The 55,429-nt window shown below is 69.7% G+C and carries 53 protein-coding genes, 2 tRNA genes and 1 pseudogene (1 of these 56 cut by a window edge); 20 read left to right on the plus strand and 36 right to left on the minus strand.

The window, feature by feature from the left end:
* Window positions 1-359, plus strand: a pseudogene (locus BMZ83_RS08060) (DDE-type integrase/transposase/recombinase); the annotation flags it as partial.
* A gap of 56 nt (window positions 360-415) precedes the next feature.
* Complete coding sequence (locus tag BMZ83_RS08065; protein ID WP_074877479.1) at window positions 416-1,426, plus strand: PfkB family carbohydrate kinase; 1,011 nt, start codon at window positions 416-418, stop codon at window positions 1,424-1,426.
* A 26-nt stretch (window positions 1,427-1,452) separates the two neighbouring features.
* Here BMZ83_RS08065 and BMZ83_RS08070 read toward each other — a convergent pair whose 3' ends face one another.
* From BMZ83_RS08070 to nucS, 3 genes are all read right to left on the minus strand, one after another.
* Window positions 1,453-2,493, minus strand: coding sequence for a PfkB family carbohydrate kinase (locus tag BMZ83_RS08070; protein WP_074877482.1), 1,041 nt, complete (start codon window positions 2,491-2,493; stop codon window positions 1,453-1,455).
* A gap of 72 nt (window positions 2,494-2,565) precedes the next feature.
* Entirely contained in the window at window positions 2,566-3,096 is a 531-nt protein-coding gene (locus tag BMZ83_RS08075) for a 50S ribosomal protein L16 (RefSeq protein ID WP_074877484.1), read from the minus strand.
* A gap of 61 nt (window positions 3,097-3,157) precedes the next feature.
* Window positions 3,158-3,973, minus strand: coding sequence for an endonuclease NucS (nucS, locus tag BMZ83_RS08080; RefSeq protein WP_074877486.1), 816 nt, complete (start codon window positions 3,971-3,973; stop codon window positions 3,158-3,160).
* Between the two features lie 135 nt (window positions 3,974-4,108).
* On the opposite strand from nucS, the gene BMZ83_RS08085 reads away from it, so the two are divergent.
* Window positions 4,109-4,567 carry a hypothetical protein gene (locus tag BMZ83_RS08085; protein WP_074877488.1) on the plus strand — a complete coding sequence of 153 codons (459 nt, stop codon included), beginning with the start codon at window positions 4,109-4,111 and terminating at the stop codon, window positions 4,565-4,567.
* 2 nt (window positions 4,568-4,569) lie between these two features.
* Here the strand turns inward: BMZ83_RS08085 and BMZ83_RS08090 are convergent, their stop codons facing one another.
* Complete coding sequence (locus BMZ83_RS08090) at window positions 4,570-5,355, minus strand: enoyl-CoA hydratase/isomerase family protein (protein WP_074877490.1); 786 nt, start codon at window positions 5,353-5,355, stop codon at window positions 4,570-4,572.
* Window positions 5,356-5,639: 284 nt separating this feature from the next.
* Here BMZ83_RS08090 and BMZ83_RS08095 point away from each other — a divergent pair, with 284 nt between their 5' ends.
* Window positions 5,640-6,737 (plus strand): sulfite exporter TauE/SafE family protein, encoded by a 1,098-nt coding sequence (locus tag BMZ83_RS08095; RefSeq protein WP_074877492.1) that lies wholly within the window; start codon window positions 5,640-5,642, stop codon window positions 6,735-6,737.
* A 76-nt stretch (window positions 6,738-6,813) separates the two neighbouring features.
* Window positions 6,814-7,251, plus strand: coding sequence for a universal stress protein (locus tag BMZ83_RS08100; RefSeq protein ID WP_074877493.1), 438 nt, complete (start codon window positions 6,814-6,816; stop codon window positions 7,249-7,251).
* A 50-nt stretch (window positions 7,252-7,301) separates the two neighbouring features.
* On the opposite strand, the gene BMZ83_RS16840 is transcribed toward BMZ83_RS08100, so the two are convergent.
* The 7 genes from BMZ83_RS16840 to BMZ83_RS08130 form a co-directional block, all read right to left on the minus strand.
* The gene (locus BMZ83_RS16840; protein WP_166623213.1) at window positions 7,302-7,451 is read right to left on the minus strand and encodes a hypothetical protein; all 150 of its coding nucleotides are present in this window, start codon (window positions 7,449-7,451) and stop codon (window positions 7,302-7,304) included.
* A 74-nt stretch (window positions 7,452-7,525) separates the two neighbouring features.
* The gene (locus BMZ83_RS08105; protein WP_394327194.1) at window positions 7,526-7,948 is read right to left on the minus strand and encodes a DoxX family protein; all 423 of its coding nucleotides are present in this window, start codon (window positions 7,946-7,948) and stop codon (window positions 7,526-7,528) included.
* A gap of 96 nt (window positions 7,949-8,044) precedes the next feature.
* Window positions 8,045-8,908, minus strand: a complete 864-nt coding sequence (locus BMZ83_RS08110) for an alpha/beta fold hydrolase (protein WP_074877495.1) — start codon at window positions 8,906-8,908, stop codon at window positions 8,045-8,047.
* A gap of 45 nt (window positions 8,909-8,953) precedes the next feature.
* Complete coding sequence (locus BMZ83_RS08115) at window positions 8,954-9,583, minus strand: hypothetical protein (RefSeq protein ID WP_074877498.1); 630 nt, start codon at window positions 9,581-9,583, stop codon at window positions 8,954-8,956.
* Between the two features lie 221 nt (window positions 9,584-9,804).
* Window positions 9,805-9,878 (minus strand) — tRNA-Phe (locus BMZ83_RS08120).
* Window positions 9,879-9,938: 60 nt separating this feature from the next.
* Window positions 9,939-10,487 (minus strand): hypothetical protein, encoded by a 549-nt coding sequence (locus BMZ83_RS08125; RefSeq protein ID WP_074877500.1) that lies wholly within the window; start codon window positions 10,485-10,487, stop codon window positions 9,939-9,941.
* 150 nt (window positions 10,488-10,637) lie between these two features.
* Window positions 10,638-10,711, minus strand: a tRNA-Val gene (locus BMZ83_RS08130).
* A gap of 84 nt (window positions 10,712-10,795) precedes the next feature.
* On the opposite strand from BMZ83_RS08130, the gene BMZ83_RS08135 reads away from it, so the two are divergent.
* From BMZ83_RS08135 to BMZ83_RS08145, 3 genes are all read left to right on the plus strand, one after another.
* Complete coding sequence (locus BMZ83_RS08135; protein ID WP_074877502.1) at window positions 10,796-11,281, plus strand: DUF192 domain-containing protein; 486 nt, start codon at window positions 10,796-10,798, stop codon at window positions 11,279-11,281.
* A gap of 18 nt (window positions 11,282-11,299) precedes the next feature.
* The gene (locus tag BMZ83_RS08140) at window positions 11,300-11,572 is read left to right on the plus strand and encodes a DUF7538 family protein (protein ID WP_074877504.1); all 273 of its coding nucleotides are present in this window, start codon (window positions 11,300-11,302) and stop codon (window positions 11,570-11,572) included.
* 148 nt (window positions 11,573-11,720) lie between these two features.
* Window positions 11,721-13,649 (plus strand): ABC transporter ATP-binding protein, encoded by a 1,929-nt coding sequence (locus tag BMZ83_RS08145; RefSeq protein ID WP_074877506.1) that lies wholly within the window; start codon window positions 11,721-11,723, stop codon window positions 13,647-13,649.
* A 54-nt stretch (window positions 13,650-13,703) separates the two neighbouring features.
* Here the strand turns inward: BMZ83_RS08145 and mtnP are convergent, their stop codons facing one another.
* Window positions 13,704-14,570 carry an S-methyl-5'-thioadenosine phosphorylase gene (mtnP, locus tag BMZ83_RS08150; protein WP_074877508.1) on the minus strand — a complete coding sequence of 289 codons (867 nt, stop codon included), beginning with the start codon at window positions 14,568-14,570 and terminating at the stop codon, window positions 13,704-13,706.
* Window positions 14,571-14,703: 133 nt separating this feature from the next.
* Here mtnP and BMZ83_RS08155 point away from each other — a divergent pair, with 133 nt between their 5' ends.
* On the plus strand, window positions 14,704-16,143 hold the full coding sequence (locus tag BMZ83_RS08155; RefSeq protein WP_074877925.1) for an MATE family efflux transporter: 1,440 nt from the start codon (window positions 14,704-14,706) through the stop codon (window positions 16,141-16,143).
* Here the strand turns inward: BMZ83_RS08155 and BMZ83_RS08160 are convergent.
* From BMZ83_RS08160 to alaS, 8 genes are all read right to left on the minus strand, one after another.
* Window positions 16,134-17,378, minus strand: a complete 1,245-nt coding sequence (locus tag BMZ83_RS08160; RefSeq protein WP_074877510.1) for an MFS transporter — start codon at window positions 17,376-17,378, stop codon at window positions 16,134-16,136. The genes BMZ83_RS08155 and BMZ83_RS08160 overlap by 10 nt on opposite strands.
* A 139-nt stretch (window positions 17,379-17,517) precedes the next feature.
* A complete protein-coding gene (locus BMZ83_RS08165; protein ID WP_074877512.1) occupies window positions 17,518-18,474 on the minus strand; it encodes an AEC family transporter in 957 nt (318 codons plus the stop codon).
* Between the two features lie 57 nt (window positions 18,475-18,531).
* Window positions 18,532-19,890 carry an MEDS domain-containing protein gene (locus BMZ83_RS08170; protein ID WP_074877515.1) on the minus strand — a complete coding sequence of 453 codons (1,359 nt, stop codon included), beginning with the start codon at window positions 19,888-19,890 and terminating at the stop codon, window positions 18,532-18,534.
* A 44-nt stretch (window positions 19,891-19,934) separates the two neighbouring features.
* Window positions 19,935-20,921 carry a magnesium/cobalt transporter CorA gene (corA, locus tag BMZ83_RS08175; protein WP_074877517.1) on the minus strand — a complete coding sequence of 329 codons (987 nt, stop codon included), beginning with the start codon at window positions 20,919-20,921 and terminating at the stop codon, window positions 19,935-19,937.
* The gene (locus BMZ83_RS16845; protein WP_166623214.1) at window positions 20,918-21,082 is read right to left on the minus strand and encodes a hypothetical protein; all 165 of its coding nucleotides are present in this window, start codon (window positions 21,080-21,082) and stop codon (window positions 20,918-20,920) included. The genes corA and BMZ83_RS16845 overlap by 4 nt, the downstream gene beginning before the upstream one ends.
* A 46-nt stretch (window positions 21,083-21,128) precedes the next feature.
* A complete protein-coding gene (locus BMZ83_RS08180) occupies window positions 21,129-21,896 on the minus strand; it encodes an alpha/beta fold hydrolase (protein ID WP_074877519.1) in 768 nt (255 codons plus the stop codon).
* Between the two features lie 61 nt (window positions 21,897-21,957).
* Window positions 21,958-22,473 carry a hypothetical protein gene (locus BMZ83_RS08185; protein ID WP_074877521.1) on the minus strand — a complete coding sequence of 172 codons (516 nt, stop codon included), beginning with the start codon at window positions 22,471-22,473 and terminating at the stop codon, window positions 21,958-21,960.
* A 43-nt stretch (window positions 22,474-22,516) separates the two neighbouring features.
* A complete protein-coding gene (gene alaS, locus BMZ83_RS08190) occupies window positions 22,517-25,282 on the minus strand; it encodes an alanine--tRNA ligase (protein ID WP_074877522.1) in 2,766 nt (921 codons plus the stop codon).
* 182 nt (window positions 25,283-25,464) lie between these two features.
* Between alaS and BMZ83_RS08195 the strand changes: the two genes are divergently transcribed.
* Entirely contained in the window at window positions 25,465-28,254 is a 2,790-nt protein-coding gene (locus tag BMZ83_RS08195; protein ID WP_166623215.1) for a GAF domain-containing protein, read from the plus strand.
* On the opposite strand, the gene BMZ83_RS08200 is transcribed toward BMZ83_RS08195, so the two are convergent.
* Window positions 28,251-29,276, minus strand: a complete 1,026-nt coding sequence (locus BMZ83_RS08200; protein ID WP_074877526.1) for a threonine aldolase family protein — start codon at window positions 29,274-29,276, stop codon at window positions 28,251-28,253. The genes BMZ83_RS08195 and BMZ83_RS08200 overlap by 4 nt on opposite strands.
* A gap of 65 nt (window positions 29,277-29,341) precedes the next feature.
* Window positions 29,342-30,343 carry an aldo/keto reductase gene (locus tag BMZ83_RS08205; RefSeq protein ID WP_074877527.1) on the minus strand — a complete coding sequence of 334 codons (1,002 nt, stop codon included), beginning with the start codon at window positions 30,341-30,343 and terminating at the stop codon, window positions 29,342-29,344.
* Window positions 30,344-30,456: 113 nt separating this feature from the next.
* Here BMZ83_RS08205 and BMZ83_RS08210 point away from each other — a divergent pair, with 113 nt between their 5' ends.
* The gene (locus tag BMZ83_RS08210) at window positions 30,457-30,846 is read left to right on the plus strand and encodes a ubiquitin family protein (protein ID WP_074877529.1); all 390 of its coding nucleotides are present in this window, start codon (window positions 30,457-30,459) and stop codon (window positions 30,844-30,846) included.
* A 15-nt stretch (window positions 30,847-30,861) separates the two neighbouring features.
* On the opposite strand, the gene BMZ83_RS08215 is transcribed toward BMZ83_RS08210, so the two are convergent.
* Window positions 30,862-31,371: a macro domain-containing protein gene (locus BMZ83_RS08215; protein WP_074877532.1), complete on the minus strand. Its 510-nt coding sequence runs from the start codon at window positions 31,369-31,371 to the stop codon at window positions 30,862-30,864.
* 47 nt (window positions 31,372-31,418) lie between these two features.
* Window positions 31,419-32,816 (minus strand): sodium-dependent transporter, encoded by a 1,398-nt coding sequence (locus BMZ83_RS08220; protein ID WP_074877535.1) that lies wholly within the window; start codon window positions 32,814-32,816, stop codon window positions 31,419-31,421.
* 219 nt (window positions 32,817-33,035) lie between these two features.
* On the opposite strand from BMZ83_RS08220, the gene BMZ83_RS08225 reads away from it, so the two are divergent.
* Window positions 33,036-33,869 (plus strand): 23S rRNA (uridine(2552)-2'-O)-methyltransferase, encoded by an 834-nt coding sequence (locus BMZ83_RS08225; RefSeq protein WP_074877537.1) that lies wholly within the window; start codon window positions 33,036-33,038, stop codon window positions 33,867-33,869.
* Here BMZ83_RS08225 and BMZ83_RS08230 read toward each other — a convergent pair.
* From BMZ83_RS08230 to tatC, 5 genes are all read right to left on the minus strand, one after another.
* Entirely contained in the window at window positions 33,866-34,075 is a 210-nt protein-coding gene (locus tag BMZ83_RS08230) for a hypothetical protein (protein WP_074877538.1), read from the minus strand. The genes BMZ83_RS08225 and BMZ83_RS08230 overlap by 4 nt on opposite strands.
* A 40-nt stretch (window positions 34,076-34,115) precedes the next feature.
* On the minus strand, window positions 34,116-34,439 hold the full coding sequence (locus BMZ83_RS08235) for a hypothetical protein (protein WP_074877540.1): 324 nt from the start codon (window positions 34,437-34,439) through the stop codon (window positions 34,116-34,118).
* A 42-nt stretch (window positions 34,440-34,481) separates the two neighbouring features.
* A complete protein-coding gene (locus BMZ83_RS08240) occupies window positions 34,482-35,216 on the minus strand; it encodes a queuosine precursor transporter (RefSeq protein WP_218144682.1) in 735 nt (244 codons plus the stop codon).
* On the minus strand, window positions 35,213-35,392 hold the full coding sequence (locus BMZ83_RS08245; RefSeq protein ID WP_074877542.1) for a ribbon-helix-helix domain-containing protein: 180 nt from the start codon (window positions 35,390-35,392) through the stop codon (window positions 35,213-35,215). Before BMZ83_RS08245 ends, BMZ83_RS08240 begins: the two co-directional genes overlap by 4 nt.
* Before the next feature lie 170 nt (window positions 35,393-35,562).
* On the minus strand, window positions 35,563-38,301 hold the full coding sequence (gene tatC, locus BMZ83_RS17345; RefSeq protein ID WP_074877544.1) for a twin-arginine translocase subunit TatC: 2,739 nt from the start codon (window positions 38,299-38,301) through the stop codon (window positions 35,563-35,565).
* Between the two features lie 96 nt (window positions 38,302-38,397).
* Between tatC and BMZ83_RS08255 the strand changes: the two genes are divergently transcribed.
* The gene (locus tag BMZ83_RS08255) at window positions 38,398-39,690 is read left to right on the plus strand and encodes a twin-arginine translocase subunit TatC (RefSeq protein WP_074877546.1); all 1,293 of its coding nucleotides are present in this window, start codon (window positions 38,398-38,400) and stop codon (window positions 39,688-39,690) included.
* 350 nt (window positions 39,691-40,040) lie between these two features.
* Here the strand turns inward: BMZ83_RS08255 and lonB are convergent, their stop codons facing one another.
* On the minus strand, window positions 40,041-42,170 hold the full coding sequence (gene lonB / locus BMZ83_RS08260; protein ID WP_074877548.1) for an ATP-dependent protease LonB: 2,130 nt from the start codon (window positions 42,168-42,170) through the stop codon (window positions 40,041-40,043).
* 201 nt (window positions 42,171-42,371) lie between these two features.
* Between lonB and BMZ83_RS08265 the strand changes: the two genes are divergently transcribed.
* From BMZ83_RS08265 to BMZ83_RS08275, 3 genes are read left to right on the plus strand one after another with little or no spacing between them, the layout of a single operon-like run.
* Window positions 42,372-42,887 (plus strand): nicotinamide-nucleotide adenylyltransferase, encoded by a 516-nt coding sequence (locus BMZ83_RS08265; RefSeq protein WP_074877550.1) that lies wholly within the window; start codon window positions 42,372-42,374, stop codon window positions 42,885-42,887.
* A complete protein-coding gene (locus BMZ83_RS08270) occupies window positions 42,887-43,504 on the plus strand; it encodes a trimeric intracellular cation channel family protein (protein ID WP_074877551.1) in 618 nt (205 codons plus the stop codon). Before BMZ83_RS08265 ends, BMZ83_RS08270 begins: the two co-directional genes overlap by 1 nt.
* A 60-nt stretch (window positions 43,505-43,564) precedes the next feature.
* Entirely contained in the window at window positions 43,565-44,020 is a 456-nt protein-coding gene (locus BMZ83_RS08275; RefSeq protein WP_074877553.1) for a nucleoside deaminase, read from the plus strand.
* Window positions 44,021-44,035: 15 nt separating this feature from the next.
* Here BMZ83_RS08275 and BMZ83_RS08280 read toward each other — a convergent pair whose 3' ends face one another.
* From BMZ83_RS08280 to BMZ83_RS08295, 4 genes are all read right to left on the minus strand, one after another.
* On the minus strand, window positions 44,036-44,770 hold the full coding sequence (locus tag BMZ83_RS08280; RefSeq protein WP_074877554.1) for a uroporphyrinogen-III synthase: 735 nt from the start codon (window positions 44,768-44,770) through the stop codon (window positions 44,036-44,038).
* Window positions 44,770-45,918: a hydroxymethylbilane synthase gene (gene hemC / locus BMZ83_RS08285; RefSeq protein ID WP_074877555.1), complete on the minus strand. Its 1,149-nt coding sequence runs from the start codon at window positions 45,916-45,918 to the stop codon at window positions 44,770-44,772. Before hemC ends, BMZ83_RS08280 begins: the two co-directional genes overlap by 1 nt.
* Before the next feature lie 89 nt (window positions 45,919-46,007).
* Complete coding sequence (hemL, locus tag BMZ83_RS08290; RefSeq protein WP_074877556.1) at window positions 46,008-47,348, minus strand: glutamate-1-semialdehyde 2,1-aminomutase; 1,341 nt, start codon at window positions 47,346-47,348, stop codon at window positions 46,008-46,010.
* A 97-nt stretch (window positions 47,349-47,445) separates the two neighbouring features.
* Window positions 47,446-48,594 (minus strand): sensor histidine kinase, encoded by a 1,149-nt coding sequence (locus tag BMZ83_RS08295; protein ID WP_079990144.1) that lies wholly within the window; start codon window positions 48,592-48,594, stop codon window positions 47,446-47,448.
* Between the two features lie 85 nt (window positions 48,595-48,679).
* Here BMZ83_RS08295 and arcS point away from each other — a divergent pair, with 85 nt between their 5' ends.
* The 4 genes from arcS to BMZ83_RS08315 all read left to right on the plus strand — a co-directional run bounded on the left by arcS (window position 48,680) and on the right by BMZ83_RS08315 (window position 53,689).
* Complete coding sequence (gene arcS / locus BMZ83_RS08300) at window positions 48,680-50,437, plus strand: archaeosine synthase subunit alpha (protein WP_074877557.1); 1,758 nt, start codon at window positions 48,680-48,682, stop codon at window positions 50,435-50,437.
* Window positions 50,438-50,970: 533 nt separating this feature from the next.
* Entirely contained in the window at window positions 50,971-51,672 is a 702-nt protein-coding gene (locus tag BMZ83_RS08305) for a DICT sensory domain-containing protein (RefSeq protein WP_074877559.1), read from the plus strand.
* 152 nt (window positions 51,673-51,824) lie between these two features.
* Window positions 51,825-52,790: a beta-ribofuranosylaminobenzene 5'-phosphate synthase family protein gene (locus BMZ83_RS08310; protein ID WP_074877561.1), complete on the plus strand. Its 966-nt coding sequence runs from the start codon at window positions 51,825-51,827 to the stop codon at window positions 52,788-52,790.
* 62 nt (window positions 52,791-52,852) lie between these two features.
* Window positions 52,853-53,689 (plus strand): RAD55 family ATPase, encoded by an 837-nt coding sequence (locus tag BMZ83_RS08315; RefSeq protein ID WP_074877563.1) that lies wholly within the window; start codon window positions 52,853-52,855, stop codon window positions 53,687-53,689.
* A 20-nt stretch (window positions 53,690-53,709) separates the two neighbouring features.
* Here BMZ83_RS08315 and trmY read toward each other — a convergent pair whose 3' ends face one another.
* Both trmY and ggt read right to left on the minus strand, forming a co-directional pair.
* On the minus strand, window positions 53,710-54,306 hold the full coding sequence (gene trmY / locus BMZ83_RS08320; protein WP_074877565.1) for a tRNA (pseudouridine(54)-N(1))-methyltransferase TrmY: 597 nt from the start codon (window positions 54,304-54,306) through the stop codon (window positions 53,710-53,712).
* A 44-nt stretch (window positions 54,307-54,350) separates the two neighbouring features.
* On the minus strand, window positions 54,351-55,429 hold the 3' portion of the coding sequence (ggt, locus tag BMZ83_RS08325; RefSeq protein ID WP_074877566.1) for a gamma-glutamyltransferase. Its footprint extends 571 nt past the window's final position; 1,079 of the gene's 1,650 nt are visible here — the last part of the coding sequence; its start codon lies off the right edge, out of view; its stop codon occupies window positions 54,351-54,353.

Raw genomic sequence — 55,429 nt, forward strand, 5'->3', positions numbered from 1 at the left:
AGCAGTTCTGGCTGTACGCTGCTGTCGATCCAGAGACGAACAAGTTCCTGCATATACGGCTGTTTACGACCACTACGACCGTATTAACACAGCAGTTTCTGCGGGAGCTGCAGGAGAAACACGACGTCTCCGACGCCGTGTTTCTCGTCGATTACGCTCAGCATCTAGCGACAGCACTCCGCCGAGCAGGGATCCGATTTCAGACGGTTCGTCATGGAAATCGGAATGCTGTTGAACGTATATTTAGAGAAGTAAAACGACGTACTTCTTCGTTTAGTAATAGTTTCAGCAACGTGCAGCCGACGACGGCAGAAACATGGCTGCAAGCCTTCGCCGTCTGGTGGAATTCCCTTAACTAAACACGATGCCGAGTAGCCGCCGAGGCTTTTTCACCCGACCGGTCGAGCCCTCGGACATGTTCGACCTCGTGGGGTTCGGCGAGGCGACGCTACGACTGCGCGCCGAGCGCGGGCGCCAGCTCGGTGACACCGACTCCTTCGCCGCCGGCGTCGGTGGGCCGGAGCGGAACGCCCTCGTCGCGGCGTCGGGGCTGGGCGCCGACGCCGTCTGGCTCTCGCGGCTCCCCGACTCGCCGCTGGGCGACCGCGTCGTCGCGGACCTGCGGCGCCACGGGGTCAGAACGGGCGTCTCGTGGGCCGACGCCGACGCACGGCTCGCGACGGCGTTCGTCGAGGCCGGGCCCGAACCGCGCGGGCGCACGATCGTCCGCGACGCCGACGACGCCGCGTTCGAGGGGATCCACGCCGAGAACCTCCCGCTGAACGCGGTGGGGAACGCCGAGCGTTTCCACGTCGCCGGCGCCACGGTCGCCCGGTCGGAACAGACCGCGGCGGCGACGGAGTCGCTGCTGGCCGCGGCCGTCGAGGGCGACACGACCACCGCGTTCGACCTGCGCTACCGGGAACGCGACTGGCCGCCCGCGGCCGCACGCGAGACCTGCGAGTCCCTCTTCCCCGCCGTCGACGTGCTGTTCGTCTCCTCGACGGCCGCGGAATCGGTGCTCGGCGAGGAGGGCGATCCGATCGAGATCGCCCACGCGCTCCGCACGAAGCACGACCTCGAGACGGTCGTGTTGCTCCGGACCGACGGCGGCGCGCTCGCGGTCCACGGCGACGAGGTCCACGAGACCGACGCGGTCCGGGGGGAGTCCATCGACGGCGCGGGCGCCCGGGACGCGTTCGTCGGCGCGTTCCACGCGAAGCGGACCGCGGACGCCGCCGCCACGGGGGCTGACGCCCACCGGAACGACGGCGCCGGCGAGCCACCGGCGGGCGACGGGTCGCCGCCCGGCGTCGGCGACGCGCTCGCGTGGGGGGCCGCGGCCGCGGCGCTGGCGCGGACGCTCACGGGCGAGTCAGTGACCGTCTCGCGCGCGGCCGTGGAGCGGATCGTCGCCGAGCAGTAACCGGACCGACGCGTCACTCGTCGGTTCTACGCGAGGTCGCGGTCGAGGAGCCATTTTCGGAGCCCCCCTGCCGACGCCGTCTCGCTGGTCGCGACGTAGTGGCTGGCGCAGGCGTTCCCGCAGGCCAGCGCGACCGGCCAGTCCCAGCCGGCACCCAGTCCGACCGCCAGCCCGCCGTCGAAGCGGTCGCCGCCGCCGACCTGCCGGCGGGAGTCGACGGTGGGGTTCTCGACGCGGGCGACGCCCCCGTCGGTCGCCGCCAGCGCCTCCTGTTTGCCGTGTTTCACGACCGCCGCGGCGTCGAACGCGTCGCGGACGGCGAGCAGGCGGTCCGCGTCGTCGACCGGCGGCGCGGGCGGGTCGGGCACCGCCGCGGCGAGCGCCCGGAGCTCGGTGGGGTTGACCGAGAGCACGGCGTCGACGCGGTTGCCCAGTGCGCGGACGGCCTCGCGGAGCTCCCGGTGGTCGTCGAGGTCGCTCCCCAGCACGTCGCCGGGATCGAACACGAACGGCACGCGCGGGATCGACGCGTCGCCGAGCTCGTGGAACGCGTCGGCCATCCCGGGCGTCGAGACCCAGTTCGCACAGACGACGGCGTCGGCGTCGAAGACGGCCGAAAGCGGCGCGGCTTCGCGGAGGTCGGCCAGCGACCACGCCGAGAGGTCCGGCGACGCCTCGACCAGCAACAGGTCGCTGTCCGCGAAGTCGAGGACGTTCACCCTCGCCGCCCGCCCCATCGAGACGGTCTCGAACGGCAACCCGGCGAAGGCGTCCCGATCCGGTTCGGGGTCGTCGAGGTGGCCGTAGCAGGTCGCGCCCGCCCCGAGCGCGTGGGCCTGCTGGGCGGCGTTGACTGCCTGGCCGCCGGGTTCGACGAACCGGGGCTCGAGATCGAACCCCTTCCGGCCGTCGGCGGCGGCTTCGCGGGCGAACGTGGTCCGCCGGTCGACGGGGTCGAGCGCGCCCGTCGAGAGCCGACAGTAGCGGTCGACGCTCCCGTCGGGGAGCGTCGTCACCGCGGGCGCGGGATCGTCGGCCAGCCGGCGGGCGAGGCGCTGGTAGGGCACGAGGCGGCGTTCGACCGGGGGGAAGAAGGGTGCTACGCTCGGCGGGGAGAGAAACCGGGCGGGGCCGCGGGTCTACCGGACCAGCAGATCCTCGCCGCGCTCGACGACGATGCGGCAGGGCGGCGACATCTTGTTGTAGGCGCGGCGGAACGCCTCCTTCACTTCCTCGGCCTGCTCGACTTCGCAGTAGGCCGTGAAGATGTTCTCGCCCTGGTTGATGCGGGCGGCAGTACCGACCGGCTTCCCGAACGCCTGCCGCATCCCGTCGGAGACACGGTCGGCGCCGGCGCCGGTCGCCTGCTTGTTCTCTCGGAGGATCTGGTGGGGGAACTTCCGGAGGACCATCTTGTAGTTCCCCTCGCCGAGGGTCTTGATCAGGTGGCGGTTGGCCGAGAGCCGCGCGGACTCGAGCGAGCCGTGACGCACCTGGAGGGTCTCCTCGGGTCGCAGCGAGATCTTGACTGGGTAGTCCTGCGGGTCCGCCTGCAGGTCGCCCATGTTGTGCTGTGCGATCTTCGAGCCGGGGATGCCGGTGATGTACTCGCGCCGGGTGTACGACGGCTTGTCGATCTCCCGGTACATTGAGGCGGGCTTGTCAGACATGGCTACTTGGCTGTTCTGAGGCCCACGCGGCGATTAAAGCCTTCGATGCGTCCCCGTCCCGTCAGTCAGCCCCGTCCTCGGGCTCGCTCGAGGAGTCCCCGACCGTCGTCGGCTCCCCGCCGTCGCCGCTGGCCGCCGTATCGGCGGCCGTCGACGACTCCGCCGGCGGCGCCAGCGGGACGTGCGAGAGCCCCTTCTCGGCCAGTAGCTCCCGCGCGCGGTCGGTGACGGAGGGAGCGACCAGAACCCCGCGAACCTCGGTCCCGTCCGGGACCTCACGCGACAGCGCCTCGACGTAGCGGCCGAGTTGGCCGGCGGCGTCCGGGCCGACCCGGCGGCGTTTGAGTTCCACGACCACGGGTCGCCCCTCGTCGTCGTGGCCGAACAGGTCGACCGGGCCGGCGGCGGTCTGGCGCTCGGTCGCCGCGGGCTCGAACCCCGGTTCGACGAGGTCCGGGTCGTCGAGGATCTCCTGGCGCAGGTCCTCCTCGCTGCCGTACACGTCGACGCTCCGGCCGCCGGTGACCGGGAGCGCCGAGACCTGATCGACGCGCTCGAAGCGCACGTCCAGCCGCTCGTCGGGGTTCCCGCGCACGCTGCGGACGCGCAGGCGCCCGTCCCGCACGGCGGCGCGGTGCTCCGACCCGGGCGGTTGCCAGTTGACGGGCGTGCGCTGCTCGTCGGTGTGGACCAGTGCGGTCCCGTCCGGTTTGAGGATCAGCAGGCGGTCGCCCGGGCCGAGCGAGGAGGCCGCGCGGCCGTCGTAGTCGACGGTGCAGCGACCGAACACGGTGACCAGCTCCCCGCGCTCGAACGCCGCCGACAGCGCCGAGAGCGCGTCGCGGTGGGTCGGCCGGTGGAGGGTGGTCACGCTCACGCTCGCCGTTGGGTGCGGACGGACAAATGGCCGACGGTCCCCGAACCGTGACCGTCGGCGCCCGCGCAAACCGGAGGTGACAGCCGGCGGACGGAAGCCGTAGCACATACAGTCCCCCCGGGAAAACGGGGAGGTATGGTCGACCCCATACTCACCTACGTCGCCGGGATCGCCTTCCTCGTCCTACTGATCGTGCCGGTACTGTACCTGCTCTCCGCTCAATCGGACACGGAGGAGGGCGACGAGTACCCGAGCGAGAGCGTCGTCGGCGGCGTCGGCCCCGTCGCGGAGGCGGGCGGCGAGACCGAAGCCGACAGCGCGGCTGAAGCGTCGGCCGCGGCGGAACCGGCGGACGGCGACGCGGAAGACGAGGCGGAGCCTGAGAGCGACGACGTGGAAGACGGCGGAGACGAGGCGGAGGCGGAGAGTGACGATGCGGAAGACGGCGGAGACGAGGCAGAGGCGGAACCAGAGATCGACGACGTGGAAGACGGCGGAGACGAGGCGGAGGCGGAGCCTGGGAGCGACGACGCGGAGGAAGATGCCGAGGAAACTGCATCGGCGGGCGACGACGCGGAAGACGACGACGCCTGAGCCTACTTCTCCAGGAACTCGCCCACCCGTTCGCGGCGCTCCTCGCTCTCGAACTGCGCCCACCAGAGCGACGCCTCGCGCTCGCGGGCGGTCCCGGGATCCGGCGCCGCGACCGCGGCGTTGATCGCCCGCTTCGCCCGCGTTCGGGCCTCGCTGCCGACCGCCTGCATCGACGCGACGAGCTCCGCGACGCGCTCGTCCAGGGCGTCGGCCGCGACAACGTCGGTCAGTAACCCGACCTCCAGAGCGCGGGCGGCGTCGACGCGCTCGGCGGTGAACACCAGCTCCTTCGCGGTCGACTCGCCGACGGCGTCGACCAGCCGCCGCGTCGCGCCGCCGGTGGGGAGCAGGCCGACCGCGGCGGTCGGGAGGCCGAACGTCGAGCGCCGGCTGGCGACCCGCAGGTCGCAGTACAGCGCGAGCACGAGGCCGCCGCCGATGCAGAACCCGTCGATCTTCGCGGTCACGGGGGCGTGACACTCGTGGGGCGCGCGGAAGATCTCGTGGAAGCGCTCCTGTCGCTCGCGCTGGTCGGGATCGTGGTCCCCGAACGGGCCCGCGTACTCCGCGAGGTCGGCGCCGGCGGAGAACGCCTCGTCCCCGGCGCCCGCGATCACCACGGCGTCGACGGCGTCGCGGTCGCTCTCGATCTCCGCGAACGCGCGATCGAGGTCGTGCATGACGGCGGTGTTCAGCGCGTTGTGCGTCCCCGGGCGGTCGATCGTCAGCGTCGCGAGGCCGGCGTCGACGGTGGCGTCGAGGTGGCGGTAGGGGCCGTACTCGGGCATAGTCACCGCTGTCGAGGCCGGTCGGAAAGAGCCTACCGGGGCGGCGACGACCCGGAGTAGAACGGTTTTTCAGTCGTGACGGATACCCTCGTCCATGTCCCTGAACCGCCGCAAGCGACCCGACGTTCGAGCGTACAGCGCCCACGGGGGCCACGGTTGATGTCCGCTTGCGACACGTCCCGACGCAGCGGTGCCCCGTCCCTTCTCGCGACTTCCCGCTCGTTCACCAGCGCGGGCCACGTGGAGCCGTCGGCCGACCTGCTGGCTCAGTCCCGGTGACCACGATGGCTGAGAGCACACCGAAGCAGGTCCAGAAGTCGTTCCTGCGCTACCAACACCTGTTCGTCTTCGCTGCCCCCGTGGTGTTCGTTCTCGGCGTCGTCTTCGCCGCACCGACGCCGGACGGGGCTGGCACCGCCTACTGGCTGGAGTACTGGTGGCTGCTGCCCTTCTTCCTGCTCGGGGCCACCATCGTCAACACCGTCGGGATCAGCGGTTCGGCGCTGTTCGTGCCGTTCCTGATCTTCCTCTTTCCGCTTCTCGCGGGAGAGACGCTGACTCCCGAGACGATCGTGAAGGTCGGGCTCATCAGCGAGTCGTTCGGCCTCTCGAGCTCCGCCGTCGCGTTCATCCAGTACGGCCTCGTCGACCGACGGCTGGCGGCGACGCTCGTCGTCGGTGGGATCCCGTTCGTCGTGGGCGGGGCGCTGCTCTCGTTCGTCATCCCGGCACCGCTGTTCCACGCGGCGCTGGGGCTGGCGCTCATCGCGGCCGCCTTCCTCATGCTCAAAGCCGACCTGAGCCACGAGGAGCCCGACGAAGCGGGCGAGTCGACCGACGTCGCGGAAGCCGCGGCGGACGGTTCCGGTGAATCGGCGCTCCCCGACGACCCCGGCAAGCCAGGCGAGGCCGGCGTCGAGGCCGACGAGGGCCGCATCACCCGGGTCGACCGGGCGGGCGATACCTACTACTACACTTGGTCGGGCTACCTCGAACGCTTCGCGAACTACAGCATCGGCGGCGTGTTTCAGGGGCTCGCCGGCTTCGGCATCGGCGAACTGGGCATCATCTCCCAACTCCGGACCGACGTCCCCGTCCGCGTCGCGATCGGGACGAACCACATCGTCGTCGCGGTCACGGCGGTCCTCGCCTCGATCGTGCACGTCTTCGGCGGTCAGTTCGTCCCCGGCGGGCACACCCTCAGCCTCGCCTCGACGCCGTGGAACATGGTCGTCTTCACCGTCCCCGCCACCGTCACCGGCGGTCAGATCGCCCCGTACGTCTCGAACGCGATCGACACGGGGCTGATCCAGAAAGGCGTCGGCATCCTCTTCGCGATCATCTCCGTCGCGCTGTTCCTGATGGCGGGCAACGTCGTCTGACCGTCGGCCGCGTACCGGCCTCTCGGGCCGCCGTCGGGCACAACACTTCTCCCCGTTCCGCCCCTCAGGAGCGAGCGTGTACGACCAGATCCTGCACCCCACCGACGGCAGCGAGGGCGCCGCGGCGGTCGCCGACCATGTCGGCGTCCTCGCCGAGCGCTTCGACGCGACGGTCCACGTCCTCGCGGTCGCCGACACCAGAAACCGTTTCGAGAGTCCGTCGAGCGGTCTCGCCCCCGAGGTCTGGGAGGAGCGCGAGAAGGACCGCGCCGAGGCCGCCGTCGACGACACCGTCGAAACCCTTCCCGACTCGACCGACACCGAGCGCGTCGTCGAGTCGGGCGTCCCTCACGAGGCGATCCTCACCTACGCCGAGGAGGCGGGGATGGACGTGATCGTGATGGGCACCCACGGTCGGACAGGCCTGGACCACTACCTCATCGGTAGCGTGGCCGAGCGGGTCGTCAGACGGTCGTCGGTGCCCGTGCTGACGGTTCGGATCGGTGAGGAGTGAACCAGGAGAGACGTGTCTCGAGCACCCGGAAACCGGGCGATCGACGCGACCTACCGCGTTCGCGCGTCGACGCGCATCTCCACGTAGCGTCGGCCCCATCGCTCGACGTGTCGTCGGACCTTCGCGGCGACGCGGCCGAGGAGCGAGGTGTCTTCGGACTGCGGGTCGACGTTAGTGGGGGCGCTGTTCTGGAGGCTCATTCCATCACGAACTTTCACACGCCGCCGACATAATGCTGGTGATTAGCACGGCCCCCTCTGACCGGCCGCAGCGCTCACTCGTCGGCCCCGTTCGCTCCGGAGTAGAGCCACGCCCAGCCGATCAGCACCGCCTGCATCGGCAGCCGAACCCACGCCGCGATCCGGGCCACGCCGTTCAGCCGGTCGGGCACCAGTTCGGGCGCCACGTCGTCGGTCACGGTGTAGACGTTCGCCGGGAACACGGCGATCAGGAGCCCGACGATCCCCCACGCCGAGAGTCGGCGGGTCCGCTCGAACAGGACGCCGATACCGAGGGTGACCTCGGCGGCGCCGGAGAGATAGACGAGCGCCGTCGGCCGCGGGAACCGGGGCGGCACGACCCGTTCGAACGCCCTCGGCGCACGGAAGTGACTCACGCCGGCGACGACGTAGAGCAGTCCCATGACGTACCGGAGTCGGCTTCCCTTCGACCGTGACGGCGCGTCGGGATCGGTCACGGGTCGCGGGTCGTCCACCAGTGCGAAGAGCGTTTCCCCGCCGGGAGCGGGTGGCGGTGTGTCACGGTTTCCGAGGGGGCGGAGCGAGAGCGCCGGCTACCGGTGTGACGTGTCGGCCTGCGTCGCCAGCGCGTCGGGGGCTGCCCGGAGCAACGTCCGGAGGTGGTCGGCGTCGTCGAGGGTGCGGAACTCGGTCGTCGGGATCCGCTCGCTGAACCGTCGTGCGCTCGCGATCGGGACGTTGGCGTCGTCCTCACCGTGCCAGAAGCGGACCGTGGCGTCGATGTCGCCGACTTCGACGTTCCACGCGGCTGCCGTGGTCCGGAACTCGGTGACGGCACCGGAGCGGGAGTCGGTGAACGCTTCGCGGAAATCCGCTTTCACGACCCGCTGTGCGTTCGTCGGGATCGACTCGGGGTCCTCGGTGTACTGTGCGAGCACGAACGACGGGTCGAGTCGCCCGGCGAGCCACGCCTGGCCGCGGAACAGGCCCCCGAGCAGCGTCGGCGTCGTCGTCGCCAGCCACGAGAGCACGCGCTGTGGCGTCGGTGTCCCCTCCCGAGCGCTCGGGGGCGTGACGCCGGCGAGTACGTCGACGGATTCGACACGGTCCGGACTGCCTGCCGCGAGGGCCAGTGCGTGGGCGCCGCCGCCGGAGAACCCGAGGACGCCGGCCGACTCGACGCCGGCGTGGTCCAGGACCGCCGTGAGGTACGCGTCGGCATCGTCGATCGACCGATCCGGCCACGGCTCCGAGCGCCCGTAGCCCGGCCGGTCGGGGGCGACGAGACGGACGCCCAGTTCGCGAACGTCGCTGTGGAACAGCCCACCGAGGCGACGCGACCCGGGCGTCCCGTGGAGGAACAGGACGGGAACGCCGTCGGGATCGCCGTACTCCGCGTAGGCGAGCTGTCGGTCGTCGACTGTGCTGATCGTCGTGGTGTGGGTGGGTGCTGTCACGGTTTGGTGGGGAGAGGGGAATCGTCGGTGCTGCGACGTGCTCGGTCACGCCGAACGCGCCGCGGCGGGGTCGATCCTGCCACGGCCGCCGGCGCGAACCGACTCGCCGAACGGGCCGGGTTCGGACGCCTGCACCGTGAACGAGCAGTGGAGTTGTTCAGGGGCGGTCTCGACCGGTTCGAACACGAGGGGGAACCTGATCGTGCCGCCGCCGTCGATCTCGGGGAGCTCGATCACGAGTTCTCGCCGGCCGCCACGCCGGTCGTACCGGGCTCTGAGTTCGGGCCGCGTCGGTGGCCGGACCCACATCCGGTACTGGTGGGTGGCGTCGTAGTCGCTCGGCGGTCCGAGCCGGAAGCGCGCCCAGTCGGCCTCGTACTCGGTGTACTGCTCGCTCGCGGCGATGCCGCCGACGGTCGTGTTCAACCCGAACCGCAGCGCCCGCTCCGACGACCGTTCGCGCTCGAACGTCACCGAGGCGTAACCGATCCCCTCGCTGTCTCCGTCGACAACCGCGGCGGGGTACTCCCAGTGGAGTTCACTCCGGCCGCCGGTCTCGGTGGCGTCGACGTCTCGCGGGGACGTTCCAGGGACCTGACCGGCACAGCCGGCGACGCCTGCCGCGCCGGCGACGCCGAGGCTCGCGAGCAGGCGTCTGCGTGTCGTGGAGGGCATCGTCAGTTCACGTTCGACCGCCGACAGAAAAACCCACACGAAGTTCGACGGTCGTCGTCGCTTCGTTCCTCGTTCGCAGCAAAAATGCCGCCTCCCCGATTTGAACCTCCGGAAGACTTCGCTCCGCTCGTCTTCCGTGCCCCCGCTCGCTCCGCTCGCGGGGAGGGGGACAGCTCGATCTTCAGTCGAACCTCACCAATGCAACCCGCGTCGAAAAGGTATGCCGCCTCCCCGATTTGAACGGGGGACAGCTCGATCTTCAGTCGAGTGCTCTCCCAATCTGAGCTAAGGCGGCGCAGTCGGAACGAAGCCCGATTGGGCATTAAGGATTTCGAAAACCCCGAGCCGGCGACGATCAGCTCACGTTCCGCCTGTCCTTGAACACGTACGTTCCCCCGTCGGTCCGAACGTACGTCTTGACCAGGATCTCGCCGTCGTTCTGCTGGACCTTGTACGCCTGGCTGTAGCTGAGCTCGACGCGCTTGGTGTCGGTGAAGGACTCGCCGGCCGAGAGCGTCCCGACGTCGGAGGTCCCCTCCCAGATCAGGTCGCCGCCGGTGTAGATCTCCGAGCGTACCTCGACGCCGGTGGCGGCGGTGTCCTGCTGGTTGACGATCGTGGCGTTCACGTCGCGGCACGTCTGGCCGCACTCGGTGATGCTCTCGATGACGAAGGAAAAGGGCGGCTGGGACTCGGTGGCCGTCGACGTGCTCCCGTCGCCGTCCTCGCCGCCGCTCCCCCCGGAGTCGGTCGACTCGACGACGACGGTGTCCTCGTAGGGCGTCGACGTGTCCGCGCTCCCGCCGCCGGGGGCCGGCCCGAACCCGGTAATGAGCGCGCCGGCGACCCCTGCCAGTGCGACCACGACGACGAGCACCGCGATCACGACGTGACTTCGCTCCATGGTCTCGTCCGACGGGACTCCCTCACCACCAAAAGGTCTGTTGGGCGGTTCCGTCGGGGATCCGACGTGTTTGGCGGCATCGGCGGCCGAACTCGGTGAGCTGGCTCCGTGGAATCCTCGCTGCCGCTCGTCGTTGGGAGGAACCGGAAGTGGGCTCGGGCGGATTTGAACCACCGGCCTTCTCCATGTAAAGGAGACGTCATAGCCAACTAGACCACGAGCCCGTGCCTCGAACTCCCGCCGCCGCGCGAATAACGATTACGCTCTCCGTCGCAACGCTTAGCACCCCGTAACGCCACCTTCGAGGCGTGCGAAACCGCGCCTGGCTCGCGCTCCTGCTCGCGCTCGTCGCCGTCGCCGGCGGGGCGGTCCTCCTCTTCGGGGACGCCGCCGAACGGACGACCGTCACGTTCGTCGACGGCGAGAACGGCACCGAACTCGCGACCGTCGAGGTGAACGTCTCCGACAGCTACGACGAGCGCTACACCGGGCTGAGCGACCACGAGTCGCTCGGCGCGGACGAGGGGATGCTGTTCGTCCACCCCCGCGAGGCGACCCACGGCTACGTGATGCGGGACATGGCGTTCCCCATCGACATGGTGTTCGTCGCCGAGAACGGCACCGTCACCACCATCCACCACGCCGAACTCCCGCCCGAGGGCGAGGACAGCCCCACCTACGAGGGGTACGGGAAGTACGTCGTCGAGCTCCCCTACGAGTACACCACCGAACACGGGATCGAGGTGGGTGACCGCGTCGAGATCCCCGAGGAACACCGAAAGACCGAGGTTTGACCGCCCCGACCTGGACCTGTGACCGACGACGCCGTCGACGCCCTGGCCGAGCGCGAGGGCTGGACCGCCGAGGAGTTCGCCGCCCGCGTCCACTACCGCGGCGACGGCGACCGTTACAGTATCGAGTACTACGCGCCCAGCGACTGCGTGCTCTACTGGAAAGTCAAAGGCGACGGCGAGACCGCCGTTCCGGTCGGCCGCGACACCGTCCCCGACCCACTGCGTGCGCGGATCCGTGAGGATCTCGCCGCTGCCGGCGTCGATCCCGACGTCGAAGGCCGGCCGTTGTGAGTAACGAACACGCCCCACACTACCGGTAGTTACTTTCTTCCCGAGTCCGCTCACCCGATACCGGAGAATTCGGCCGGCTTACCCCGGCGACAGCATGTTTCGATTCGTAAAGGTTTTTGAACGCACCTCACGTCGCAACTCGTAAGAAATGTCACACCCCGCTGACGAGGACGACCCCTTCGAGGACATCCGGGAGAAGACGGACAACCCGATGCGCCGCCTGTTCGAGGAGTACGGGTGGCCCAACGCCCGCTACTTCGGCATCGGCTTCTCCGGGAGCGTCGCCGCCCGAGTGCTCGACCTGCTTCCGCCGCTCCTGCTGGGGATCGCCATCGACGCGATCTTCGGCCCCGAACAGTTCGACCTGCCGCTGGTCCCACAGCGCTTCATCCCCACCGAGACGATGCCCCAGTTCTGGTTCGCCATCACACTGCTGGGCGTCTCCTTCTTCGGTGGGTCGGCGTTCCACTGGGTACGGAACTATGGATGGAACTCCTTCGCCCAGACCATCCAACACAGCGTCCGTACGGACACGTACGACAAGATGCAGCGGCTGAACATGGACTTCTTCGCCGAGAAGCAGACCGGCGAGATGATGTCCATCCTCTCGAACGACGTGAACCGCCTCGAACGGTTCCTCAACGAGGGGATGAACTCGCTGTTCCGGCTCTCGGTGATGGTGCTGGGCATCGCGAGCATCATGATCTGGCTGAACCCCCGGCTCGCGCTGGTGGCGCTGCTGCCAGTGCCCATCATCGCCGCCATCACGTGGAAGTTCATCGACATCATCCAGCCGAAATACGCCACCGTGCGGAAGACGGTCGGCCACCTCAACAGTCGACTGGAGAACAACCTCGGCGGCATCAAGGTCATCAAGACGTTCAACACGGAGAGCTTCGAGTCCGAACGCGTCGACGACGTCTCGATGGACTACTACGACGCCAACTGGGACGCCATCGAGACGCGGATCCTCTTTTTCCCCGCCCTGCGAGTCATCGCGGGCATCGGCTTCATCATCACGTTCACCGTCGGCGGTCTCTGGGTGCTCGGCGAGGCGCCGGTGTGGATCACCGGCGGGCAGGGCACCCTCCGTCCGGGTGTGTTCACGACGTTCATCCTCTACACCCAGCGGTTCATCTGGCCGATGGCGCAGTTCGGCTCGATCATCAACATGTACCAGCGGGCCCGCGCGTCCAGCGCTCGCCTGTTCGGGCTGATGGACACGCCCTCCCGGATCGTCGAGGACCCCGACGCGCAGGCGCTCGAGGTCACCGACGGCCACGTCGAGTACGACGACGTCTCCTTCGGCTACGACGAGGAGACCATCGTCGACGACATCAACTTCGAGGTCGAGGGCGGCAACACCCTCGCGCTCGTCGGCCCGACCGGGGCCGGCAAGTCGACGGTGCTGAAACTCCTACTCCGCATGTACGACGTGGACGAGGGGTCGATCGAGATCGACGGGCAGGACATCCGCGACGTCACCATCCCCTCGCTGCGGAAGAAACTCGGCTACGTCTCCCAGGACACGTTCATGTTCTACGGGACGGTGTCGGACAACATCGAGTACGGCACCTTCGGCGCCGACCACGAGCAGGTCGTCGAGGCCGCGAAAGCCGCCGAGGCCCACGAGTTCATCATGAACCTCCCCGAGGGCTACGAGACCGAGATCGGCGAGCGCGGGGTCAAGCTCTCGGGCGGCCAGCGCCAGCGCCTCTCCATCGCCCGCGCGATCCTGAAGGATCCGGAGATCCTGATCCTCGACGAGGCGACCTCCGACGTGGACACCGAGACGGAGATGCTGATCCAGCGCTCCATCGACAAGCTGACCGAGGACCGAACCACCTTCGCCATCGCCCACCGCCTCTCGACGATCAAGGACGCCGACCAGATCCTCGTGCTCGAGGACGGCCAGATCGCCGAGCGCGGCACCCACGAAGAACTGATCGAGAACGACGGGCTCTACGCCCACCTCTGGGGTGTGCAGGCCGGCGAGATCGACGAACTCCCCGAGGAGTTCATCCAGCGCGCCCAGCAGCGCCACGCGCAGGCCGACGTGGACGTCGACGACGACTAGCGCAGGAGAGCAGTTCGCGGCAGTCCCGCAGTTCTTTCCCCGTTCCGAGGTTGCTCAGTCGGCCAGATAGTCGCCGACGAACAGATCCACGCGCTCGCGAGTCTCCTCCGGAATCGCCTCCGTCGGCGTGTTGATCGTCCCCTCCAGCGAACTGTGGCAGCTACACTCGTGGTCCTCGGGGAACGTCCGGATCGCCTCCTCGATCGCGGCCTTGATCGCGTCCTCGTTGGCGCTGGCGTTCTCCAGTACCTCCTGCAGCGTCACCTCGTGATCCTCCTTCCACACGTCGTAGTCGGTGACGCCGGCCAGCGTCGCGTAGCACATCTCGGCCTCACGCGCCAACTTCGCTTCGGGGATCGCCGTCATACCGACCACGTCCCAGCCCTGCTCGCGGTAGAACTCCGACTCGGCCTTCGTGGAGTACTGTGGCCCCTCGATGCAGACGTAGGTACCGCCCTCCTCGACGCCGGCGTCGGTCTCGACGCTCTCGGCGGCGTCGCCCAGGTGCTCGACCATCTCCGGGCAGTACGGCTGGGCGAACGGCTGGTGGACGACGATCCCGTCGCCGAAGAACGAGAGGTCGCGGTGCTTGGTGCGGTCGTAGATCTGGTCCGGCACCACGAGCGTCCGCGGCGGCAGGTCCTCGCGCAGGCTGCCGACCGCGTTGGTCGCGAGCACGTGGTCGACGCCGACCTGCTTCAGCGCGTAGATGTTCGCGCGGTAGGGGAGGTTCGTCGGCGAGTGCTGGTGGTCCGGCCCGTGTCGCGGGAGGAACGCGACCTCGCGTTCGGTCTCGCCGAACTCGCCGATCGTGACCGGCGACGACGGCTCGCCGTAGGGGGTCTGGACGGTCACTTCGCGCGTGTTCGACAGCGGGAGCGCCTCGTAGATACCCGATCCGCCGATGAAGCCGATGGTCATACGCACACGTTGGGTAGCCCGCGGAATAAACGGCGGCGGTTCGCTTGCGGTGCCGACCGCGAGCGAGGTGGCCAGTGCACCGTGCTACCGCCTGTTGCTCGTCTTCAAGACCCCCGACGACCTCCGGTACGTAATGACCGCCACCCACGCCGAACGCGCCTCGCTCACCCGGGGCCCCCTGCTGCGCCCGCTCGTCCGGCTGGCGTGGCCGCTGGTGGCGATCCAGCTCCTCCAGGTCGCCTACAACCTCGTCGACACCGTCTGGCTGGGCCGGCTCTCGGCCGACGCCGTCGGCGCGCTCAGCCTCGCCTTCCCGCTCGTCTTCCTCGTCATCGCTGTCGGCGGCGGGTTCACGGCCGCGGGCGCGATCCTCATCGCCCAGCACACCGGCGCGGGCGGCGAGCGCGGGGCCGGCCGGATCGCGGGCCAGACGCTCGGTTTCGTCAGTCTCGTCGCCGTCGCCGTCGGGGCGTTCGGCTTCCTCGTGACCGGACCGATGCTCGCCCTGCTGCCGGCCGACGCCGCGACCGCCGAGCGCGTCGTCCCGCTGGCGGCGGAGTACATGCGGGTGTTCTTCCTCGGCGCCCCGGCGCTGTTCGGCTTCTTCGTGTTCACGGCGCTGATGCGCGGCGTCGGCGACACCCGGACGCCGCTGGCCGTGATGGTGCTCTCCGTGGTCGTCAACGTCGCGCTCGACCCGTTCCTGATCTTCGGCTGGGGCCCCTTCCCGGCGTGGGGCGTGCAGGGTGCGGCCGTCGCCACGGTCACCGCCCGCGGAGTCGCCACGCTCGCCGGGTTGTACGTCCTGTTCGGCACCGAACTCGGTCCGACGATCGAGCCTCGCGACCTGATCCCCAAGCCCGGGCCGGTCCGGGAGATCGTCGAGTTGGGGGTGCCCACCGCGCTGGAGCAGTCCGGTACCGCGCTGGCGATGGTCGTCGCCACCGCGATGGTCGCGACGTTTCCGCCTGCCGTCGTCGCCGCCTACGGGCTGGGCAACCGCCTGCTCTCGCTGGTGACCCTGCCCGCGATGGGGCTCTCGCAGGCGCTGGACACCGCCGTCGGACAGAACCTCGGTGCCAACGAACCCGAGCGGGCGACCCGGGCGGTCAAACTCGGACTCGGGCTCGTCGTCAGCGTGCTCGCCGTGGTCGCCGTCGTCGTCGCGACGGTGCCCGAGCCCATCGTCTCGGTGTTCCTCCCCGGTCGGAGCGAGGCGGCCGTCGCCACGATCGGGCACGCGTCGACGTACCTCCGGATCGCGAGCGTCGCGTTCGTGTTCTTCGGCGCGTTCCAGGTGGCGATGGGGACGTTCCGCGGCGCGGGCAACACCACCACGGCGCTGGCGCTCTCGCTGGTGGCGCTGTGGGTGGTCCGCCTGCCGGCGACGTATCTACTCGCCTTCCCGCTTGGCTGGGGGCCGACTGGCGTCTGGACCGCAGTCGCGCTGGGCGACATCGTCGGCGCACTCGCGGCGCTCGCCTGGCTCTCCCGCGGGACGTGGAAGCGTGCAGTCATCGAACCCGAGCCGCCGGAGACGACGACCAGCGACGTGGTGCCGAGTCACGACTGAGCGACGGCGGATCTTTCCGTTCGTTCCACCGGCACCCACGCCGTGAGCGTCAGTCCGAGTCCGACCAGCAACAGCGCGCCCAGCCCGCCGAGTCCGGTCGAGAGCGCGTACGTTGTCGCCAGCCCCCCGCCGACGAGGTTTAGCGGCGCGGTGAACAGCGATCGCACCGTCGACGCCGCCGACAGCACCGTCGCCCGGCTTTCGTCGGTCCGATCGTTGAGGTACTGGCCGAAGATGGGGGTGGTCGCGCTTCGGACCGCTCGACCCAGCACGAACGCCGGCAGCGCGAGCGCCGGCGCGACGGCGACGACGACGAGCATCACTCCCAGCAGCGGCGGGCCGACGAGGAACCACCCGCGGACGCCGAAGCGGGCCTCGATCCAGCCCGCACGCGCCGCGATGCCCGCGGAGGCGAGCGTGAGGCCGGCGTACAGCGGCCCGAGTTCCGTCGCCGAGAGCCACGGGGTCGCCACCGCGACTGGCTGGAGGTAGAACTCCATCGTGTTGGTGATGCCTGCGAGAACCCCGACCGCGAGCATCAGCGGGCCGACCGCACGGTTGGCCAGCGTCGACCGGACCGCGTCGAACGTTGCGCTCGGCGAGAAGCGGGTCTCGTCGACGGCGTCGCCGCCGTCCGGGTCGCCGTCGGCGCCGTTTCCGCCGTCGACTGTCCGGTCCGGTTCGTCCATTCCGAGCAGGATCACCAGCCCCACAGCGACGGCAGCGCCCTCCAGCAGCCACGGATAGATGGGGTCGAGCGCGTAGAGCGCGCCGCCGACGAGCGACGCGCCCGCGAGCGTCGCGAGGCCGAACGCGCTCGCCCGGCCGGAGACGTGCGCGAACCGGTCGCCCTCGGCGTCGCCGGCCAGCGTCTCGTAGAGCCACGCGTCGGTCGCCCCCGAGCGGAACGCCTCGGCGACGGCCCGGACGGCGATGACGGCGGCGAACGACGCGAACGAGCGGGCGAACACGAAGCCGACGATGCCGACCGCTGACAGCACCGTCCCGGCGAGCAGGCTCGCCCGTCGACCGAAGCGGTCGCCGAGATACCCTGTCGGCGTCTCCGCGACCAGCACGAGCACGGTGAACAGCGCCTCGACGGCGCCGATTTCGGCGAGTGAGAGCCCACGAGACTGGAAGAACAGCACGTAGATGGGGAGGCTGAACCCGGCGGACTGGCTGACGCGGAACGCGTAGAACCGGAGGATCGCTCTCGACGGCAACCGGGGGACCATACGGGCAGTGTAACACACCTCAAGTATAAGTTTTCAGTCACTTAGTGGCGGGTTCGCATGCCATAGTCACGGGAACACGTGACGTGTCCGTGGGAGGAGCTGACTGGACGGACGATCGAGCGGACGGGACTCCAGAAAGCTACACGACGGCGCCGGACTGCAGCACCGAGATCAGCAACGTCAGCAGCGGCACCGACAGCACCGTCGTCACCGCCACGACGGTCGAGACGAACTCGGGGGCGCTGACGCCCCCGACCTGCACGTCGTCGGCGAACTCGATCAGCAACACCAGCGGCGTCACCGCCGCGGGCATCGCCGACTCCAGCACGAACGTCCGGGCGACGGTGGGCTGGTCGAAGCCGAGCAGGAGCGCGACGCCGACGGCGACGGCCGGCGCGACGACCATCTTCCCGACGGTCGCGACCGTGATCTGGGGAAGGGCGGCGCCGAAGTCGGTGTTCGCGAGCTGGATCCCCAGGATCAACAGCATCACGGGGATCGAGGCGTCGCCGACCAGTTGGAGCGTCTCCATCGCGGTGGAGTCGGCGGCGGGCACGAGGTCGAACGCCCGCGCGAGCAGGCCGACGGCGACCGCGTAGATCAGCGGGATTCGGAACACGCGCTTGACTGCCCCCAGCCCCGCGCTCCCCCCGCCGCGGGAGGCGACGTAGACGCCGACGGTGTACATCAGTACCGACTGGGCGGCGACGTACAGCACTGCGACACCGCGACCGACCGTGCCGAACGCGAAGTCGCTGACCGGGATGCCGTAGTTGCCGGCGTTGGGGAACGTTGACACCAGCACCAGCGCCGACAGCGTGGCCTCGTCGACGCCGAGCAGTCGCCCGGAGAGTTCGACCAGCGCCGCCATCCCCAGCGTGAACGCGGTGACGGCAGCGGCGAGTTTGAGCAGCGTCCCGCCGCCGAGTTCCGTGGCCATCAGGCTGTGCAGCACCAGCGCCGGCGCGAGCACGTAGACGACGGCGGTGTTGAGCGGGCCGGGTTCCACGTCCCTCGCCCGGCCGAGGACGACGCCGACGGCCGCGATCAGGACGATCGGCAGGATGGCGGAGGCGAATATCGAGAGCAGCGACACGACCGATGGTGGCGCCGGAGCGGGCAAGAACCGTTCGATCGCGGCGGTCCGGACTGGTTACTGTGCCCGCGGCAGGTCGATCCGGACGTCGGCGCCGTCGTCGGGCAACGTCATCGTCCCCTGGGTGCTCTCGACGATCCACTTCACGAACCAGAGTCCGAGCCCGTCTGCGTGTTCGAGCTTCGTCTCCTCCCCCTCCTGAACCGCTCGCCGGTCGTTCTCGGGGATCTCCCATTCGGGGACCCCGACTTCGATCCGGACGCGCTCTACGCCGGAGTTGTCGACGAGCACCGTCACCGCCGGCTGATCCTCGCTCCGGGCGGCGGCTGCGGTCGTCACGAGCTCCGTCAGCGCGGCGTCGAGGTTCGTGTCGGCCAGCACCGACACGCCGGTCTCGCCGTGGACCTCGATCGTCGCCCCGGGGTAGTCGCGACGCGCCTGCTCGACGGCGCGCCCGAGCACGGTGCCGAGGTCGAGGTGTTCGGCGGTGCCGCTGCCCAGCGAGTCCTGGACGTACCGCGCCTTGTCCGACATCTCGACCATATCGTCGAGGTGGTCGATCGCCGTCTCGATCCACCTCTCGGCCGCCGGGCGGAGCGACGCCTCGCTTCGCAGGCGATCGAGATATCCCCGGATGACGTTCATTTCGTTGCGGACGTTGTGCCGGAGCACCCGGTTGACGACGGCGAGTCGCTGTTCCCGGCGCTCGACCTGCTGCCGACTGCGCGCGAGGTCGTGGGTCTGCTCCAGCATCAGTCGGACGTTCAGGTCGGGGTCCTCCGTCGCGCGGTACTCCGTGGGCGGCAGGTAGTAGGGGTTCTCACACAGCGTGTTCCGGTAGATGATCCGCTCGTGGGTGCGGATCGCCTTCGCGATCGACGACTCGCAGAACCGGCTCAGGTCGTACTGACAGAGCGCGGTCACGGGCATGTTCGGGGAGTCGGCGTCGAAGTCGGCCTCGAAGTCGAGCACGTGGTCGAACGAGGTGTCGGTGTGGAACGACCACGTGTTCTCGCCTGCAACCAGCAGCCCGTCGTAGCCGTCGTCGACGGCGGCTTTGCAGGCGTCCTTGAGGATCGAGATCAGGCGGTCCGGATCGAACCCGGCGTCGAGGTACACCTCGCCGGCGTCCCGGATCCGCAGGTCGTCGGCCGCCGTCCGGGCAGCCACGTCGATGCCGGCGGCCTCGAACGCCGACTCGATCTGTGCGGGGGTGTTGTCGTCGGCGAGGTAGAGGCACCGGCGGTCGTTCCGGAGGCCGTACCCGACGTAGGTGGCGGCGGCGGTCAGTTGCGTCTCGGGCGACCGGTAGAACAGCGCGAGGTGGCGCGGGAGCGTCGACCGCTCGAACTCGGCCCGGAGGTGCGGAGCGGTTCGGAGCTCCTGGCTCGTCTCGACGTCTCCCGCGGCGTCCATACACCTCATCTACCGCCGACGGCCTTGGGTGTTTGGTCAACCAGTCAGAGCCAGCCCTGCCGCCGGAAGTGGGCGAGCATCAGCGCCGCGACCAGCGCCATCCCCAGCATCGTCGCCGGATAGGCGTACGTCCAGCCGAGTTCGGGCATCGAGAACGGGGTCCCGGCGAAGTTCATCCCGTAGACGCCGACGACGAACGTCAGCGGGATGAAGATCGTCGCGACCACCGTCAGCGTCTTCATCACCTCGTTGGTCGACTGGGAGACGGCGTTGAGGTAGATGTCCCGCGAGCCGCCGGTCAGGTCGCGGTAGGTCTCGATCAGGTCGACGACCTGGACGAGGTGGTCGTACACGTCCCGGAAGTACTTCTCGTTGGCCTCGGCGACCTGCGGGCTGTCACCCCGGGAGAGCGTGCCGACGGCCTCGCGGGTCGGCCAGGCCACCTTCCGGAACGCGAGCAGGTCCCGGCGCACGCCGTTGAGTTCCTCGAGGATCCCCGGCTCGGGGTGGGTCAGCACGCGCTCCTCGACGGCCTCGATGTCGGTCTCGATCTCGTCGAGCACGTCGAAGTAGTCGTCGACTACGGCGTCCAGCACCCGGTAGGCGAGGAAGTCCGCGCCGCGGTCGGCGACGCGGCTGCTGTTTCGAGTCCACGTCGGCGCCGTCGGCGCGACCAGTTCCAGGTCCGGCCGCGCGATCGTCACGAGCCAGCCGTCGCCGACGAACAGTCCGACCGACTGGGTGTGGATCTCCTTCCCGAACGCCACGTCGTCGCGCTGGCTCAGGCGGGTGGTGTTCACCAGTACGAACGTGTGATCGCCGTACTCCTCGGTCTTCGCGCGGGTGTTCTCGTCGAGCACGTCCTCGACGGCCAGCGAGTGGAGGCCGAAGCGGTCCTTGATCGTCTCCAGGTCCGAGGCCTCGTCGACCGAGGCGTGGACCCACGTCTCGCCCGGGGCGTCGACGGCCGCGCCCACGTCGTCGTACGCTTGGACGCCGTCGCGCGTGTACACGACGGCCTGTAGCGTCATCGGTCACCCCCCGGCATTCCCCCGATCACCACGAGCACGGTCCCGGCCATGATCGCGGTGAGCGAGAACGCCCGGCCGGGGTAGGAGACGTACACCCCGACGGCGTAGCCCAGCAGGCCGGCGACCAGCAGCCCGCCGCCCGCGACTGTGCGTCGGTGCATGCGCTCGCGTTCGCGGGTCGAGTAGTTAAAGCCGCCCGCGTCGACACTAGGCCGGGTCCAAGAACGTCTGCAGGCGGTCGTTGACGACCTTCGACGCCTCGACGTGGGCGAGGTGGCCCGCGCCCTCGACCTCGAACAGCTCCCCCTTCGGGAGGTCGGCGGCGAGTTCGCGGCCCCGCGCAACCGGGCAGAGTCGGTCGTCGGTCCCGTGGACCACGAGCGTCGGCTCGGTGATCTCGTAGGGGGCGTCGACGGCGAACTCCTCCAGCGCCGCGGCCTGTCGCTCCCACGAGTCGGGGTCGGCGTCCTCGGCGGCGCGCCACTCGACGATCTGGCTGATCGCGTCCGGTTGCCCGTCGACGAACTCCCGGGAGAAGCCGACCTTGAGCGACTCCCGCAGCGCCGTCTCGTCAGTCGGCGCCGCGGCGAGGGGCGTGGGGTCGTAGCCGTCGCCGGAGAGCGCCGTCCCGATCAGGGTGAGCGACGCCACGCGGCCGGTCGTGCGGGCCAGTTCGAGCGCCACCATCCCGCCGAGCCCGGCGCCGACGACGTGGGCCGCGCGCACGTTGTGGTCCCGCAGGACCGCGACCGCGTCGGCGGCCAGCATCTCGACCGTGCAGTCCGCGGGCGGGTCGTCCGAGCGCCCACAGCCGCGGGTGTCGGCGACGACGGTCTCGTAGGGGCCCGCGAGGGCGGCGTGCTGCCAGCCCCACTGCCAGGCGCCCAGTCCCACGTCGCCACAGCACAGCACCGCCTCGCCGTCGCCGTCGGTCTCGTAGTAGAGCGAGACGCCGTCGTTGCTCGCGTAAGGCACAGTGGGGGTTCGGACGGGTCGGTGTTTACCGTTCCGGGACTTTACGGCCGAGCCGAGTCGATCACTCCACCCGTTCGGCTGTCAGCGTCCGGGAAACTGCGTCGCCGACGACGTAGGACAGCTCGTAGGTCTCGTTCCCGTACCTGACGTAGTCTACCTCGTTCAGCGGCTCCGGGAGTGCGTCCCACTTCCCGACCGGCGCGTAGTAGCTCCCTTCGGTTACCGCTGTCCGGACCTCGTCCCGAATGTCGGGCGGGAGTTCCTCCACGGCACGCACCGTCGCGTCCTCGGATGGGTCGTCCGGCGACGCCTCGATCGTGTAGGAGGCGGACCAGCTTCGAGAGACGCCGACTCGGTACTGCTTCCCTTCGTAGCGGACGTAGTCGTGGTTCCGGAACGGTGCGGCGTCGACCCCAGTGAGCGTCGTGTTGCTGCCGATGGCGTCGCGGAACGCGTCTTGCTGGCTCTCGTCGAGGTCGTCGTACGCGACAGTGTCGCCCTCGATGACTCCAGGGGCGCTACAGCCGGCGAGGAGAAGGAGGAGCACGACGGCGACGGCGGGGACAGGTTTTCGCACGTCCCCAGGACGGTCCGTTTGGGTTGAAGGTCTTGTGCCGACCTCAGGCCGCCTGCTTCCGTCGCAGCACGTCGGGCGCGTCCTCGAGCGCCTTGTCGAGCGCGTCGACGTCCGGGCCGCCCCCCTGCGCGAAGTCCGGCGGGCCGCCGCCGCCGCCGCCGACCTTGCGGGCGAGTTCGCCGATGACTTCGCCGGCGTCGATGTCGACGCCGTCGGGGACGCCGACGACGATCTGTGCGGAGTCGTCGGCGCCGGAGCCGACGACCGCGATCTTGCCCTCGCCCACGAGCGCGTTGGCGGTGGCCTGCAGTTCGTCGGCGTCGGCGTCGATGCGCTGGATCACGGCGGTCGTGCCGTCGATCTCGACCTCCTCGCCCGCGCCGGCGCCGCCAGCGCGGGCCTCCGCGAGCTGCCGTTTGAGGTCCTCGATCGTCTTGCCGCGCTCCTTCCACTCCGTGAAGAAGCGCTCGGCGGCGTCGGGCACCTCCTCTGGGTTCACGTCGAACGTCTCGGCGGCGTCGTACAGCGCGTCCTCGGTGCGCTGGGTCGCCTCGATGGCGGCCTCGCCCGCGGCGAAGACGAACCGCTCGACGCCGTCCTGCACGGGTTCGGTGTTGAGGACCTTGATCGTCCCCACGTCGCCGGTGCGGTTGACGTGGGTGCCGCCGCAGGCCTGCACGTCGTCGCCGACGTGGATCAGCCGGATGTTCTCTCCCGGCGGGATGCCGCCCTGGTAGAGGTCGAAGCCGTGTTTCTCCTCGGCCTCGTGGCGCTCGGGCCACTCCTGGCGGACGCTGGTGTTGTCGGTCACCATTTCGTTGGCGACGCGTTCGATCTCCGTGACCTCCTCGCGGCTCACGCGGTCGTAGTGGTTCACGTCCAGCCGGGAGCTGTCGACGCCCTTCTGGGCGCCGGCCTGCCGGACGTGGTCGCCGAGCACCTGTCGCGCGGCGGCGCCGACGATGTGGGTGGCGGTGTGGTGCTGCATCAGCCGACGGCGGCGCTCGGCGTCGATCTGGCCGGTGACGAACTCGCCTTTCTCGGGGCGCTCGTCGGTCCGGTGGAGGATCACGCCGTCGCGAAGCTGTACGTCGGTCACCGTGACGCTGCCGTCCTCGCTGACGAGCGTGCCGTGGTCGGCGGGCTGGCCCCCGCCCTCGGGGTAGAACATCGTCTGATCGAGCACCACGTCGTACCCCTCCTCGCGTTCGAGGACGTCGAGGACGACCGCCTCGAACTCCATGCGGTCCTGGTCCTCGTAGTAGAGCTGGTCGGTCTCGGGCAGGTCGTCGACGCGGTCGGTCTCCCCGTGCTCCTCCTCCAGGGCCTCCTCGGCGTCGTGGCGCTCGGCGACCAGCGAGTAGAAGTCGTCCGGCTCGTTCACTTCGGCGCCGCGCTCCTCGGCGATGTCTTTGACCATCGACGGCTGGATGCCGTGGGAGTCGTACAGTTCGATCAGCTTCTCGGTCGGGATCGGCGTGCCGGCTTCGGCGTGCTCGTCGGCCAGTTGGCGCACCTTCCGGCCGCCGCGTTCGAGCGTCTCGCGGTACTTGCGCTCCTCCGTGCGGACGATGTCGCGGATGGTGTCGCGGTTCTCGTACTCCAGTCGCTCGGCCTCGCGGTCGACCAGTTCGTCCAGCGGCACGTCGACGCCAACGTCGTCGACGAGGCGCTTGGTGCGGCGGAGCACCATCCGGGCGAGGTAGCCCGTCCCGACGTTGGAGGGGACGATCTCGTCGCCGAACATGTAGGCCAGACAGCGCGCGTGGTCGGCGATTGCGTAGACGGCCTCCAGCGGTTCCATCAGCGCCTCGAGCCGCGCCACGTCCACGTCGAGGCGCTCGGCGATGGTGTCGCGGGCGGCCTCCATGTCCTCGGCCTCGTCGATGTCCATGTGGCCCGCGAGCTTGGAGGCGCGGTGGACGAGCTCCTGCTCCTCCTCCGTCATGTCGATGCCGGCGTTCTCCTTCAGGAACTCGATGCTCTCGGGGTAGATGGCCTCGTAGACGGTCGGCGTGCCCTGGCTCATCCAGGTCCAGCGCTCGATGCCGTACCCCGTGTCGACGACCCGGCGGTCCATCTCGGAGTACGTGTTGCCGTCCTTCATCTCGTACTCGCCGTCGGGGTCCTTCTCGAGCATCATGAACACGAGCGTCGCCAGCTCGAGCCCCTTGTAGATGACCTCGAAGGCGGGGCCGGCGTTGCCGCCGCCGACCCACGGGTCCTCGATGAACGTGATCTCCTCCCTCGGGACGCCCATCGACGAGAAGAACTCCTCGCAGTACTCGACACACTGGTCCTTCCAGTAGACTTCGCCCTCGTAGGCGTAGTCGGTGCCCTCGTCGGCGTTGAACGCGTGGTGGCCGCCCATCTCGAACGCCATCGTGTGCCGGCCGGTCTTCCCGACGTTGTCGATGTCCTGCATTCGGATGCAGGGCTGGGAAACCACCAGCGGGTTCGCCGGCGGCGGCGACTGGCCGCTGGTGACGTGGGGCTGGAAGTCGTAGATCGACGCCTGGGTCAGCAACACGTCGTCGCGCCAGCGGTTGGCGGCGACGGGCGCCGGGTCGACGCGCTCGTGGTCGTGCTCCTCGAAGAAGGAGAGGAACGCCTCGCGCATCTCCACCAGCGAGTACGCATCGTCGAAACCGGGATCGTCGATGAAGCCGTAGTCCTCACACGGCGGTTCTCCACAGGTCTCACGCGCGACGCGGCTCCAGAAGTGCGCCCCACACGACGAACAGGTCTGGCGTTCGAACCCGTTCTCGGCGAAGTAGTCGAGACGGTACTCGCTCTCGAGCTCGGTCATTACCGGATGTGGTCTACCGCCGGGCAAAAGGATTCCGGGCTCCGAACGAGGGGTTCAGGTGGCCAACGGCCGAACACTGCCCGCGTACCGCGGCGGGGCAATCAGTTCCGGCTTCTCCGCCGTACGACTTACCGAAACACATATGGGATAGTCTCACAAGAGAGACAGTAACTCTTCAAAACGTGCCACGTCGAACCGAGATCCTCGTGGTCGGTGACTCACCCTGTGAGGGAGCGGGTGCGCTGCTCGAACGGGATGGGTTCACCGGCCGCGCCTGCCCGCAGTCGGAAGCCCGCTCGGCGTTCGAAGAGCTCCACCCGGACTGTCTGGTCGTGTGTGGCGGCTCGATCCCGACCGCGCTGGCGGCGGCGGCCTCCGAGGACGGCTGTCCGATCGTCGACTGCGACGACCCGCCGATCCTGACCCGGAACGACGACGACGAGGACGCGGCCGGCGAGAGCGCGCTCGACGACCGCGTCACGAGAGCCGTCGGCGGCACCCCGAACCGCGAACGGATCGCTCGCCTCCACGAGGGGTCCGCGGAACTGGTCGGGATCGAGGAGCGCGGCCCGCTCCACCGCCGCGTCGTCGGGATCGCCGAGGACGTGCTCGGCTTCGACACCGCCGCGCTGTACATCCACGAGGGGGACGGGTTCGTTCCGAGCGCCGCGATCGGTGACGACCGACCCGACCGGCTCGCCCCGGACCACGGGATGGTCTCGCAGGTGTTCGAGACGGGCGAGCCCGCGCTGATCGACGACATCGAGAGCCACTCGATCGCCGAACAGCAGATCGAGCGCCACCGCTCGGGGCTGGTCGTGCCATTCGGCGACGACGGCGTGTTCGCCGGCCTCTCGACGGAGTTCGCGGCGTTCGACGACGTGGACATGGAGCTCGCGGAACTGCTCGTCACCCACGGCTCGCAGGTCGACGCCCGCCTCCAGGCCGAGGGCGACCTCCGCGACCGACAGCAGCGCATCACCCGACTCCACGAGGCCGCGCCGTCGCTGATCGACGCCGACAGCGAGGCGGCGCTGTTCGACCGCGTCGTCGACATCACGGAGGGCGTGCTCGCGCTCGACCAGTCCGTGCTGTTGATGGAGCGTGACGGGGAGCTCACGCCGGTCGGCGGCCGAACCGACAGGGTCGACGAGGTTTCGACCGACGCCGGGATCGTCGGCCGGACGTACAACGAGAAGCGGTCGTTCCTCGTCACCGACGCCGACACGCACGAGGACGCTGAGCCGGCGAACGAGTCGGTCAAGTCGGCGATCAGCATCCCCGTCGGGGATTCGGGGGTGTTCCAGGTCATCTCGGACGAGAAAGCCGCGTTCGACGAGACGGACGTGGAACTCGCGGAGCTGTTGATCGGCTACGTGGAGGCGACGCTCGATCGCATCCGCTCGGAAGCCGCACTCCGGGAGTCACGGCAGGTGATCGAGCGGCTCCACACGACGGCGATGGAGCTCGGCACCGCCGAGACCGAACCGGAACTGCTCGACAACGCGGCCGACGCCGCCGAGGACGTCCTCGAGATGGACATGTGCAAGCTCGACCTGCGGGACGGCGACGTGCTCGTCCCCGTCGCGGAGTCGGGCAACGTCCCCGACGACGCCGGTCGGGAGATGCACGTCTCGGAGGGGCTCGCCGGCAAGACCGCTCGGACCGGCGAGTCCTACTTGGTCGTCGATCTCCACGGCGACGCCGACGCCGAGCCCACCGACCCAGAGTTCGAGTCGGCGATCTCCGTCCCGATCGGCGACCTCGGGGTGTTCCAGGCGGTGGCGACCGAGCCCGCGGCGTTCGACGAGGAGGACCTCGAACTCGCGGAGCTGTTGATGGCCCACGTCGCGGTGGCGCTGCAGCGGCTCCGCGCCGAGGCCGAGCTCCGGCGGGAGCGTGACAGCCTCGAGGCGCTGTTCGAGAACATCCCCGGTTCCGCCGTCGCCTACGAGATGATCGACGGCGAGCCGATCGTGCGCCGTGTCAACGGCGCCTTCGAGCGCACGTTCGGCTACGGCGCCGACGAGATCGAGGGGGAATCCCTCGACGAGTACATCGTCCCGCCCGAGAGCGCCGAGGAGGCGGCGACGTTCAACGAACAGCTCGCGAACGGCGACCGGGTGCAGACCGAGGTCGAGCGCCGGACGGCCGACGGCACCAAGCACTTCCTCCTGCAGGTCACCCCGCTGGAGGTCGGCGAGGAGAACGCGCCGGGGTACGCCATCTACTCCGACGTGACCGAACAGCGCCAGCGGGAGGCCGAACTCCGCCGGCAGAACGAACGCCTCGACCAGTTCGCCAGCGTGGTCTCCCACGACCTGCGCAACCCGCTCAACGTCGCGTCGGGCTACCTCGATCTGGCCAAGCAGACCGACGACTTCGACAAGCTCGAGCAGGTCGAGGACGCGCTCGATCGGATGGACTGTCTCGTCACCGACCTGCTGTCGCTGGCCCGCGAGGGGCAGGACGTGGGGGAGACGCAGTCGATCGAGCTCTCGACGATCGCGTGGGAGGCGTGGGCCCACACCGCGACCGGCGACGCGTCGATCGACGTCGTCGACGACACCACGATCGACGCCGACCCGGACCGGCTGGTGGAACTGTTCGGGAACCTCTACCGGAACAGCGTCGAGCACGGCTCGACGAGTTCCCGGACGGAGTCCGGTGACACGGCGGACCACGGCTCGGCGAACAGCCGGACGGCGTCCGGTGCCACGGCCGAAGGCGCGGGCGACGCGCCGACGGTGACCGTCGGTACGCTGGCGACGGGCGAGGGGTTCTACGTCGCCGACGACGGCCCCGGGATCGACGACGACATCGATCCGTTCGACACGGGCGTCACGACCAGCGAGGAGGGGACGGGCTTCGGGCTCCCGATCGTCGAGAGCATCGCCGAAGCCCACGGCTGGTCGGTGTCGGTAACCGAGAGCGAGGCGGGCGGGGCCCGCTTCGAGTTCGAGACCGCCTAGTCCTGCATCGCCGTCCGCACCGAGTCGATCGCCCGTTCGACGTCGTCGTCGCTCACGTCCCAGTTCGTTGTGAACCGCACCGTCGTCTCGCTGAACGCGACGGCGAGCACGCCGTGGTCCTCGATCTCGTCGACGAACTCCTCGGCGCTCAGCCCCGTCCCCGCCACGTCGGCGACGACGATGTTCGTGTCCGGTTCCGTGGTCTCGATGCCGTCGATCCCGCCGAGCCCCTCGGCGATGCGCTCGGCGCGCCGGTGGTCGTCGGCGAGGTGCTCGCGGTTCTCCAGGGCGAGCAGGCCGGGCGCGGCGATGATGCCGGCCTGGCGCATCCCGCCGCCGAACAGCTTCCGGGTCCGGCGCGCGCGCTCGATGAACGCCCGGTCGCCGACGAGCACGGAGCCGACGGGCGCGCCGAGCCCCTTCGAGAGACAGAACATCACGCTGTCGACGTTCTCCGCCAGCGCGGCGGGGTCGGCGTCGAGCGCCTCGGCGGCGTTGAACAGTCGCGCGCCGTCGAGGTGGACGGGGACGCCGTGGTCGTGGGCGACCGCGGCCGCCGCGTCGATGTCCTCCTTCGAGACGGCGACGCCGCCGCGGTAGTTGTGCGTGTTCTCCAGACAGAACAGCCCAGTCCCGGCCTCGTGGAGGCTCTCCTCGACGATGCCGTCCTCGACCTGCTCGGGCGTCGGCGTGCCGTCGTCGCCGAAGTCGAGCAGCCGGGTCTGGAGGCTACTCAGCTGGGCGACGGCGCCGAGCTCCCACTTCAGGACGTGGGCGTGCTCGTCGGCCAGGAGCTCCTGCCCGCGGTCGGTGTGGGTCCGGATCGCGACCTGGTTGCCCATCGTGCCGCTGGGGACGAACAGCCCGGCCTCCTTCCCGAGGATCTCGGCGGCGCGGGCCTCGAGTTCGTTGACGCTCGGGTCGTCGCGGTAGACGTCGTCGCCGACTTCGGCGTTCTTGGCGGCCTCCCGCATCGCGTCTGAGGGTCTGGTGACGGTGTCGGAGCGAAGGTCTACGACCATGGGGTCGCTGGGAGAGCGGGAGGAATAAGGCACTCGGTGAGGGGTACGCGTTTCCGGGTTCCGAACTACAGGTTCGCGTACGGGCCGCCCTTCGCCTCGGTCAGGCGGTCGACCTGCTCCTCGGAGAGGTCGATCTGTGCGGCGCCGAGGTTCTCCTCCAACTGCTCGACGGTGCGGGCGCCGACGATCGGCGCGGTCACGCCGTCACGATGCATCAGCCACGCGAGCGCGGTCTGGGCCGGCGAGGCGTCGACCTCGTCGGCGACCTCGTCGAGCACGTCGTGCACGTCGAAGTTCGTCTCGGTGAGGTACGCGCTCTCGAACCGGCTCGACTCCGCGGCGCGGGACTCGCCGGTCAGTCCCTGCTCGCGGTCGTACTTCCCGGTCAGGAACCCCTGGCCGAGCGGGCTCCACGGGCAGACCCCCAGCCCCTCCTCGCGGGCGAACTGGAGGTAGTCCCCCTCGATCTCGCGGTCGACGAGGTTGTACCGGGGCTGGAGCACGGTGAACGGCTCCCAGCCCTCCGCACGGGCGAGTTCGTTGGCCTTCGCCACCCGCCACGCGTTGGGCGAGAGCGTCGACGCGCCGAGGTAGTGGACCTTCCCCTCGTCGACCAGCGCGTTCAGCGTCTTCATCGTCTCGCGGGTCGGCGTCTCGCCGTCCCAGCGGTGGAGGTAGAGCACGTCGACGTAGTCGGTGTCCAGCCGGTCGAGGATCTCGTCGACGCGGTGCCGGAGGTTCTTCCGGTTGTTTCCCCGGCTGTTGGGGTCGCCCTCCCGGATCTGCCAGTATATCTTGGAGGCGACCGTGAACCGCTCGCGGTCGCGCTCTGCCAGCCAGTCACCGATCCACTCCTCGGCCTGCCCGCCGCCGTACACGTCGGCGGTGTCGATGTAGCGCCCGCCGGCGTCGGCGTAGGCGTCGAGCAGGCGCTTCGCCCGCTCCTCGCCGATCTCGAGGTTCCCCTCCTCGGTCTCGCGACCGAAGCGCCAGGTGCCGAACTGGAGTTCGCTGCTCCGGAGGCCGCTCTCGCCGAACTGGACGAAGTCGAGGTCCGTCTCACTCATACGTTGGCTAGTTAGGGCGAACGGGGGAAAAGCGTTCAGCTATCGGCGACGGTCGGGCGATGCCGAACAGGTTCGGGTACGACTGTAACCCGCCGGCGCGCCAACAGTCGCGTATGAGCGCGATCGAGGCCGAACAGACCGCGACGACGACGGTAACCGTGAAGGCGACCGGCCACGTCCGGCGCGAACTGGACGAGCACGAGTTCGAGTTCACCTTCGAGGGCGACACCCTGGGGGAGTTCCTCGACGCCTTCTTCGCGGAGTACGGCTGCGAGGAGATGCTGCTGGCCGAGACCGAGGACGAGGAGACGGCCAACGGCTGGGCGGACTACCCCGGCGAGCCCCCGGGCCGCTGGGAGCGCAACCCCGAGGGCGAGCGCACGCGGGCGTTCGCTCGCGTGCTTGTCAACGGCAAGTTCAACGAGCTGCTGGACGGCTTCGGGACGGAACTCGAAGACGGCGACCGGGTCGCGCTGACGTACCCGTTCATGTTCTGTCTGTAGGCGGCGCGGTCGCCCCTATCCCGACCGAACCCGCTCCGCGACGGCGTCGAGCGTCCGGTACTCCGACTCGGAGTGCGCGATCACCCGGGCGTCGGTCAGCGCCGACGGCTCGTGAGTCCAGACTTCCCCACAGACGAGCCGTGCGCCCCGCTCGAACCCGAACCCGGCGGCACCGGTCCCGAGGACCGGGATCACGATCGACTCGCACCCCAACCTGTCGGCTTCCGCCAGCGCGTTCCGGGTCGCATCGCGGATGCTCCCTTCCGTGGCCCGCCCGTCGCCGTAGTGTGGCATGGCGGCGGCGTGGATCACGTACTCGGCGTCGAGGTCGTAAGCGTCCGTGACCGCGACGCCGCCGAGGTCGACCGGCCCCTTCGAGACGGCCGCCTCGTCGATCGGCCCGTTCGCGCCGCGGCGGAGCGCGCCCGCGACGCCGCTGCCCATCCGGAGGCTCGTCCCCGCGGCGTTCACCAACGCGTCGGCCTGCTGGGCGGCGATGTCGCCCTGGACGGTCGTGAACTCCATGATCGACCGTTGGTCCGCGGACGACTTATTCCCTCACGCTCGGCCGTTCAGCCGTCAGTCACCAGCCAGACCGCGAGCCGACTGACCAGCGTGCCGACGACGGCGACGGCCGCCCGGCCGCCCAGGCCGAGCGAGACGCCCACAAGCGGCGCGAGCGAACTCGCCAGCGAGAAGAGGACGACAACTGGCAGCAGCCACCCGACGGTCACCACCCACGACTCGGCGAGGACGGCGAACCGGCCCGCGCCGGCACGGAACTCCGCGACAGACTCCGCGCGAAGCACCCAGCCGACGATGACGAGGAAGCCGAACAGCCCGACCGTCAGCATCAGGTTGGCGAGGGTCCCCGAGACGAACTCGAAGATCGGACCGGCCAGCGCCAGCCCGCTCCCGGCCGCCGCGAGCAGCAGCGAAACGAACAGCGTCGCCCGCCGGCGCGGCACGTCGTACTCGTCGACGAGCGTGGCGACCGGGGTCTCGAGCAGGTTGATCCCGCTGGTGATCGCGGCCATCAGCACCGTCCCGAAGAAGACCGTCGCGACGACGGGGCCGCCCGGCAGCGACCCGAACGCCGCCGCGAGCGCGACGAACAGCGCGCCCGGGCCTCCCTGCCCGGGGACGCCCCCCTGTGAGAACAGGAGCGGGATGACGACCAGCCCGGCGAGCACGCCGATGAACGTGTTCGAGACGGCGATGACGAGGGTGTCCCGCGGGAGCGAGCTATCGGCGTCGAGGTAGGAGGCGTAGGTGAGCATCGACCCGGCGCCGACCGAGAGGGTGAACAGCGCCTGCCCGGCCGCGGGCCCGATCACGCTCGGGAAGTTGGCGACGAGGTAGTCGGCGTCGAAGCCGAGGTAGAACGCGTAGCCCGCCGCGGTCCCGGGCTGTGTCGCCGTCCAGACGGCGAGGCCGACCAGCAGGACCACGACCGCCGGCAGCATCACCTTCGAGACGCGCTCGATCCCGCGGCTCACGCCGAAGAAGACGATGCCGGCGACGATCCCGAGGAAGAGCAGGTGGAAGCCGACCGCCGGCAGCCCGTAGCTCATCGCGCCGAAGTACTGCTGGGGCTGGCTGAAGTACGCCCCCGTCGGCGAGACCAGCGTGTAGCGCAGGATCCAACCGCCGACCACCGAGTAGAAGGAGAGGATCACGAGCGTCGTGGCGACGTTGAACGCGCCCAGCGTCGACCCCCAGCGGGCGCCGATCTGGTCGCTGAGTGCGCCGATCGGCGTCTGGCGGCCGCGGCGCCCGAGGACGAATTCCGCGAGCAGCCCCGGGACGCCGACGCCGACGACGATGAGCAGGTAGACCAGCAGGAACGCGCTGCCGCCGTTGCCGGCGGTCAGCCACGGGAAGCGCCAGATGTTCCCCAGCCCGGCCGCGCTGCCCACGGCGGCGAGCACGAAGCCGAAGTTCGTTACCCACGAGTCACGTGTAGCCATCAGTGTACAGCGTTGGACACAGGACACGCAAACCTGTGTTGATCTGCGGGTCACAATCCTGTCAAAGGACGCGAAAAACGGGCTCGGGAGCGGGCGGCTCGCGGCCGACGCCGACGGTGTATCCGATGTGCCTTTCCGGATAGACTCCCTCCGCATCGGTATGAACGCGAATTCGCCGGTCGCTCTCGCCCGGACCCCCGCCACCTCGGTGAGCCACGTATGACCCGGAAGGACGACTACTACAACCGCGCCAAGCAGCAGGACTACCGCGCCCGCTCGGCGTACAAGCTGAAACAGCTCGACGACACCGCGGACCTGTTCGACGACGGCGACACGGTCGTCGACCTCGGCGCCGCCCCCGGCGGCTGGCTGCAGGTCGCCGCCGAGAAGGTCGGCCCGCAGGGGAAGGTCGTCGGCGTCGACCTCCAGCGCATCGACGACCTCGACGCCCACCAGGTGAGCACGATCCCCGGCGACATGACCGAGGAGGAGACCCGCGACCGGCTCCGCCGCGAACTCGACGTCGCAGAGCGAAGCTCTGCTGCCAACCAGAAATCGAAGATTTCTGGTGACGCCGAGGGCGGGCAGGGCGTCGTCGACGTGGTCGTCTCGGACATGGCGCCGAACATGACCGGCGAGTACGAACTCGACCACGCGCGTTCCGTCCACCTCGCGCGGATCGCCTTCGAGACCGCCGTGGAGTTCCTGAAACCCGGCGGCGACTTCGTCGCCAAGGTGTTCCAGGGCCGGGATCTCGACGACCTGGAAGCCGACATCGAGCCGTCGTTCCAGTACGTCCGGCGGGTCTCGCCCGACGCCTCCCGGGACTCCTCCAGCGAGGTGTACCTGGTCGCCAAGGGCTACACCGACGCACCCGTCGCCGAGGGCGACCGGCTCACCGTCGAGATCAGCGACACCGGCGGCGAGGGCGACGGGATCGCGCGGGTCGAGGGGTTCACGGTGTTCGTCTCGGGCGCCGAGGAGGGCGAGGAGATCGAGGTCTCGGTCACGGACGTGAAGCCGAACTTCGCGTTCGCCGAGCGCGTCGACTAACTGGAGATCCAGGCGTACGTCTGGATCGAGCCGAACAGCAGCGCGAGCACGCCGTTCTGGACGAGCAGCACGCTCTCGGGGTTCGCCGGGGGCGCGGCCCGGACCCACAGCGTCAACAGCCCGAACAGCGTCGTGAGTACGAGGTTGTACTTCGCGAGCACGGCCCACGTGTCCTGATCGAGGTCGACGAGACCGTCGCTGCCCATACCGGGTCCTGGGGCTGCCGAGGGAGGAAGCTGGCGGCCGCTACCCGCGCCGGTACCACCTGCCCAGTTCGATCAGCGTCCCGACGCCGCTGGCCAGCGCGAGCGCGCCGACGAAGGCCGTTCCGCTGCCGAGGTAGGCGACGAGACAGACCGCCGTCGCGAACGCGGCGGCGAGGGCGTTGTACGCGCCGTGTTCTCGGACGCTCGGGACCGCGCTCACGCCGAAGAAGAGCACCCCTAGCGCGACCAGTCCGTAGGCCCACTGTGCGGGGCCGCCCGGGCGGACGGCGAAGGCGACGCCGACGACCGCGAGGAGAGTCGAGACGCTCGCGTGGAGCAGCCTCTGTACGCGCCGTTCGTCCATCGACGCCCGCTCGGGGCGCCGGCGAGAAAAGCGGCGCGCTCCCTACGCCGTGAACAGCCGGCGATCCTCGGCGTCGCGTCGGCGAACGGCGCCGACGATCGCGTAGACGAACGGCGTGTCGATCAGCGCGATCGCCAGCTTGAGCACGTACTGACCGACGACGAGCGCGGCGACGCTCGGTACGGGGCCGCCGCCGACGAGCGGGAGGCCCATCTCCGCGCCGACACCGAGGTTCGGAAGCACCCAGAACGCGACGCCGACGAAGATCACGGTGTCGATGAGCTGGCTGCTGGCGGTCGAACCGATGTTGCGCAGCCACAGTTTGTCGCCGTCGGTGTACTCCTTCAGCCGGTGGAAGACGATCACGTCCCAGTTCTGGCTGGCGACGTAGGCCAGCAGGCTGCCGGCGACGATGTTCGTCGACGCGCCGAGCACCGCCGAGAACGTGCTCGCGAACTCGGGGTTCGCGGCGGGCGCGACGATGGTGCTCCAGACCAGCGCCAGGACGACGAAGTTCATCAGGAAGGCGACGTTGACCAGTTCGCGGGCGGCCCGTTTCCCGTACAGTTCGGCGTAGCAGTCCGACGCGAAGTAGGTCACCGCGTACGCGAGCGCGGCGCCCGGCAGCGTGAGCGCGCTGCCCGCGACCGGGATCCCGAACGGTAGCTGGAAGGAGAGCAGCTTCGCGGCGGTGAGCTGGGCGGTCACCAGCGCGGTGACGAACAGCGCCGCCAGCAGCAGGCGGTCGACCGGGAGCGGGCGGCGGTCGGCGCTCACGCGTCCTCCTCCTCGATACGACCCTGTCGCTCGTCGATCTCGTCGAGCCGGTCCAGCGTCTTCCGGATCGACGCCCGGATGGCGTCGCTGCGGTTGACGAACTTCCCGTCGGCGCCGACGTGCTCGTCCAGATCCGCGAGCAGTTCGTCGGGGATCTCGACGGAGACTTTCGTCATCGCTCGTCCTCCCCGGCCACTGCCTGTTCGGCGGCGGTCCGTGCCGGTCGGTTCGGTGCTCGCATAGTCATACCGGAGGGATACCCAGGGATACGCAAAAACGCACCGTTCGGGAGCCGGGTGGCTAACTGGCTCGGAGAGCGTGGGGCCGAAGGAGACGCCCGGTCGCGCTACCCGTCGTCGCCGGCGGTTTCGGGCCCGATGGTGGGTTTCCGGAGGTTGCGGCGACCGCCGAGCGTGAGCACGTACAGCACCACGAGGCCGACGCCGTAGGCCGCCATCAGCGGGATCGTGATCATGATCATCGTGAGCGCGTCCGCCGGCGTCAGCAGCGCGGCGACGAGCATCATCCCGATCATCACCTCGCGCCAGCGGCTCCGCATCGCGGTGTAGGAGACGCCGGCGGTGTTCAGCAGCGCCATCAGCACCGGCACGTCGGCGAGGATGCCGATGCCGGCGGTGGTGAAGAAGATCAGCCAGAAGAAGTCGGTGATCCGGTAGCTGATCGTCATGTTCGCCGCCAGCGCGTCCTCGACGAGGTAGGAGATGACCCGCGGCGCCACCTCGAAGTAGCCGAAGATCAGCCCCCCGAGCAGCCCCCCGGTCAGCAGCGCGGCCCAGCCGAAGATGACCTCGCGGCGCCCGCGGACGAACCCGCGGTCCCGCAGCGCCGGCCACGCGAAGTAGGCGATCATGGGGAGCACGGCGATGATCCCCAGCAGCGCCGAGAACTTCACCTCGAACACCAGCGCCTCGACGGGGTGGAGCGCGATGACCTTCGACGCCTCCATCGCCGTCTGCCCCGGCTGGAGCACCTCCCCGGGCACGCGGGAGAGGAAGTCGGCGTAGACGTCCTTGATGCCGCCGGTGTAGAGCCAGAAGAACGAGCCGGCCATCACGACCATGAACGTGCCGACGATGTAGAACAGCCCCGAGGTGACGGAGCCGAGGATGAACTGGAGGTCCTTGTAGTAGCCGCCGATGTCGTCCTCGTCGGTGTCCTCGGCGAACTCGTCGAGGAACGTGCTGCTGGCGCGCTCGGCTCGGTCGCCGACGCTGCCGGGCTCGGACTCGTCCTCCTCGGCTTCGGCCTCCGCGGTCTCTCGGGCCTCGTCGAAGCGATCGAGGATCAGGCGCGCCCGGTCGTCGTCGTCGGCCGCGAGCGCGCGGTTGGCGTAGAAGTTCGCCGCCTGCTCCGTCAGCGCCGTGAAGGTCGCCGGCGGCGCGCGCTCGAGCTCGTCGGTCGAGAGCTGGCCGACGTTGACCGCGGTGGGATCGGTGCCGGCGAAGTAGCACGCGAGCAGCACGTAGAGGCCGACGAGGGCGGCGATGACCGCGAGCGACCCCACGGCCGCGAGGCCGGCGGCGACGAGCGTCGAGTAGCCGAACGCGGGGAGGGAGACCCCGAACCCCGCCTGTCGGAGCAGCCCGTTCACCTCGGCCGTGTAACCGAGCACGGCGTAGGCGACGCCGAACAGCACGACCGCGAAGACGGCGAGTGGCTGGCCCTGCTGGCGGAGGCGCTCCCCCCAGTCGACCCAGTCCCGGCCCCGGCGGATCGCCTCCAGGGGGTTGGCGGGCGTGAACAGCGGCTCGGTCTCGTGTCGCGGGGGCTCGGGTTCGTCCCCGTCCGGCTCGTTGGCCTCGTCGTAGCGGTCGAGGATGGCCTGCGCCTTCCCGTGGTAGCCGTCGTCGATGGCCCGTTGGGCGGCTTCGAGCGCTTCTGGCTCGTCCATCGACTCGAACGCCTGGATCGGCGCCGCGCGGACGCCCTCCTCGTCGAGCGCGTCGAGGTCGATCCCGGTCGGGTCGCCGAGTTCGGCGTCGGGGTCGACGGTGTTCTCGAGTTCGCGGTAGGCGAACAGCAGCAGGCCGACGACGGCGAAGCCGACGCCGAGGCCGGCGCCGACGAGCAGGACGTTCCCGGTGGGGGAAAGCGGGGTGAGCCCGCCCAGCGCCGGCGCGCGGTAGCTGCTGCCGATCGCGGCGAGGCCGGCGTCGATGGCGCCCCGGCCGCCGGCGTCGGCGTAGAGCCACGCGACGGCGACGCCCGCGACGACGAGCGCGGCGGCCTCGTTCCAGTTGCGCCGGAGCACGCCGCCGACGGTGAGCCGTTCGCTGCCGCGCTTCATCGTGACCGCGAACTTCGCGAGGTAGAGGCTGAACCCGTACAGCACCAGCAGCGGCGCCGCCCACATGATCTGGGTGAACGGGTCCGGCGGCGAGAACACGGCGCCGAAGACGAAGATGGCGACGACGGCGTAGCGCCACTTGTCGCGGAACTGCTCGTAGGGGACGATCCCGGTGTAGGAGAGCCCCGTGATCGCCAGCGGCATCTGGGCCGCCAGCCCGAAGGAGAACGTCAGCAGCAGCACGAACTGGGTCCAGAGGACGATGGACCAGTGGGGGGCGAAGCCGGCCGCCGCCGCGTTGCCGGCCAGGAAGTTGAACATGATCGGGAAGAACAGCAGGTAGCCGTAGGCCATCCCGCCCATGAACAGCAGGAAGGAGAGGGCGGCGATGGGCACCGCCTTCCACAGCGGGATCGGGACCTCCGGCCAGCGACCCCGCTCTTTCAGCGCGTCGCGGGAGAAGTAGAGCAGCACGGGCGCGGCGACGATCAGCCCGACGGCGAGCGAGATCTTCGCCTGGAGCAGGATCACGTCGAAGGGCGTCTGGGCGATGATGTCGAACTGCGAGACCAGCTCGTCGGGCATCCGCTGGGTGGTGACCCCTTTGAGCCACTCCCAGATCCCCCCGCGGAGGGCCGTGAACATCCCCATGAAGGCGATGACGAAGACGACGAACACCTTCTGGAGGTCCTTCTGCGCGGAGCGGAGCATCGCTCCCGCGGTCTCCCGCCCCTCGGCGATGGCGCGCTGGGTATCGTCGTCGAGCGCGCTGGACATAGCGAGAAGGAGCGACTTCGGCGTTATCAACCTTTTCACCTCGCGGGCGGGCGATCCGAAAAGGCCTATAAGACCGCGTGAGCGATACCGACCCATATGGCCGAGGAACCGGACGACGAGGAGGGACGCGAGCCGTCCGACTCGTCGGTGTCCGGTTCCGACGAGGAACGGGAGTCGGAAACGGGATCGGAGCCGCACGAGGACACGACGGACGAGGAGCAGTCGCCGGACGAGGGAACGACGAGCGGATCGCCGACGGATGACGACGCCGCGAGTGACGACGCCGCCGACGCGGACGCCGACGGAACGAACGACGCGGACGGTGATGGCGGCGACGGCGGCGGGGCGGACTCGAACGACACGGTCGAGCCCGCGTTCACGGACGTGAAGGGACTCGGTCCGGACACCGACGGGTTAGACGACGACGCGGACGATGCGGACGAGAGGTCGGGTGATGCGGACGACGCGGACGACGACGGGTACATGTTCGAGGACTACGACCCCGACGAGCCGCCGGCCGCGGCCGCCGAACACGGGGCGCGCCCCCCGGCGGACGACGGCGACGACGCCCCAACCGACGTCGATCGCTCGCCGGACAGCGACGAGGGCGACGACGGACTGCTCGGCGGCGGGCCCGAATCGGATCAGGAGATGCCGCTGGCAGCCCACATCGAGGAGATGATGAAGCGGCTCTCGGTGGTGTTCATCGTCGGCGGCGCCGTCGCGCTGACGCTGTTGGGGCTCGGGCAGGCGTTCGAGCAGGTGCCCACGGCGGTGGACATCATCGACGCGCTCTGGAACAACGCGATCCCCGGCGCGCCGCAGATCGAGGGCCGGCGCCCCCGAGTGTACGGGCCGCTGGAGCTGATCCTGACCAAGCTCAAGGTGACCGCGCTGGCGGGCCTGCTGGTCGCGCTCCCCGTCTTCGTCTACGAGACGTACATGTTCATGCGCCCCGGGCTCTTCCCGAAGGAGCGCCGGTACTACCTCGCCGCGATCCCCACGAGTCTGGTGTTGGGAACGGTCGGGATGGCGTTCTCCCACTTCGTGATCATCCCGGCGATCATGCGCTACTTCACGGTGTACACCGACGAGAACGTCGCCACCGTGGCCTACGGGCTCGAGAGCACGTTCTCGCTGATCATCGTCCTCATGGGCTACATGGCGGTGATCTTCCAGATCCCGCTGTTCATCATGCTCGCGATCATGATGGGGATCGTCACCCGCCAGTGGCTGGAGGACAAGCGCCTCCTGTTCTGGGGTGGCTTCCTCACCATCGCGTTCCTGGTCAACCCCGACCCGACGGGGATGACCCCGTTCATCATCGCGGCGACGATGATCGTGCTCTACGAGGGGACGCTGGCGTTGCTGCGCTGGACCGGGAACTGAGCCGTCGACGTCGTTCTCCGCCCGTTCGTGTTTGCGGTCGCCACTCGAAGGGGCAAGTCACGCCGACCGATAGCGTCGGCGCGTCGCGTCCCCGGCGCCCGGTCGTCGTCCCCGTCGACGACAACCGGCCGATCCACCCCGACTCGTTACAGTCGCTGTTCGGGTTCACACACGGTCGAAGCGATGGGGCCGGTGTCCTGCTGCACCATCGCGGTCGGTGCAGGCGCGGGTGGCGTCGATGGCCGTCGTCGAGCGACCGGCCGGACGCCTTGCCGCGTCGGATCCGCACGTCGACGCCGTCGCTGGGGAACGCTGCGTCGTCGAAAGAACTTCCGCGAAAACGGAGCCGCCTACTGCGGCGTCGGCTCCGACCCGCCCGCGGGCTTCGTGACTTCGGAGCTCTCCAGCGCGGAGCCGGTGATGCTCTTCAGCCGACTCACGAGGGAGTCCTTCCCGCCCTCGCCCTCCAGGGCCACGTCGAGCACCTCGGAGATGTGTGAGACCGGAATGATCTCGACCATCTCCTTGTACTCGTCCTCGATCATCACGTCCTGCTCGTTGGCCTTGGGGATGATCACGCGGTCACAGCCCGCTTTCGCGGCCGCCTCGATCTTGTGCGTCACGCCGCCCACGGGGAGCACGTCGCCCCGCACCGACAGCGAGCCCGTCATCGCGAGGCTCTGGTCGACCCCGATGTTCTCCAGCGCGGAGATCACCGCCGTCGCGACCGTGATCGACGCCGAGTCGCCGTCGACGCCCTGCTGGCCGGTCTGGATGAACTGGATGTGGATGTCCTTGTCCGAGATCTGCTCGTCGGTGTACTTCTTGATGATCGCCGAGACGTTCTGCACCGACTCCTCGGCCATCTCCTGGAGCTGGCCGGTGGCGATCACCTGCCCGCCCATCCCTTGGGAGGGGGTGATCTCCGCCATCACCGGCAGCATGATCCCGGAGTCGTCGCCCATCACGGCGAGACCGTTGACGCGGCCGACCTGGTGGCCTTCCGAGACCTGCAGTTCGTAGTCCTTCCGGCGCTCGATGTAGTCGTCGGCGAGCTGCTGCTCGATCGAGCGGCTGCGGCCCTTGGCTTCGAGCACGTGCTCCCGCGTGGTCCACTCCGCGTTCTCGCCGCGGGCGATGTCGCCCGCCACGCGGACCAACCCACCCAGCGAGCGGAGTTCGAGCGTGAGGTGGTCCTTCCGGCCGGCGCGGCGCCGGGCCTCGAGGATGACCTCCTCGACGGCGTCGTCCGTGAAGTGGGGCAGGCGGCCGTCGTTGTCGACCTCCTGGGCCACGAAGCGCGCGTACTTCCGGCGCATCTCCGGGCTGTCGCGGATGGTGTCGTCCATGTACACCTCGTACCCGTAGCCGCGGATGCGGTTCCGGAGCGCGGGGTGCATGTTCTCCATCGCGTCCAGGTTCCCCGCCGCGACCATCACGAAGTCGGTCGGCACGGGTTCGGTCTGGACCATCGCGCCCGAGGAGCGCTCGGACTGGCCCGTGATCCCGAACTCGCCCTCCTGGATCGCGGTCATGAGGTGCTGCTGGGACCGAACGTCGAGCGTGTTGATCTCGTCGATGAACAGCACGCCCTTGTTCGCCTTGTGGATGGCGCCGGCCTCGACGCGGTCGTGGCTCGGCGTCTCCATCCCGCCGGACTGGAACGGGTCGTGGCGCACGTCGCCCAGCAGCGCACCCGCGTGGGCGCCCGTGGCGTCCTCGAACGGCGCGGTCTTGGTGTCCGCGTTGTTCACCAGCAGGTTCGGGATCATCGCGTCGCTGCCGCGGGAGGCGTACTTGAACCCGATGTAGATCAGCACCGCGCCGATCACGGCGAGGATCGGGTTCCCCATCGCCAGGATCGCGTAGCCGGCGACGACGGCGATCACGATCCACATCAGGAGGCTGCGGAGCTGATCGCGCTTCTGGGCCTCCTCCTTGTGGGCGTCGATGATCTGTTCGCCCTTGCCCGCGGGGACGGTCCGGACCTTCGGCTCGTTGCCGTCGTCCGGGTTGTGGTAGACCAGCACGTCCTGCAGCTCCTCCTTGGGGAGGAGCTCGGCCATCGCCTTCGCGAGCATCGACTTCCCCGTCCCGGGGGAGCCGATCATCATCACGTGGCGGCGCTGCTTGGCCGCCTTCATCACGACGTCCCGGGCGTGCTCCTGCCCGATCACCTGATCGACCAGCCGGTCGGGGACCTTGATCTCGGCCGTCGAGTCGATCTGGAGGCCACCGAGCAGCTCGTCCTTCCCGATCTCCTCGTCGTCGTCGATCTCGGCGTCGAACTCCACCTCGCTCCCGAGGTCGTCGATACCGGGAGCCTCGTCCTCGTCCTCCCCGCGGTGCTGTTGCTCCGCGGGCCGGTCGGGCTGTTCGTCGGGGTCGCCCTCTCGGGCGCCCGACCCGTTGAGCGGGAAGGGATCTTCCTCCTCCTCCCCCTCGCCGGGCACGTCGGTATCGTCCGTTTCGTTGCTCATAGAACGCTTTCGCTACCCCAAACGAGGCTCGCGCGCCTGATATACTTTCCCCCATCATCGACGACGGTTCGAACGTCGTAGATGCGTGTTTCGAGGTCTCTATCCGTCGATGTCGGTAGCCCGGTTTTCCGAACGAGCTTATAAAGGACCGCCGCCGTCCGACTCGCCGTTTTTATTCCCCCCGGGAGCGAAGCCGCGACCATGCGGGGGTTCTACATCGGCCGGTTCCAGCCGTACCACGACGGACACCACCAAATGGTGACCGAGATCGCCGACGAGGTCGACGAGCTCGTGGTCGGCATCGGCTCCGCGGGCGACTCCCACACTACGCGGAACCCCTTCACGGCCGGCGAGCGGGTGATGATGGTGACGAAGGCGCTGAACCCGCTCGACATCCCCACCTACGTCGTCCCCATCGAGGACCTCGAACGCAACGCGGTCTGGGTCGGCCACGTCCAGTCGATGACCCCCCAGTTCGACGTTGCCTACTCCAACAACCCCCTCGTCGTCCGGCTGTTCCACGAGTCCGGCGTCGAGGTGCGGCAGTCGCCGATGTTCCAGCGCGACGTGCTCGAGGGCACGGAGATCCGGCAGCGACTCGTCTCCGACGGCGACTGGGAGTCGCTCGTCCCCGACGCGGTCGTCGAGACGATCCACGAGGTCGACGGCGTCGAGCGCATCAAGCAGGTCTCCGAAACCGACTCCAACGCGGACTGATGGTCGAGGCCGGCCTCGCCTTCGAGGTGATGAACGCGATCGGGCTCGTCGCGTTCGCCGCCGTCGGCGCTCTCAAGGGGAGCGACGCCGACCTCGACCTGTTCGGCGTCGCCGTCCTCGGCTTCCTCACCGCGCTCGGCGGCGGCACCACCCGCGATCTGCTGGTCGGGCGCATCCCCACCTCGCTGCAGTCGAACATCGAGGTGCTCATCGCGGCGGCCGGGGTCGCGCTCGCGGTCGTCCTCGCCGGGCGCGTCCGCGGCGACCTGATGGAGAGCCCGGCCGTCCTCCTGCCCGACGCGATCGGACTCGCGGCGTTCGCGGCCACCGGCGCCGCCGTGGGGATCGAGACCGGGCTCTCCCCGTTCGGCGTCGTCGTCACCGCGACGCTGACCGGCGTCGGCGGCGGCAGCCTCTCGGACCTGCTGCTCGCCCGGGTCCCGGCAGTCCTCCGCGAGGACTTCTACGCGACCCCGGCCGTCGTCGGCGGCGCGGTCGCCCCGCCCGCCGTCGCGCTCGGACTGCCGCTCGGGGCGACGACGCTGCTCTCCGCCGGCGTCGTGCTGGCGCTGCGTCTCGGCGCGCTGCGGTACGGGTGGCGGCTCCCGACGGTGTGAGCGGGGATCGACCGGCACCGCCGGGCGAACGACTTTCCCTCCTCGCTGCCAGCCGACGGTATGGATCTGGACGCGTTCGATCACGAGTCACACATGCGCGAAGCGCTCGACTGCGCCCGCGAGGCCGCCGCCCGCGGCGACGAGCCGTTCGGGTCGGTGCTCGTGAAGGACGACGAGGTGGTGCTGACCGCCGGCAACCGGATCAACTCCGAGAACGACCTCCGGGCGCATCCCGAACTCACGCTCGCGAAGCGGGCCGCCGCCGAGCGCGACGACGCCGACGAGCTGGTGATGTACACCTCGACCGAGCCGTGTCCGATGTGTGCCGGCGGCATCGACATCGCCGGCCTCCGGGCGGTGGTGTACAGCGTCTCGGGCGAACGGGCGGCCGAACTCCACGGGACCGATCCGCTGCTCTCCTCGACGGCAGTGTTCGAGGCGGGTCGCAGCGACGTCCGGGTGATCCCGGACGTGCTGAAAGCCGAGGGCGAGAAACTCCACGACGCACACCGGTAGCTCCTTCGCCCAGCGCTATTCAGCCGGCGTCGCCCGTTCGACCACCGCTCGGGCCAGCGCCTCGAAGTCGGCCTCCTCGGGCACCACGTCGACCTCGATACCCGCCTCTCGAGCCGTCTCGGCGGGGCTCTCGGCGATGGCGCCGACGACCGCGTCGTCCAGCCCCGCGACCGCGGCGTCGCGGATCCCCCGCTCGTCGGCGGCTCGGAGGAAGCCCTCGACGGTCGAGGAGGCGGTGAAGGCCGCACCGTCCAGCCGTCCCTCGGCGGCCAGTTCGGCCGACTCGCCGGCGTCGTCGGGCCGGCGAAGCCGGTAGAGCGTCGTATCGCTCACCTCGGCGCCGGCCGCGCGCAGGCCCTCGGGCATGGTCGCGCTCGCCCGGTCCGAGCGCCCGAGCGCGACGGTCCGTCCCGAAACGTCGCCGTCGAGTTCCGCGACCATCCCCTCGGAGTCGTACTGCGCGGGCACGCGGTCGACGGTCCAGCCGGCCGCCTCGGCGGCCTCGGCCGTCGACGGGCCGATGCAACACAGCTCGGCGTCGCCCGGCTCCCAGCCCGCGTCGGCGAGGGTGTCGACGCCCGTCGACGACGTGAGGACGACGAAATCGGCGTCCGGCGGCGTCTCACCGGTCGGCTCGATCGTCAGCATCGGATCCGGCACCGGCTCGGCGCCGAGTGAGTCGAGGCGGGCCGCGGCGTCGTCGATGCGGCCGTCGTCCGGGCGGAAGACGGCGACGCGCGGGCGGGACATCACTCGTCGGCGGCGGCCGCGATCAGGTCGGCCGCGCCCCGGTCGGCGAGGTCGGCGGCGAAGGACTCGGCCGCGATCACGTGGTTCTCGATCGGCAGGTCACGGGCGTCCTCGACGACCTCGGTGCCGTCGGTCGAGAGCACCTGTGCGCGGACGGAGACGGTGTCGCCCTGGACCGTCGCGTGGACGCCCAGCGGCGCGACACAGCCGCCGCCGAGTTCGGCGAGCACCGTGCGCTCGACGGTGACGGCGACGCGGGTCGGCGCGTGATCGAGCTTCTGGCGGAGTCGCCCGACGGTGTCCTCGTCCCTCGCCGTCACGGCGATGGCGCCCTGTGCGGGCGAGGGGACGAACTCCTCCATCGGCAGCCGGCTGGTGCCGATCTTGTGGCGTAGGCCGCTGCGTTCGAGTCCCGCCTCGGCGAGCACGAGCGCGTCGTACTCGTGGTCGTACTCCCGGCCGAGCGCGCCGCGTTCGAGTTCGGAGAGGCCGTCGAACCACTCCTCGACAGTCCGGTCGAACTCGTCGTCGTCGTCTTCGAGGTCGTCGAGGTCCTCGTTCTCGTCGTCGAGGACGCCCTCGGGGTCGACGTTGTACTCCCGCATCTCCTTGCTCGTCTCCTCCTCGTCGGCGTCCATCCGGCGCTCGTGTTCGCGCTGGAGGCGCGGGGCCAGCAGCTTCTCGATCCGGCTGTCGACGTTCCCGCGCAGCGGGCGCACGTCGAGGTCCGGCCGGGCGTGCAGCAGTTGGGCGGTCCGCCGGAGCGAGGCGGTGCCGACGACGGCGCCCTCGTGGAGGTCCTCGAGCGCCTTCCCGTCCTCCGTGACCAGCAGGTCGCCCGCGGCGGCGCGCTCGGGCACGGCGGCGACGACCATCCCCTCGGCGAACTCGGTGGGCATGTCCTTCATCGAGTGGACCGCGGCGTCGCAGTCGCCGTCGACGACCTCCTGGTCCAGCGCGTGGACGAACGCGCCGATCCGGCCCAGATCGGCGATGAGTTCGTCCCGGATCCGGTCGCCCTCGGTCTCGATCTCGACCAGTTCCACCGGCCGGCGCCGGGTGCTGACCCGTTCCTGGACGAACGCGGCCTGTCGCATGGCGAGGTCGGACCCGCGCGTGGCGAGGCGGAGGGTCCTGTCGGTGCTCATGGGCGGGAGTGGGGGGTGGTGGGGGAAAAGGGGTGCGTTCGTGCCTCGGCGGCGACGCCACGGCGTCGACGGCGCTGCGTCGCGTGGGGCTACAGCGCCTGCCGATAGGCGTCCAGCGTCGCCTCGACGTCTTCCTCGGTGTGCCCGTAGGAGACGAACTGGGACTCGAACTGGTTCTGGGAGAGGAACACGCCCTGCTCCTTCATCGCCGGCCAGAAGCGCCGCCGCCAGCGGTCGGTCTCGGCGGCGGCCACGTCGGCGCCGGTCTTCGGGCAGTAGTCGAAGCGCGCACAGCTCTCGTCCTGCGTGCAGCCGCCCGCACAGGTGTCGTCGACGTGCTCCGGGCCGTTCCGGGTGAAGATCACCTTGAACAGCGAGTCGGTGCCGACGACCGTGTACTCCGGCGCGCGCTCCCGGACGATCTCGCTCAGCCCGGTCCGGAGCTTCTCGCCGAGGCTGTTGACGTGCTCGTACACGTCGTTCTCGGCGGCGAAGCGCAGGGTTTCGAGTCCGGCCGCCATCGTCACGGGGTGGCCCGAGAACGTGCCGGCCTGAAACACGTCGCCCGAGGGCGTGAACTGGCTGATGATCTCCGACTTGCCGCCGATGGCGCCGACGGGGAAGCCGCCGCCGATGATCTTCCCGAACGTGGTCACGTCGGGCTCGATGCCGAACTTCGACTGGGCACAGCCGAGCCCGCCGACGCGGAAGCCCGTGATGACTTCGTCCCAGATCAGGAGGGAGCCGTAGTCGTCACAGAGGTCCCGCAGCGTCTCGTGGTAGCCGTCGACGGGGTGGACGATCCCCTTGTTCGCGAGGATCGGTTCGACGAGCACCGCGGCGATGTCGTCGCCGTGCTTCTCGAACGCCTCGGTCGCGGCCTCGGGGTCGTTGAACGGCACCGGGATGGTGTGCTCGGCGAACTCCGCCGGGATCCCCCGGGTGGAGGGGCCGCGCTCGTCGACGTCGCCCTCGACCAGCGTGGAGTCGTTGGCGCCGTGGTAGGAGCCCTGCATGACGACGATCTTGTTGCGGCCCGTGTAGCCGCGGGCGAGCCGTGTCGCGGAGACGGTCGCCTCGGTGCCGGAATTCACGAAGCGGAGCATCTCCACGCTCGGGACGTGCCGGGCGACGAACTCGGCGTGTTCGACCTCGATCTCGGTCGGCATCCCGTACATCGGGCCGGCGCTCGCGTGCCGCTGGATCTCGGACTGCACCTGCTCGGGGAGGTCGTGGCCCAGCAGGAGCGGGCCAAGCCCCATCACCCAGTCGACGTAGCGGTTGCCGTCGGCGTCGATCAGGTGGCCGCCCTCGCCGTGGTCCGCGAACGGCGGGTACGGCTCGATGGCTGCTCGGACCGACGAGTTGACGCCGCCGGGCATGACCGACAGCGCGCGGTCGTAGAGGTCGCCTGAGCGCTCGTGGTTCATGTACGCAGGGTCGGTCCGGCCGGCGAAAGAAGCTAACGGGTTCGGCAGGCCGGGCCGGGAACGGGGGCGAGCTGTTCGCGGGCCGGTCCGTTCCCGGTCAGGCCGGCGGCAGCCGCAGCGTGACGACGGCGCCGCCCTCGTCCGGGGCGCCGAAGTCGAGCCGGCCGTTCGCGGCGTCGACGACCGCCTGCGCCACCCACAGCCCCAGTCCGGAGCCGTGGGTGAGCTGGGTGATCTCGCTGTCGCCGGTGACGACCTGGTACTCCTCCTCGGGGATCCCGGGGCCGTCGTCCCGGATCTCGATGGCGATCCAGCCGTCCTCTCGTGCGGCCCGGACCGAGACCGTCGGCTCGTCGGCGCCGTGGACGACGCCGTTCTCGACCAGTTCCCGGAGCGCGTCCGGGAGTGCGGGGTCGGATCGGACCGTCAGTCCCTCGGGCACGTCGACGGAGAGGTCGGCCTCGGGGTGCTCCTCGGCGACCGCTTGCACCGCCGAGGTAGCGTCCTCGCGGACCGATCGCTCCTCGAGGTGCCGGCCGCGGCGGTCGTAGACGCTCATCACGGTGTCGGCCTCGTCGGCGAGGTCCCCGACGGTCTCGACGTGGTTCATGAGCGTCTCGGCGGAGGCGGCGACCGACTCGTCGTCGGCGGTCGCGGCGATCTGCTCGGCGTGGCCCAGCATCACGGTCGCCTCGTTCCGGAGGTTGTGTCGGATCACGCGGTTCAGCACCGCCAGTTTCCGTCGCTCGGCCGCCAGCTCCTCGGCTCGGACACGCCGGGCGTCGTAGACGCCGATGACCACGTGGGCCGCGGCGCCGATCGCCAGCAGGTTCGCGATCGTGAAGGCCTGATCGACGGGCGCGGCGCCGGCGTTGCGCTGGTAGGCGAACAGCCCCGCCATCACCGCTCCCAGCACGACCAGCCCGAGCACGTTCCAGATCGCGATCCGGATCGCGTTGCGGTTGCTGAAGTTGCTGTGGTAGAGGCTGTACCCCGCCGCGACGAGCCCGGTCGAGACGATCGTCCCGAGGAGCGACAGCACCGTCCCGACCGGCTCGACCGGCCCGGTCAGGAGCACCGTGACGTTCGGGATCAGCAGCACGACCCCCGTCACCACGAGGACCGCGCTGGCGACGGCCCGAACCGTTCCACGGTCCGGTTCCCGATCGGACTCGATCTCGGGGTTGAACCCGACCTCCCGAAGGATCGCGCCGACGATACCCCGTTTGCCCCCGGTTTCGGCCATGGAGGCCCGTGGCCCACTGACCGCATCAAGCTACCGGCGGCGTCACAACGAACGGGATAAGGCCCTCCCCGCGCCAGTTCCGGGCATGACCGAGTACTTCGAGGTGCACGGGCGCGACGGCGCCGCCCGCCTCGGCGAACTCCGCCTCGACGACCCCGTCACGACGCCGGCCCTCGTTGACGAGGTGGTCGACGACGCCGGCTCGCTCTGGGCCCGGGAGCGGGAGCTCCCCGAGGGCGCCGCCGACCGCCTCACGATCCTCCCCCACCGCGCGTTCCCGCCGGGCACCCGCGAGCCAGTCCGCGAATCCTTCCGGGTCGACCACCCCGAGATCGACACTCCCAGCGCCGCCGTGGTCTCCAGCGAGGAGGCCCGCGACGTGGGGGCCGACGCCTACCTGCTCTCGGACGCCAACGCGTTCGTCGGCCACGCGTCGGCGTTCACGGACGCGATCATCCGGACGCGCGAGGCGATCCCCGCCGACACCGCGCTCTACCTCTCGGGGGTCGCGACGCCCCGGAACGTCGCCACGCTCGTCTACGCCGGCGTCGACCTCGTCGACGCGAAGAAGGCGAAGGTCCGCGGCGCGGAGGGGTTCTACCTCACCAGCGAGGGCGAGCGGTTCCTCGAGGACCTCAGAGAGCTTCCCTGCGCCTGCTCGGCCTGCCAGCAACCGATCGCGGAGTTCGGGCCCCGTGACTGCGCCGAGCACAACGTGAACGCGCTCCGGACCGAACTCCGGGTCGTCCGCGAGCGAATCCGCGAGGGGCGCCTGCGGGACTACGTCGAGGGGCAGGCCCGCCACGACCAGTGGCTCACCGCGGCGTTCCGGGAGTTCGACCAGCAGTACGGCTACGTCGAGGAGCGCGCGCCGGTCGTCCGCGAGGCCGAACTGGCCGCCGCCAGCGGCGACAGCATCCGCCGGCCGGAGATCCAGCGCTTCGCCGAGCGCGTGACCGAGCGCTACCGGACCGAGTTCGACGGGCCCCTCGTGCTCGTCCCCTGCTCGGCAACGAAGCCCTACAGCGAGTCCCAGAGCCACCGACAGTTCCACGACGCGATCCAGTGGCGCGGCCACCTGGCGTCGATGACCTCGCCCATCGGCGTCGTCCCCCAGGAGCTCGAACTCACCTACCCCGCCCAGCAGTACGACACCGTCGTCACGGGGCGCTGGAGCGCCGACGAGAAGGAGTTCGTCTCGGCGGTGCTGCGTCGCTACCTCCAGCGCAACGACTACGACCGCGTGATCGCCCACGTCCCGCCGGGGGGGTACACCGACATCTGCGAGACCGTCGAACCAGCGGTCGACGCCGACTTCGAGTACACCGTCGCCGACCACCCGACGACCGACGACTCACTCGCCGCGCTCTCGGCGGCGCTGGAGGGGGAGGAGGCGTACCGGAAGCGCACCCGCGAACACCGGATCGTCCGGGCCATGGCCGACTACCAGCTCGGTGAGGGCGCCGGCGCCGAACTGTTCCCCAGCGACGAGATCCAGACCACCAGTCGCTACCCGAAGATACAGATCCGGGACGCCGAGGGCGAGCAGTTGGCGACGATGGTGCCCAACTACGGCGTCCTCTCCTTCACGACCGCGGGGGCCCGGAAGTGGGCCGAGAGCGACGCACCGAGCAAGACCGTGGAAATCGACGAGTTCGTCCCCCACGGCAGCGTGCTCGCGCCGGGGGTCGTCGACGCCGACGAAGCGATCCGCACCGGCGACGAGGTGATCGTCTCCGGTCCGAAGGCGTTCGGCGTCGGCCGGGCGTCGATGTTCGGCTCGGAGATGCGGGAGTCGACGCGTGGGATCGCGGTCGAGACGCGCCACGTGGACGAGCTGTAGCGGTGCCGTCACGGTAGAACGTTCAACGAACCCTCCTGTCTTTTGTCACGGTTCCCCGGGATCGCTGCGCACGCGGCGAACTGACCGAATCCGAGTTCGAGCGTCGGCTGAATCGGCCCTTGGAGACCGAAACGGCCGACCGCTCCGCAGTCGACACCGGTCCGACTCTCGACGTGGTCCACCGCTTCCGGAGTGTCCGTTGCTCTCCCGACCGAGGCTGACCACGAGAGCGGTGGCTGCTTGAATCCAGGAGGTGCGCGGATGGAACTTTAAGAAACGTTGACTACTATCTTTGACTATTGTGTAGCCATGTTCAACACCAGTTCACCCGAAAGTGAACCAGCGAGGAGAGAATTGCAGGCCAGCGACGAGTTCTATCGCGTTCTCGCGTCCCACTCTCGACGGAGGCTGGTGGCTTCCCCCCTCGACGACGAAACGAGTTCGGGACCTCGTCCGGGCCGCGATCGAGGCCGAAAAACGATGAGACCCACCACACGAGTCGCGGACAGCCACACCGGGGGGCTCCGGTAACGATGCTCGAGAAGTTCATCGAGGAGGTCGAACGTCGCCAGAAGCGGTTCGTCGTCTACAGCGACGAGGCGGTCGACGTCGCTGAGCAGTTGGCCACGCGGAACGTGACGGTCGAGCGCCGGGACCTCCCGTCGACCGATCCGGAGCCGTTCGTGGAGATCTACGACGGCGACCGGTTCCTCGGGGGAATCGACCTCGACGATCTGCAAGTGTTGTTGGAACCGCCGATCGTCCGTCCCAACGACCCCGAAGCCGTCGGAGAAGCCTACCGTGCGTTACTGGAGGTACTCGACGGGACAGTGTTCGCGACGCTCGACCGACAACAGCTCCAGGCGACCAGCCGGGAGTTCGAAAGCCGAGCCTGGCAGGTCGGTCAGGGGACGCTTCGAGTCGGGTTCCAGTCGCTCTCGGCGTTCGAGCCCCAGACTGCGGCGTACCGCCGCCTCGGGGAGGAGACCGACCTCGACATCCACGTGTACGGCCAACCGGACTGGTCGCCGCCGACCATCCCGAACGTGACCTACCACCGCGACACGGGGAGGACGCTCGCGCCGTACTGGTTCATGGCCTTCGACGGCGGGGACGAGGAGAGTCAGCGGTGTGCGTTGGTCGCACGGGAACACGAGGACGGCTACCGGGGGTTCTGGACCTACGACCCTTCGTTGGTCGGCGATATCCTGGCTACGCTCGAGGCGGGGACGTAACCGCGGGTGCGGCGACACCGCTACCGACCAGTGGCGGGCGTTCAGCCCGCCGTTTCCGACGAATCGCGGGTGGGAACCGTACGGACGGCGAACCTTCAAGCAGAAGAGCCACTGTCGAAACGGCGAAGGCCCCGGAGCGAGAGAGACGGACGATGGCACGCGTCGAAACGAGCGGGCGACTCCACTTCGGCTTCGGCAACCTCTCGCTGGCACACGACCGCCTCTACGGCGCGCTGGGCGTCGCGATCGACCGACCGCGGCTGACCGTCGACGCCGCGACCGCGGAGACGGTGCGCTGCGCCGACGCGGACGCCGCTGCGTACGTCGAGCGCGCCTGCGACATGCTCGGCGTGCCGGGCGCCGAAGTGACCGTCGAGAGCAGCCTCCCTCGCCACGCCGGCCTCGGGAGCGGGACGCAGCTTGCTCTGGCGGTGCTGACGGCGGTCGCGCGCGCCTACGGTCGTGCGCCGGCCGCCCGCGAGCGGGCCCCCGAACTCGGCCGCGGCGGGCGCTCGGGCGTCGGCGTGGCCGCCTTCGAGCAGGGCGGGTTCGTGCTTGACGCCGGCCACCCGGCGGCGCTGTTCACGGCCGACGCGCCCGCAGTCGGGGAGTGGGAGGTCCCGCCGGTCGCCGCCCGGCACCCGATCCCCGAGGGCTGGCGCTTCCTCGTCGTCGTCCCGGACGCGCCCGCGGGCCGGAACGGCGAGGAGGAGGACGCCGCGATGCGCCGGGCGGTGACCGACGCCGACCCGGAACTGGTCGACCGCGTCGCGGGCGTCGTGCTCCGCGGGGTGCTGCCCGCGATCGCCGAGGGCGACGCCGCCCGCTTCGGCGACGCGGTGAGCGAGGTGGGCCGGCTCAACGGCGCGTGGTACGCCGACGAGCAGGGTGGCACCTACCGGCCGCCCGTCGGGGCCCTCGTCGACTCGCTCTCGGGGTCGGCCGCGGTCTACGGTGCCGGCCAGTCGTCGTGGGGGCCGGCGGTGTACGGCGTCACCGACGCCGAGCACGCGGGGGCGGCTCGGGCGGCCGGCGAGGAGGCGCTCGCGGCGGCGGGCGTCGACGGCGACGTGTTCGTCACCGAGGGCCACAACCGCGGCGCGTCGATCGACGCGTAGCGAGATCGGCCGTCGGCGCGACACGGGAACCCTTTATACGGCCGGCGAGCCGTCGAACGGGTATGGAGCGGTTACCGCTGGGCGTCGCGCGCATCGACAGCATCCTTCGCGGCGGCGCGCCGCCGGGGAGCACCCTGCTCGCGGCGGGCGAGTCGGGGGCCGGAGGCCGGGAGTTCGCCCAGACCGCGGCGGCGATGAACGCGCTGTACGACGCCGACCCGGACCTGTTCGACCTCTACTACGGCGATCTGCCGGCGGAGTCCGCGGTCCCGCCGGAGGTTCACTACGTCTCCTTCACCGCCGATAGCGACGAGCTCGCCCGCGAGATGGAGCACACGATGGACGACGACATCGTCGAGGCGGCGACCGAGGAGATCCGGTTCCGGGACCTCTCGCCGGAGTACTTCCAGCTCTCGCCCATCCCCCGGGAGTGGTACATGGGCGAGGCCCAGACGATCGAGGACCTCGGGAAGGCCGAGGCGACCGACGACGTGCTCGGCGCGCTGGGGGACTACCTCAACGAGCACGCGGCCGGCAACCTGGTCGTGATCGACTCGATCTCGGACCTGATCGGCGCGATGGGCGACGACATGGAGTGGAGCGACATCACGACGCTCATCCGCGGCCTGACCAAGGCCTCCCACACCTGGGACGGCCTGATCATCATGATCGTCAACCGCGACGCGATCACCGGGACCGAGTTCGGCCAGTTGATGGACGCCGCCGAGGGCACCTTCGAGTTCACGTGGGAGTCCGGCGGCTCCCAGCGCGCCCGAACGATGGTTGTCCGGCAGTTCCGGGGGGTGCTCTCACAGCTCGAAGCGGAGAACATCGTCCGGTTCGAGACTGAGATCCACGAGGGCGGCTTCGACGTGAGCGACGTGCGGAAGATCCGGTAGTCGCCGATCCTTTCAACCGGTCAGTAGCGCGTGTACCCCTCGGTGTCGAGGTAGTTGTGCGCCACCGTGATCGTGTGGTCGGCGTGGAGCCGTTCCGGCCCGACCCGCACGCGCTGGTCGGCCTCGTCGCGCAGCAGCTCCGTCTCCGCGTCGGCGAAGTCGTGGTGGTCCGAGAGCACGAACAGGGGGTCCACGGGCGGTTCGACCGCGGGCAGCGCCGCGCCGTTCTCGTGGAGTTGGACGACCGTCGCGTCCCGGGAAACGCGCTCGAACGTGTCCGCAAAGCCCGTCCGGTAGAGCGAGACGCCGGGGCTCGTCTCGACCGGCTGGTGGCCGATGGCCTCCTGTTTCTCCTCGAGGGCGCCGCGGATCAACGCCGCTGTCGAGCGTTCGTCGGGGTTGAGCCGGCGGAGGTCGGCGCCGTCGAAGCTGACGGTGTACTCGTCGCTCAGAACGAGGTGGACCCGGACGTCCTCGCGCAGGTCGTGTGAGAGGAAGAACGCGGAGTTGACACACCGACACAGCACGTCCAGCCGGCCGGCGCCGCCGGCGATGTCGTCGAGCGAGAACGAGGGCTCGGTCGGCGCGTCGTGGCCGACGACGAGGAACTGGCGCATACCCCCACTCGACGCCTGGGGGTGGAACCAGTTGCGTTTTCGCCTCAGTATCCCTGCGCGTTCCCGTCCTTCCGCGGTTCGGTCGCCCCCGAGAGCGTGCCGTCCTCGTTCCGGACGATCTGGGCGCCGCCGAACAGGCCGGGGTAGAGCACCCGCACGTCGTGGCCCTTCCGGGTGAGCTTCGTCAGCAGCTCGTCGTCGGCGTCCATGCGCTCCTCGACGGCCAGCGTGCCGTCCTCGCGGTAGCGCCAGCGCGGCAGGTCCAGCGCGGCCTGCAGCGGCAGGTCGTAGTCGACGATGTTCGCGATCACCTGCAGGTGGCCCTGGGGCTGCATGAACCCGCCCATCACGCCGAAGGCCGCCCAGTCCTCGCGGTCCTCGTCGTCGGCCGCGAAGTCGGCGATGGCCGGGACGAGCGTGTGGAACGGGCGCTTGCCCGGCTCGATGCGGTTCGGGTGGTCCTCGTCGAGCGAGAACGAGGCGCCGCGGTTCTGGAGCGCGATCCCCGTGTCACCGGCCACGAGTCCGGAGCCGAAGCCGGCGAAGCGGGAGTTGATGAAGGAGACGACGTTCCCCTCGCCGTCGGCGACACAGAGCAGCACCGTGTCGGCGTCCTCGGCGTTGCTCCCCTCGACGCCGAAGCTCACGTCGTGGTTGGCCTCCTCGCCGATCAGTTCGGCGCGCTTCCGGGCCCACTCCTTGGAGCCCAGCGGCGGGTGGTCCTCGTACTCGGGGTCGGTGATGTAGCGGTGGCCGTCCGCGAAGGCGACCTTCATCGCCTCGGCGAAGTAGTGGACGCGCTCGGGCGAGTCGAGGTCGTACTCGCCGGCGCCGATCTCCTCGGCGACGTTGAGCGCCTCCAGCGCGATCAGACCCTGGTTGTTCGGCGGGAGTTCGTAGATCTCGGCGCCGTTGTACGTCGTCGACACCGGGTCGAGGAGTTCGGGCTCGAAGTCGGCGAGGTCCTCGGTCGTCATGAAGCCGCCCTTCGACTGCACCTCCGCGGCGATCTTCTCGGCGATCTCGCCCTCGTAGAACGCGTCGGCGCCCTCCTCGGCGATGGTTTCGAGCGACGCGCCGAGTCGGGGGAGGGTGACCTCCTGTCCCGTCCCCGGGGCCTCGC

Source organism: Halolamina pelagica, assembly GCF_900115675.1.
Lineage (GTDB): Archaea > Halobacteriota > Halobacteria > Halobacteriales > Haloferacaceae > Halolamina > Halolamina pelagica.

What these genes read in the sequence shown, in the direction of transcription:
- BMZ83_RS08065 (WP_074877479.1), top strand. Translation starts at nt 416, where the DNA reads ATGTTCGACCTCGTGGGGTTCGGCGAGGCGACGCTACGACTGCGCGCC.
- BMZ83_RS08075 (WP_074877484.1), bottom strand. Translation starts at nt 3,096, where the DNA reads ATGTCTGACAAGCCCGCCTCAATGTACCGGGAGATCGACAAGCCGTCG.
- BMZ83_RS08085 (WP_074877488.1), top strand. Translation starts at nt 4,109, where the DNA reads ATGGTCGACCCCATACTCACCTACGTCGCCGGGATCGCCTTCCTCGTC.
- BMZ83_RS08090 (WP_074877490.1), bottom strand. Translation starts at nt 5,355, where the DNA reads ATGCCCGAGTACGGCCCCTACCGCCACCTCGACGCCACCGTCGACGCC.
- BMZ83_RS08095 (WP_074877492.1), top strand. Translation starts at nt 5,640, where the DNA reads ATGGCTGAGAGCACACCGAAGCAGGTCCAGAAGTCGTTCCTGCGCTAC.
- BMZ83_RS16840 (WP_166623213.1), bottom strand. Translation starts at nt 7,451, where the DNA reads ATGAGCCTCCAGAACAGCGCCCCCACTAACGTCGACCCGCAGTCCGAA.
- BMZ83_RS08115 (WP_074877498.1), bottom strand. Translation starts at nt 9,583, where the DNA reads ATGCCCTCCACGACACGCAGACGCCTGCTCGCGAGCCTCGGCGTCGCC.
- BMZ83_RS08125 (WP_074877500.1), bottom strand. Translation starts at nt 10,487, where the DNA reads ATGGAGCGAAGTCACGTCGTGATCGCGGTGCTCGTCGTCGTGGTCGCA.
- BMZ83_RS08145 (WP_074877506.1), top strand. Translation starts at nt 11,721, where the DNA reads ATGTCACACCCCGCTGACGAGGACGACCCCTTCGAGGACATCCGGGAG.
- mtnP (WP_074877508.1), bottom strand. Translation starts at nt 14,570, where the DNA reads ATGACCATCGGCTTCATCGGCGGATCGGGTATCTACGAGGCGCTCCCG.
- BMZ83_RS08155 (WP_074877925.1), top strand. Translation starts at nt 14,704, where the DNA reads ATGACCGCCACCCACGCCGAACGCGCCTCGCTCACCCGGGGCCCCCTG.
- BMZ83_RS08160 (WP_074877510.1), bottom strand. Translation starts at nt 17,378, where the DNA reads ATGGTCCCCCGGTTGCCGTCGAGAGCGATCCTCCGGTTCTACGCGTTC.
- BMZ83_RS08170 (WP_074877515.1), bottom strand. Translation starts at nt 19,890, where the DNA reads ATGGACGCCGCGGGAGACGTCGAGACGAGCCAGGAGCTCCGAACCGCT.
- corA (WP_074877517.1), bottom strand. Translation starts at nt 20,921, where the DNA reads ATGACGCTACAGGCCGTCGTGTACACGCGCGACGGCGTCCAAGCGTAC.
- BMZ83_RS16845 (WP_166623214.1), bottom strand. Translation starts at nt 21,082, where the DNA reads ATGCACCGACGCACAGTCGCGGGCGGCGGGCTGCTGGTCGCCGGCCTG.
- alaS (WP_074877522.1), bottom strand. Translation starts at nt 25,282, where the DNA reads ATGACCGAGCTCGAGAGCGAGTACCGTCTCGACTACTTCGCCGAGAAC.
- BMZ83_RS08200 (WP_074877526.1), bottom strand. Translation starts at nt 29,276, where the DNA reads ATGGTCGTAGACCTTCGCTCCGACACCGTCACCAGACCCTCAGACGCG.
- BMZ83_RS08205 (WP_074877527.1), bottom strand. Translation starts at nt 30,343, where the DNA reads ATGAGTGAGACGGACCTCGACTTCGTCCAGTTCGGCGAGAGCGGCCTC.
- BMZ83_RS08210 (WP_074877529.1), top strand. Translation starts at nt 30,457, where the DNA reads ATGAGCGCGATCGAGGCCGAACAGACCGCGACGACGACGGTAACCGTG.
- BMZ83_RS08215 (WP_074877532.1), bottom strand. Translation starts at nt 31,371, where the DNA reads ATGGAGTTCACGACCGTCCAGGGCGACATCGCCGCCCAGCAGGCCGAC.
- BMZ83_RS08220 (WP_074877535.1), bottom strand. Translation starts at nt 32,816, where the DNA reads ATGGCTACACGTGACTCGTGGGTAACGAACTTCGGCTTCGTGCTCGCC.
- BMZ83_RS08225 (WP_074877537.1), top strand. Translation starts at nt 33,036, where the DNA reads ATGACCCGGAAGGACGACTACTACAACCGCGCCAAGCAGCAGGACTAC.
- BMZ83_RS08230 (WP_074877538.1), bottom strand. Translation starts at nt 34,075, where the DNA reads ATGGGCAGCGACGGTCTCGTCGACCTCGATCAGGACACGTGGGCCGTG.
- BMZ83_RS08235 (WP_074877540.1), bottom strand. Translation starts at nt 34,439, where the DNA reads ATGGACGAACGGCGCGTACAGAGGCTGCTCCACGCGAGCGTCTCGACT.
- BMZ83_RS08245 (WP_074877542.1), bottom strand. Translation starts at nt 35,392, where the DNA reads ATGACGAAAGTCTCCGTCGAGATCCCCGACGAACTGCTCGCGGATCTG.
- tatC (WP_074877544.1), bottom strand. Translation starts at nt 38,301, where the DNA reads ATGTCCAGCGCGCTCGACGACGATACCCAGCGCGCCATCGCCGAGGGG.
- BMZ83_RS08255 (WP_074877546.1), top strand. Translation starts at nt 38,398, where the DNA reads ATGGCCGAGGAACCGGACGACGAGGAGGGACGCGAGCCGTCCGACTCG.
- lonB (WP_074877548.1), bottom strand. Translation starts at nt 42,170, where the DNA reads ATGAGCAACGAAACGGACGATACCGACGTGCCCGGCGAGGGGGAGGAG.
- BMZ83_RS08265 (WP_074877550.1), top strand. Translation starts at nt 42,372, where the DNA reads ATGCGGGGGTTCTACATCGGCCGGTTCCAGCCGTACCACGACGGACAC.
- BMZ83_RS08270 (WP_074877551.1), top strand. Translation starts at nt 42,887, where the DNA reads ATGGTCGAGGCCGGCCTCGCCTTCGAGGTGATGAACGCGATCGGGCTC.
- BMZ83_RS08275 (WP_074877553.1), top strand. Translation starts at nt 43,565, where the DNA reads ATGGATCTGGACGCGTTCGATCACGAGTCACACATGCGCGAAGCGCTC.
- BMZ83_RS08280 (WP_074877554.1), bottom strand. Translation starts at nt 44,770, where the DNA reads ATGTCCCGCCCGCGCGTCGCCGTCTTCCGCCCGGACGACGGCCGCATC.
- hemC (WP_074877555.1), bottom strand. Translation starts at nt 45,918, where the DNA reads ATGAGCACCGACAGGACCCTCCGCCTCGCCACGCGCGGGTCCGACCTC.
- hemL (WP_074877556.1), bottom strand. Translation starts at nt 47,348, where the DNA reads ATGAACCACGAGCGCTCAGGCGACCTCTACGACCGCGCGCTGTCGGTC.
- BMZ83_RS08295 (WP_079990144.1), bottom strand. Translation starts at nt 48,594, where the DNA reads ATGGCCGAAACCGGGGGCAAACGGGGTATCGTCGGCGCGATCCTTCGG.
- arcS (WP_074877557.1), top strand. Translation starts at nt 48,680, where the DNA reads ATGACCGAGTACTTCGAGGTGCACGGGCGCGACGGCGCCGCCCGCCTC.
- BMZ83_RS08305 (WP_074877559.1), top strand. Translation starts at nt 50,971, where the DNA reads ATGCTCGAGAAGTTCATCGAGGAGGTCGAACGTCGCCAGAAGCGGTTC.
- BMZ83_RS08310 (WP_074877561.1), top strand. Translation starts at nt 51,825, where the DNA reads ATGGCACGCGTCGAAACGAGCGGGCGACTCCACTTCGGCTTCGGCAAC.
- BMZ83_RS08315 (WP_074877563.1), top strand. Translation starts at nt 52,853, where the DNA reads ATGGAGCGGTTACCGCTGGGCGTCGCGCGCATCGACAGCATCCTTCGC.
- trmY (WP_074877565.1), bottom strand. Translation starts at nt 54,306, where the DNA reads ATGCGCCAGTTCCTCGTCGTCGGCCACGACGCGCCGACCGAGCCCTCG.